At 70.2% G+C, this 55,683-nt stretch carries 50 protein-coding genes and 1 tRNA gene (2 of these 51 only partly in view); 26 read left to right on the top strand and 25 right to left on the bottom strand.

From position 1 onward, the window contains the following. Positions 1-1,351 carry the 5' portion of an FAD/NAD(P)-binding protein gene (locus ACW7G5_RS11155; protein WP_457004514.1) on the bottom strand. 44 nt of this gene lie to the left of the window's left edge, so only the first 1,351 of its 1,395 coding nucleotides appear in the window; it begins with the start codon at positions 1,349-1,351; its stop codon lies beyond the left edge, outside the window. 267 nt (positions 1,352-1,618) lie between these two features. Here ACW7G5_RS11155 and ACW7G5_RS11150 point away from each other — a divergent pair, with 267 nt between their 5' ends. From ACW7G5_RS11150 to ACW7G5_RS11140, 3 genes are all read left to right on the top strand, one after another. Continuing rightward, positions 1,619-3,388 carry an SLC13 family permease gene (locus tag ACW7G5_RS11150; RefSeq protein ID WP_457004512.1) on the top strand — a complete coding sequence of 590 codons (1,770 nt, stop codon included), beginning with the start codon at positions 1,619-1,621 and terminating at the stop codon, positions 3,386-3,388. Between the two features lie 7 nt (positions 3,389-3,395). Continuing rightward, the gene (locus ACW7G5_RS11145; protein ID WP_457004510.1) at positions 3,396-4,298 is read left to right on the top strand and encodes a DmsC/YnfH family molybdoenzyme membrane anchor subunit; all 903 of its coding nucleotides are present in this window, start codon (positions 3,396-3,398) and stop codon (positions 4,296-4,298) included. 82 nt (positions 4,299-4,380) lie between these two features. Beyond that, positions 4,381-5,061 (top strand): DUF481 domain-containing protein, encoded by a 681-nt coding sequence (locus ACW7G5_RS11140; RefSeq protein WP_457004509.1) that lies wholly within the window; start codon positions 4,381-4,383, stop codon positions 5,059-5,061. On the opposite strand, the gene hemC is transcribed toward ACW7G5_RS11140, so the two are convergent. Further along, a complete protein-coding gene (gene hemC, locus ACW7G5_RS11135; RefSeq protein WP_457004507.1) occupies positions 5,058-5,972 on the bottom strand; it encodes a hydroxymethylbilane synthase in 915 nt (304 codons plus the stop codon). The genes ACW7G5_RS11140 and hemC overlap by 4 nt on opposite strands. A gap of 239 nt (positions 5,973-6,211) precedes the next feature. On the opposite strand from hemC, the gene ACW7G5_RS11130 reads away from it, so the two are divergent. From ACW7G5_RS11130 to alr, 3 genes are all read left to right on the top strand, one after another. Then, positions 6,212-7,300, top strand: a complete 1,089-nt coding sequence (locus ACW7G5_RS11130; protein WP_457004506.1) for a class I SAM-dependent methyltransferase — start codon at positions 6,212-6,214, stop codon at positions 7,298-7,300. Between the two features lie 215 nt (positions 7,301-7,515). Next, the gene (locus tag ACW7G5_RS11125; RefSeq protein WP_457004505.1) at positions 7,516-8,802 is read left to right on the top strand and encodes a D-amino acid dehydrogenase; all 1,287 of its coding nucleotides are present in this window, start codon (positions 7,516-7,518) and stop codon (positions 8,800-8,802) included. Further along, entirely contained in the window at positions 8,802-9,884 is a 1,083-nt protein-coding gene (alr, locus tag ACW7G5_RS11120) for an alanine racemase (RefSeq protein WP_457004503.1), read from the top strand. The genes ACW7G5_RS11125 and alr overlap by 1 nt, the downstream gene beginning before the upstream one ends. Positions 9,885-9,931: 47 nt before the next feature. Here the strand turns inward: alr and ACW7G5_RS11115 are convergent, their stop codons facing one another. The 5 genes from ACW7G5_RS11115 to ACW7G5_RS11095 form a co-directional block, all read right to left on the bottom strand. Next, on the bottom strand, positions 9,932-10,660 hold the full coding sequence (locus tag ACW7G5_RS11115) for a LytR/AlgR family response regulator transcription factor (protein ID WP_457004501.1): 729 nt from the start codon (positions 10,658-10,660) through the stop codon (positions 9,932-9,934). Then, positions 10,657-11,727, bottom strand: a complete 1,071-nt coding sequence (locus ACW7G5_RS11110) for a sensor histidine kinase (RefSeq protein ID WP_457004499.1) — start codon at positions 11,725-11,727, stop codon at positions 10,657-10,659. The genes ACW7G5_RS11115 and ACW7G5_RS11110 overlap by 4 nt, the downstream gene beginning before the upstream one ends. A 5-nt stretch (positions 11,728-11,732) precedes the next feature. Further along, positions 11,733-12,401, bottom strand: a complete 669-nt coding sequence (locus tag ACW7G5_RS11105; RefSeq protein ID WP_457004497.1) for an alpha/beta hydrolase — start codon at positions 12,399-12,401, stop codon at positions 11,733-11,735. Between the two features lie 78 nt (positions 12,402-12,479). Then, entirely contained in the window at positions 12,480-14,408 is a 1,929-nt protein-coding gene (gene mdoH, locus ACW7G5_RS11100) for a glucans biosynthesis glucosyltransferase MdoH (RefSeq protein ID WP_457004495.1), read from the bottom strand. Beyond that, positions 14,396-15,910 (bottom strand): glucan biosynthesis protein, encoded by a 1,515-nt coding sequence (locus tag ACW7G5_RS11095; RefSeq protein WP_457004493.1) that lies wholly within the window; start codon positions 15,908-15,910, stop codon positions 14,396-14,398. Before ACW7G5_RS11095 ends, mdoH begins: the two co-directional genes overlap by 13 nt. Before the next feature lie 156 nt (positions 15,911-16,066). Between ACW7G5_RS11095 and ACW7G5_RS11090 the strand changes: the two genes are divergently transcribed. Next, positions 16,067-17,320, top strand: a complete 1,254-nt coding sequence (locus ACW7G5_RS11090) for a TerC family protein (protein WP_457004491.1) — start codon at positions 16,067-16,069, stop codon at positions 17,318-17,320. Between the two features lie 139 nt (positions 17,321-17,459). Here ACW7G5_RS11090 and ACW7G5_RS11085 read toward each other — a convergent pair whose 3' ends face one another. Genes ACW7G5_RS11085 through ACW7G5_RS11075 form a run of 3 tightly spaced genes read right to left on the bottom strand, consistent with a single transcriptional unit; the run spans position 17,460 to position 23,345 of the window. Further along, complete coding sequence (locus ACW7G5_RS11085) at positions 17,460-18,953, bottom strand: efflux transporter outer membrane subunit (RefSeq protein WP_457004489.1); 1,494 nt, start codon at positions 18,951-18,953, stop codon at positions 17,460-17,462. After that, on the bottom strand, positions 18,946-22,113 hold the full coding sequence (locus ACW7G5_RS11080; RefSeq protein ID WP_457004487.1) for an efflux RND transporter permease subunit: 3,168 nt from the start codon (positions 22,111-22,113) through the stop codon (positions 18,946-18,948). Before ACW7G5_RS11080 ends, ACW7G5_RS11085 begins: the two co-directional genes overlap by 8 nt. Before the next feature lie 11 nt (positions 22,114-22,124). After that, a complete protein-coding gene (locus ACW7G5_RS11075; protein ID WP_457004485.1) occupies positions 22,125-23,345 on the bottom strand; it encodes an efflux RND transporter periplasmic adaptor subunit in 1,221 nt (406 codons plus the stop codon). 160 nt (positions 23,346-23,505) lie between these two features. On the opposite strand from ACW7G5_RS11075, the gene ACW7G5_RS11070 reads away from it, so the two are divergent. After that, positions 23,506-24,150, top strand: coding sequence for a TetR family transcriptional regulator (locus ACW7G5_RS11070; protein WP_457004483.1), 645 nt, complete (start codon positions 23,506-23,508; stop codon positions 24,148-24,150). A 66-nt stretch (positions 24,151-24,216) separates the two neighbouring features. Here ACW7G5_RS11070 and ACW7G5_RS11065 read toward each other — a convergent pair whose 3' ends face one another. Continuing rightward, positions 24,217-24,810 carry a YceI family protein gene (locus ACW7G5_RS11065; protein WP_457004482.1) on the bottom strand — a complete coding sequence of 198 codons (594 nt, stop codon included), beginning with the start codon at positions 24,808-24,810 and terminating at the stop codon, positions 24,217-24,219. Positions 24,811-25,111: 301 nt separating this feature from the next. On the opposite strand from ACW7G5_RS11065, the gene ACW7G5_RS11060 reads away from it, so the two are divergent. The 3 genes from ACW7G5_RS11060 to ACW7G5_RS11050 are packed head-to-tail and all read left to right on the top strand — an operon-like array spanning position 25,112 to position 26,987. Then, on the top strand, positions 25,112-25,819 hold the full coding sequence (locus tag ACW7G5_RS11060; RefSeq protein ID WP_457004480.1) for a pirin family protein: 708 nt from the start codon (positions 25,112-25,114) through the stop codon (positions 25,817-25,819). Between the two features lie 12 nt (positions 25,820-25,831). Beyond that, positions 25,832-26,413 carry a cytochrome b gene (locus tag ACW7G5_RS11055; RefSeq protein ID WP_457004478.1) on the top strand — a complete coding sequence of 194 codons (582 nt, stop codon included), beginning with the start codon at positions 25,832-25,834 and terminating at the stop codon, positions 26,411-26,413. 1 nt (position 26,414) lies between these two features. Next, positions 26,415-26,987 (top strand): YceI family protein, encoded by a 573-nt coding sequence (locus ACW7G5_RS11050; protein WP_457004477.1) that lies wholly within the window; start codon positions 26,415-26,417, stop codon positions 26,985-26,987. 256 nt (positions 26,988-27,243) lie between these two features. Here ACW7G5_RS11050 and ACW7G5_RS11045 read toward each other — a convergent pair whose 3' ends face one another. The 8 genes from ACW7G5_RS11045 to dtd form a co-directional block, all read right to left on the bottom strand. Further along, entirely contained in the window at positions 27,244-28,143 is a 900-nt protein-coding gene (locus ACW7G5_RS11045; RefSeq protein WP_457004476.1) for a pirin family protein, read from the bottom strand. Between the two features lie 236 nt (positions 28,144-28,379). Beyond that, positions 28,380-29,504: an alkene reductase gene (locus tag ACW7G5_RS11040; RefSeq protein ID WP_457004474.1), complete on the bottom strand. Its 1,125-nt coding sequence runs from the start codon at positions 29,502-29,504 to the stop codon at positions 28,380-28,382. 234 nt (positions 29,505-29,738) lie between these two features. Continuing rightward, the gene (gene fabB / locus ACW7G5_RS11035) at positions 29,739-30,947 is read right to left on the bottom strand and encodes a beta-ketoacyl-ACP synthase I (protein ID WP_457004473.1); all 1,209 of its coding nucleotides are present in this window, start codon (positions 30,945-30,947) and stop codon (positions 29,739-29,741) included. Continuing rightward, positions 30,947-31,462 (bottom strand): bifunctional 3-hydroxydecanoyl-ACP dehydratase/trans-2-decenoyl-ACP isomerase, encoded by a 516-nt coding sequence (fabA, locus tag ACW7G5_RS11030; protein WP_457004471.1) that lies wholly within the window; start codon positions 31,460-31,462, stop codon positions 30,947-30,949. The genes fabB and fabA overlap by 1 nt, the downstream gene beginning before the upstream one ends. Positions 31,463-31,604: 142 nt before the next feature. Then, positions 31,605-31,680 (bottom strand) — tRNA-Ile (locus ACW7G5_RS11025). A 137-nt stretch (positions 31,681-31,817) separates the two neighbouring features. Beyond that, positions 31,818-32,198: a hypothetical protein gene (locus ACW7G5_RS11020; RefSeq protein WP_457004470.1), complete on the bottom strand. Its 381-nt coding sequence runs from the start codon at positions 32,196-32,198 to the stop codon at positions 31,818-31,820. A gap of 167 nt (positions 32,199-32,365) precedes the next feature. Next, a complete protein-coding gene (rpoD, locus tag ACW7G5_RS11015; protein ID WP_457004468.1) occupies positions 32,366-34,264 on the bottom strand; it encodes an RNA polymerase sigma factor RpoD in 1,899 nt (632 codons plus the stop codon). 55 nt (positions 34,265-34,319) lie between these two features. Next, complete coding sequence (dtd, locus tag ACW7G5_RS11010) at positions 34,320-34,760, bottom strand: D-aminoacyl-tRNA deacylase (RefSeq protein ID WP_457004466.1); 441 nt, start codon at positions 34,758-34,760, stop codon at positions 34,320-34,322. Between the two features lie 46 nt (positions 34,761-34,806). Here dtd and ACW7G5_RS11005 point away from each other — a divergent pair, with 46 nt between their 5' ends. From ACW7G5_RS11005 to ACW7G5_RS10995, 3 genes are read left to right on the top strand one after another with little or no spacing between them, the layout of a single operon-like run. Next, positions 34,807-35,733 carry a lauroyl acyltransferase gene (locus tag ACW7G5_RS11005; RefSeq protein ID WP_457004464.1) on the top strand — a complete coding sequence of 309 codons (927 nt, stop codon included), beginning with the start codon at positions 34,807-34,809 and terminating at the stop codon, positions 35,731-35,733. Further along, positions 35,730-36,260 carry a PH domain-containing protein gene (locus ACW7G5_RS11000; protein WP_457004462.1) on the top strand — a complete coding sequence of 177 codons (531 nt, stop codon included), beginning with the start codon at positions 35,730-35,732 and terminating at the stop codon, positions 36,258-36,260. Before ACW7G5_RS11005 ends, ACW7G5_RS11000 begins: the two co-directional genes overlap by 4 nt. Then, entirely contained in the window at positions 36,244-37,770 is a 1,527-nt protein-coding gene (locus ACW7G5_RS10995; RefSeq protein ID WP_457004460.1) for a PH domain-containing protein, read from the top strand. The genes ACW7G5_RS11000 and ACW7G5_RS10995 overlap by 17 nt, the downstream gene beginning before the upstream one ends. Here the strand turns inward: ACW7G5_RS10995 and ACW7G5_RS10990 are convergent. Next, a complete protein-coding gene (locus tag ACW7G5_RS10990) occupies positions 37,694-38,647 on the bottom strand; it encodes a glycosyltransferase family 2 protein (RefSeq protein ID WP_457004458.1) in 954 nt (317 codons plus the stop codon). The two genes, ACW7G5_RS10995 and ACW7G5_RS10990, sit on opposite strands and share 77 nt — an antisense overlap. 105 nt (positions 38,648-38,752) lie before the next feature. Next, complete coding sequence (locus ACW7G5_RS10985) at positions 38,753-39,817, bottom strand: CDP-glycerol glycerophosphotransferase family protein (protein WP_457004750.1); 1,065 nt, start codon at positions 39,815-39,817, stop codon at positions 38,753-38,755. Between ACW7G5_RS10985 and ACW7G5_RS10980 the strand changes: the two genes are divergently transcribed. The 3 genes from ACW7G5_RS10980 (at position 39,813) to ACW7G5_RS10970 (ending at position 43,591) form a co-directional block, all read left to right on the top strand. Beyond that, positions 39,813-40,628: a glycosyltransferase family 2 protein gene (locus tag ACW7G5_RS10980; RefSeq protein WP_457004748.1), complete on the top strand. Its 816-nt coding sequence runs from the start codon at positions 39,813-39,815 to the stop codon at positions 40,626-40,628. The two genes, ACW7G5_RS10985 and ACW7G5_RS10980, sit on opposite strands and share 5 nt — an antisense overlap. A gap of 11 nt (positions 40,629-40,639) precedes the next feature. Then, positions 40,640-42,574, top strand: coding sequence for an asparagine synthase (glutamine-hydrolyzing) (gene asnB / locus ACW7G5_RS10975; RefSeq protein WP_457004456.1), 1,935 nt, complete (start codon positions 40,640-40,642; stop codon positions 42,572-42,574). 87 nt (positions 42,575-42,661) lie between these two features. After that, the gene (locus tag ACW7G5_RS10970) at positions 42,662-43,591 is read left to right on the top strand and encodes a glycosyltransferase family 2 protein (protein WP_457004454.1); all 930 of its coding nucleotides are present in this window, start codon (positions 42,662-42,664) and stop codon (positions 43,589-43,591) included. On the opposite strand, the gene rsmB is transcribed toward ACW7G5_RS10970, so the two are convergent. Beyond that, positions 43,588-44,907: a 16S rRNA (cytosine(967)-C(5))-methyltransferase RsmB gene (gene rsmB, locus ACW7G5_RS10965; RefSeq protein WP_457004452.1), complete on the bottom strand. Its 1,320-nt coding sequence runs from the start codon at positions 44,905-44,907 to the stop codon at positions 43,588-43,590. The two genes, ACW7G5_RS10970 and rsmB, sit on opposite strands and share 4 nt — an antisense overlap. A gap of 82 nt (positions 44,908-44,989) precedes the next feature. Between rsmB and ACW7G5_RS10960 the strand changes: the two genes are divergently transcribed. After that, positions 44,990-45,745, top strand: a complete 756-nt coding sequence (locus ACW7G5_RS10960; protein WP_457004450.1) for a class I SAM-dependent methyltransferase — start codon at positions 44,990-44,992, stop codon at positions 45,743-45,745. Here ACW7G5_RS10960 and fmt read toward each other — a convergent pair. Together fmt and def are read right to left on the bottom strand one after the other, a co-directional pair. Further along, complete coding sequence (fmt, locus tag ACW7G5_RS10955; protein ID WP_457004448.1) at positions 45,742-46,668, bottom strand: methionyl-tRNA formyltransferase; 927 nt, start codon at positions 46,666-46,668, stop codon at positions 45,742-45,744. The genes ACW7G5_RS10960 and fmt overlap by 4 nt on opposite strands. 24 nt (positions 46,669-46,692) lie before the next feature. After that, entirely contained in the window at positions 46,693-47,208 is a 516-nt protein-coding gene (gene def, locus ACW7G5_RS10950; protein ID WP_457004446.1) for a peptide deformylase, read from the bottom strand. Between the two features lie 198 nt (positions 47,209-47,406). Between def and ACW7G5_RS10945 the strand changes: the two genes are divergently transcribed. From ACW7G5_RS10945 to ACW7G5_RS10910, 8 genes are all read left to right on the top strand, one after another. After that, on the top strand, positions 47,407-48,528 hold the full coding sequence (locus ACW7G5_RS10945; protein WP_457004444.1) for a LysM peptidoglycan-binding domain-containing protein: 1,122 nt from the start codon (positions 47,407-47,409) through the stop codon (positions 48,526-48,528). 74 nt (positions 48,529-48,602) lie between these two features. After that, complete coding sequence (gene dprA, locus ACW7G5_RS10940) at positions 48,603-49,751, top strand: DNA-processing protein DprA (RefSeq protein WP_457004442.1); 1,149 nt, start codon at positions 48,603-48,605, stop codon at positions 49,749-49,751. 27 nt (positions 49,752-49,778) lie between these two features. Further along, the gene (locus tag ACW7G5_RS10935; protein WP_457004441.1) at positions 49,779-50,252 is read left to right on the top strand and encodes a DUF494 family protein; all 474 of its coding nucleotides are present in this window, start codon (positions 49,779-49,781) and stop codon (positions 50,250-50,252) included. 135 nt (positions 50,253-50,387) lie between these two features. Next, a complete protein-coding gene (locus tag ACW7G5_RS10930; protein WP_457004440.1) occupies positions 50,388-50,573 on the top strand; it encodes a pilin in 186 nt (61 codons plus the stop codon). A gap of 157 nt (positions 50,574-50,730) precedes the next feature. Next, on the top strand, positions 50,731-53,265 hold the full coding sequence (locus ACW7G5_RS10925; protein ID WP_457004438.1) for a DNA topoisomerase I: 2,535 nt from the start codon (positions 50,731-50,733) through the stop codon (positions 53,263-53,265). A 7-nt stretch (positions 53,266-53,272) separates the two neighbouring features. Beyond that, entirely contained in the window at positions 53,273-53,833 is a 561-nt protein-coding gene (locus ACW7G5_RS10920) for a Sua5/YciO/YrdC/YwlC family protein (protein WP_457004437.1), read from the top strand. Positions 53,834-53,872: 39 nt separating this feature from the next. Next, positions 53,873-54,655 (top strand): DUF4124 domain-containing protein, encoded by a 783-nt coding sequence (locus ACW7G5_RS10915; RefSeq protein WP_457004436.1) that lies wholly within the window; start codon positions 53,873-53,875, stop codon positions 54,653-54,655. Then, on the top strand, positions 54,655-55,344 hold the full coding sequence (locus tag ACW7G5_RS10910; protein WP_457004434.1) for a DUF4124 domain-containing protein: 690 nt from the start codon (positions 54,655-54,657) through the stop codon (positions 55,342-55,344). The genes ACW7G5_RS10915 and ACW7G5_RS10910 overlap by 1 nt, the downstream gene beginning before the upstream one ends. Positions 55,345-55,353: 9 nt before the next feature. On the opposite strand, the gene ACW7G5_RS10905 is transcribed toward ACW7G5_RS10910, so the two are convergent. Then, positions 55,354-55,683, bottom strand: the 3' portion of a protein-coding gene (locus ACW7G5_RS10905) for a hypothetical protein (protein WP_457004432.1). The gene runs 243 nt beyond the window's last position; the window shows 330 of its 573 coding nt (coding positions 244-573); its start codon lies beyond the right edge, outside the window — the gene reads right to left on this strand; it ends in the stop codon at positions 55,354-55,356.

The following is a 55,683-nucleotide window of genomic DNA, read 5'->3' as shown; positions in this document are numbered from 1 at the left end:
CGTCCAGCGCCTGGCCGCGAAGCTCGGGCATGGCGATGCTTTCCCAGAGGTCGCCCACCCGCAGCGCCCCCAGGGTCCAGAGTCCCGGCACCGGCGCGCCGTCGGCGCCGAGGGGAACGCCGTCGGCCGCGGTTGCCGCACCGATGCGATGCGGCCCGGGACGCAGCAATCCGCGTCCGCACAGCCGCGCCAGCAGCCCGTCGCCGACATCGATCCGCTTGTCCACGCCGAGCGCATTGACCAGCACGTCGGCCTCGAAGCGCTCCAGGCCGTCGCGACCGCGCGGACGCCAGGTGATGCCGGGCCGGGGGCCGCCATCGACCACCACCAGCCGGCCGGCCAGCCTCCGCAACTGCCCGGACGCGGTGGCTGCGTCCAGCTGCCGCGCGACCTCCGGAGCGATGCGGTGGCGGTGCACGTCCCAATGGCGAACCAGGTGGCGCAGGAAGCGTCGCTGCCCGGCTGCGTCCAGGCTGGTCCACAGCGCCTGGACGTGGGGCCTCAGCGCATCCATCACCGCCTGCCAGGGCCGACCCTGCGCCTGCTCGCGCGCGACCACGCGGCGGACTGCGCGCAGCCTGGCGCGCAGGTCCGGCTCGTCCAGCAGGCCGGCGATTTCCACGTCCGACGGCGGCGCCGGCTCGGCATGTGGCAGCGGCACCAGTCCGCGCCGGGACAGCGAAGTGATGCGCCCACGATGTCCGTTGGCACACAGGCCCAGGACCACGTCGACCATGCTCAGCCCGGCGCCGAGGATGCAGACATCGGCATCCGGCGGGATCGCCGCGACCCCGGCATAGTCCCAGGCTTCGACCACGGCCATCCCGCTTGCGGCCCCGCCGTCGGCCACCGGCAGCCTCGCGGGACGGTTGCCCACCGCCAGCACCACCGCCCGCGCCCGCAGCCGGCCGCCCGACGCCAGCACCACCTCGAAGCCGTCCTCCAGCGGCACCACGTCCACGGCGGCATCGGTGATCCGGCTCAAGCGCTCCAGCCCCGGACGGCCTCCAGCCAGCGCCGCCAGGTAGCGCGCATAGACCATGCGCGGCATGAACCGCGCGCCGAGCGTGGCCGGTTCCTGTCCGGCATGCTCGGGCAGGCCCTCCAGGAAGCGGACGAAATCCCACGGGCTGTCGCCGAACGCGCTCATGCCGGCGGCACGCACGTTCAACAGGTGCTCGGGGTGCCGGGTGGAATACGCGACGCCTTCGGCCATGGCCGGCCGCGCTTCGACCAGGGCCACGGTGTGCGGGCATGCACCGTCGCCGAGCAGATGGGTCGCGACCAGCGCGCCGCTGGCGCCACCGCCGACCACGACGACGTCGAACCGGGAAGGGTCTGGGCTGGACAAGCGGTGCCTCGCAGGGCGGGAACAGGACGCCAGTATCCCACCCGCGCGTGACGCGCATCCATGCCCTCGTCCGCCAGCGGTGGCACCCTGTGCCGTCGACATTGCACCTCCACGGCCTGCGGATATCCTGACCTCCTGCGCGCCGGCTCCCACCGGAGGTGAAATGCGCGTCCCCTGGGCCCGAGAGAATGGAATGCCTCTGAACCTGCTGGTGAGCATCGCCGCGATGACCATGCTTCCGCCGCTCGGCCAAGGAGCGCGCCGCCCATGACTCCGGACATGCTGCTCACCTTCCTGGTGCTTGCCGGCGCGGTCGCGCTGTTCATCAGCGAAAAGATGCCGCCTGAAGTGGTGGCGATGCTGGTCCTGGCCGCGCTCCTCACCCTGCGCCTGGTCAGCACCGAGGAAGCGCTGTCGGGCTTCAGCAGTCCGGCCACGGTGACCGTGGCTGCGATGTTCGTGCTCAGCGCCGGGCTGCAGCAGAGCGGGTCTCTGAACCGCTTGGGCGAAACCATCGCGCGCATCCGCTGGGGCTGGCTGCTGGCGCTGGTGATGATGCTGCTGACCGCGGCGGTGTCGGCGTTCATCAACAACACTGCCGCAGTCGCGGTGTTCCTGCCGCTGATCATCGCCGCGGCGGTGGCCAACAATCTTCCGCCGTCGAAGTTCCTGATCCCGCTGTCGTACGCGGCCCAGTTCGGCGGTGTGTGCACGTTGATCGGTACCTCCACCAACCTGCTTGTCGATTCCATGGCGCGGCAGGCGGGGCACGAAGGTTTCACCATCTTCGAGTTCAGCAGTCTGGGCATCATTTTCGTGGTGGTCGGCACCGTCTACCTGATGATCGCGCGCCACTTCCTGCTGCCCGACCTCGGCGTGCCGCAGCAGGCCGACAGCGGCCATGCCGGCCGCTACGTCGCCGAGCTGCTGGTGCCGGAAAAGTCGAGCGCGATCGGCAAGCGGGGCAGCGAACTGCTGCCCGACGACAGCGGCGACGTGGTGGTGCTGGAGATCTACCGCGGCCGCGCCGCAGTGCCCTCGCCGCGGGGCACCGGGATCGAGGCCGGCGACCGCCTGATGGTGCGCGGCAACTGGACCGACATCGAGGCCGCGCGGCGCAAGCTCAAGCTGCGCCATGACGACGTAGCCGGCGACCTCGAGGGCGACGACGAGGACGAGCGCGTGCACGCCGAAGTGATGGTGGCGCCAAGCTCGCACCTCATCGGCCACACCCTGGCCAGCCTGCGCTTCGCCCATACCTACCATGCCCGCGTGCAGGGCCTGCACCGCCACCGCCTGTCCTCCAGGCAGCCGCTGGATCGCGTACCGCTGGCCGTCGGCGACGTGCTGCTGCTTGATGCGCCGGAAAGCGCGCTCGACCTGATGCGCGCCGACCCCGGCCTGGTGGTGCTGGGCGAGCGCGAGCAGACCCGCACCTCCATCCGCCGCTCGCTGCTGGCGCTGGGCATCCTGACCGCCGTGGTCGCCGTGGCCGCCGCCGGGCTGATGAGCATCGTCGCCTCGGCGATCATCGGCTGCTGCATGCTGCTGCTGCTGCGCGTGCTGGAGCCGGAAGATGCGTACGCCGCCATCGACTGGCGCGTGGTGCTGCTGCTGGCCGGCGTGCTGCCGCTGGGCATCGCCCTGCAGAACAGCGGCGCCGCGGCGCTGGTCGCGGATTTTTCGATCGGCCTGTTCGGAGGCTTCGGGCCGGTCGCAACCCTGGCGGTGATCTACGTACTGACCTCGGCCCTGACCGAGATCATGAGCAACAACGCCTCGGCGGCCGTGGTGGTGCCGATCGCGATCGCCACCGCCGAGTCGCTCGGCCTCGACAGCAAGCCCTTCCTGGTCGCGGTCGCCTTCGCCGCGTCCACCAGCTTCGCCACGCCCATCAGCTACCAGACCAACACCATGGTCTACGCCGCCGGCGGCTACCGCTTCCGCGACTTCGTGAAAGTCGGGCTACCCCTGAACATCATTTTCATCGTGATGGCCGTGGTGCTGATCCCGCGCTACTTCCCCTTCAGCGCTTGAGCCTGCCGTGACCGACCTGCCATCACCACCGCCGGATCCGATGCAACCGGCCCTGTCCGCCATGGTCTTCAACACCCTGTCCGGCGCCGGCTACGGCCTGCTGGCCTGGTCGGGCCTGACCATCACCATGCTGGCGCTGCGCGGCGGCCTGTCGCCGGCGTTGGAAGGCGTGCAGCTGGCCGGCCTTGGCCTGGGCCTGCTGCTCTCGACCATCGGCCTGCCCTGCTGGCTGGCCCGTTTGGGCAAGCCCGGCCGCGCCTGGCGCGCCTTCAGCCAGTGGCGCAGCTCGTGGCTGTCGCGCGAGGGCATGCTGGCGGTGGCCACCGCGCCGACGGCCGCCGCCACGATGGCGCTGCTGCTGTGGATGCCATCCGGCGCCACGCGCGCCGCTTGGCTGGCCTGCCTGGGCCTGCTGCTGGCCGTGCTGGCACTGGCCACCGTGGCCTGCACGGCGATGAGCTACGCCGCGCTGAAGCCGATCCCGGCGTGGCGGCATCCACTGGTGCTGCCGGTGTACCTGCTGTTCGCGCTGCTGACCGGATTGGCCCTGCAGCTGGTGACCATGGCGGCGATGCTGCGCGGCCAGGGTCCGGCCGGGATGCTGCCGACGCTGGTGCTGTCGGGACTGGTGCTGGCGGTGCTCAAATGGCTGTACTGGCGCGCCCTCGACGCCGCCGCCGCGCCGGCCACCCGCGACGCCGCGGCCGGCCGGCAGGCGGCGCGGCTGCGCCGGGCGGCGCTGGCCGGGCTGGTCGCGGCACCACTGCTGGCCACGCTGCTGGTGGCGCTTGGCTGGATCCCGGCGCTGGCGGCCACCCTGCTGGCGGCGCTCGGGCTGCTGGCGGGCGCCTTCGCCGAACGCTGGCTGCTCTTCGCCCAGGCCCGCCACGAGGTCAGCGCCCATTGCTGAACCGGACCGTGGCCGCCGTCTTGGAACGGCCACCGATGCCCGCGATAATGGGGCGATGTAACCGTTTCCACCGGACCGACCCATGCTCGCGGCCCTCTGGCTGGCGCTCGCCGCCCCGCCCGTCTTCATCCAGCCCTTGCCGGAATCCCCGGGCGAGCCGGCGATGGTCGCCCTGGCGGCGGGCCGCGCCGACCTGCGCCGCCCCTGCTACCGCCTGGTCTGCGAGGACGCCGCCTGGCAGCCACCGACCCGATTCACGCGCATCCGGCAGCCCAAAGTGCCCGGAAGCGTCGACCCGCTGGTGCCGATGCGCCTGCCGGCGATCGCCGCGCGCCGCTACCCGCTGTACTCGCCGGCCTCGCGCCGCGACTGGCGGATCAACCACGGCAGCCACTCGCGCTTCACCGCGGGCTTCGGCTACGAGGCCGTGCGCACGCCGGACACCAACGTGAAACTGGAGTTCGGCACCGGCTACCGCCTGCAACCCTACGCCGACTACGGCACCGCCGGCGAAGGCATGATCGCCCGCGGCAGGCTCGAACTGCGCCAGAGCATCGCCGAGCGCGCCCTGCTCACCCAGAACCTGCTGGTCGAAACCGGCAGGTTCAACACCACCACCCGGCAGGTGATCGGCCTGGACCTGAAGCTGCAGAACCAGTGGACGCTGCATTCGAACTTCGAGCTGCGGCATGACAGCGCCGGCAATGGCGGCAGCGGCGCGACCAACACCGAAGGCTCGATGAACCTTCGCTACCGCTTCTAGCTGGCCGGCAGGAACTCCCCGGCGCCGCCGGCCAGCAGCTTCGCCGCGACCTCGCTGCCCAGTGCCTCCGGCTCCGACGCCGGCCCTTCAGCCTCTGCCCGCACCGCGCGCCCGTCGCTTGCGGAGCCCACCAGTGCCTGCAGCCGCAGCAGGTCTCCGTCCAGCTGCGCGAACGCCGCCACCGGCACGTGGCAGCTGCCGTGCAGCGCCAGGTTCAGCGCGCGCTCCGCGGACGCACTGGTGCGCGTGGGCGCATGGTCCAGCCCGCGGCACAGCGCCATGACCGCCTCATCGTCGCCGCGGCACTCGATCGCGATCACGCCCTGCGCCGGCGCCGGCAGCCACTCCGGCGCGTCCAGGCGCGCGCGGATGCGTTCGCCCAGGCCCAAGCGCTCCAGGCCCGCGCAGGCGAGGATGATCGCGTCGTACTCGCCGGCATCCAGCTTCGCCAGCCGCGTGTTGACGTTGCCGCGCAGGTCGCGGATCTCGAGGTCCGGCCGCAGCGCGCGCAGCTGCGCCTGCCGGCGCAGCGACGAGGTGCCGACGCAGGCGCCCGGCGGCAGCGCATCGAAGGTCGCGAACTGGCTGCTGATGAAGGCGTCGGCGTGGTCGGCGCGCTCGAGGAAGGCCGGCAACGCGAACGGCGCGTCGACCTCCATCGGCACGTCCTTGAGCGAATGCACCGCGCAGTCGGCCTCGCCGCGCAGCATCGCCAACTCCAGCTCCTTCAGGAACAGGCCCTTGCCGCCGATCGCCGCCAGCGAGCGGTCCAGCACTTCGTCGCCGCGGGTGGACATGGGCACGAGTTCGACCCTCAGGCCGGGGTGCGCGGCGCGCAGCAGCTCGGCAACGTGTTCGCTCTGCCAGAGGGCGAGCGGGCTTTTGCGGGTGGCGATGCGGAGGGTGGTCATGGGGCCATTATCGCCCGCGCCGCCGACGTGCGTGGCGTGCCGGTGTCGGCCTTCGTCCGCGACCCGGCATGGCGGATTCGCGCAGTCAGTAGTTGCCGTTGGGGAAGGCCTGAAGCGGCTGCAGCGCCTGGCGCAGTTGCGCCACGCAGCGGCATAGCCCGCGTCGGGATCACGCCTGGGATAGGATTCATCGCGGCGCGCAGGCCAGTCGGCGCCAGGCGCGCGGAAGGGACGCCAAAGTGAAAGCGCGGATATTCGACCTTGCATACCGGAACCGGATCGTCGCGAAGCGGGTGGTCGCGGCCCTGGACCGCGTGCTGCCGCGTCCATTGGGCCGACGGCTGCGCGGACTGGCGGAAATCGTGGCCTTCCGCATGACGCCCGGGTATCAGGGGGACACGCTGCCGCCGATCTTCCATTACTGGTCGGAACGCCACGTGCGGCCGCTGTTGCAGGCGCGCGGATACGAGTCGCCCGAGGACTTCTATCTCGAGCACTTGCTGGCCGAAGCCGGTCGCGTGCCGGCTCCGCTGCGCATCGTCAGCCTGGGCACGGGTGCGTGCAGGCTCGAGATCGGGCTCGCGGTCGCGCTTCGGAAACGCGAGCTGGACTACAGCTTCACCTGCGTCGACATCAACCGCGGCCTGCTCGAGGCAGGCGAGCGCGAGGCCACGAACGCGGGCGTCCGCGATGCCATGCGGTTCGAGACGGGCGATGCGCATCGTGCGATTGCGACGCTGGACGCGGATGTGGTCATCGCCAACCAGATCTTTCATCACCTGGAAGAACTCGAGGACACGGTGTCGGGAATCACCCGCTGCCTGGGGTCCGGGGGCGTCCTTCTGACCTCCGACATCGTCGGCAGGAACGGCCACCTGCTCTGGCCTTCGGTGGAGCGCGTGGTGCAGGAGCGGTGGAGCGAATTGCCGCAGGTCAAGCGCTTCGACCGGTTCACGAACAGCAGGCCCGCACGCTATCGCGCCGAGAACCACGCCGCGTACTCGAACGAGGGCGTGCGCGCACAGGACATCACGCGGGTGCTGCTGGACCATCTCGATTTCGAGCTGTTCCTCACCTACGCGGGCAGCATCATTCCATTCGTCGAACGCCGCATCGGCTTCAACTTCGACCCCGGCTCGGAGGTCGATCGCCGCTTCATCGATCGCATGGCGATCGATGACGACGGGGCGATCGCGCGAGGCGACTACCCGGCCGCGAACATGCTGGCCGCGTTGCGGCCGCGAGGGGCCGTGGTGGAGCACGACTTCCATCCGGTCTCCCCGGAAGCGCACGTGACCATGATCGCGCGCGAAATCGCCGCGAACTGAGTCGCGCTTAGCCTAGAACTGCCGCAGCACCTCGCGAGCGGCGCCACGCAGCGGCGGCTGACCTCCAGCGGCTGTGCGTCATGGCGGAGGGTGGTCACCGCGCCATTACTCCCTTCCGCACGAGCCACCGCGGATTCCGATCCATATACTGGCGGATTCCATGAACCCGCCGGCCACGCCGCCCCCTGGCCGACCCGCCCGACCGAGTCAATCCAATGCGTATCCTGATCCTGGGCTCCGGTGTGATCGGCGTGACCAGCGCGTGGTATCTGCGGCAACAGGGGCACGACGTCGTCGTCATCGACCGCGCGTCCGGGCCCGCGATGGAAACCAGCTTTGCCAATGCCGGCCAGGTCTCGCCCGGCTACGCCTCGCCCTGGCCCGCGCCGGGCATCCCGCTGAAAGCGGTGGGCTGGCTGCTGTCGCGGCACGCGCCGCTGGCGATCCGGCCAACGGCCGACCCCGCACAGTACCGCTGGATGTGGCAGATGCTGCGCAACTGCACCCATCACCGCTATGCCATCAGCAAGGCGCGGATGGTGCGGCTTGCCGAGTACAGCCGTGCCTGCCTGGAGGAACTGCGCCGCGACACCGGCATCGCGTACGAGGAGCGCACGCTCGGCACCACGCAGCTGTTCCGCACGCAGGCGCAGCTCGACGGTGCCGCCAAGGACATCGCGATCCTGCGCCAGTACGGCGTGCCCTATGAACTCCTCGACCGCGCGGGCATTGTCCGCGTGGAGCCGGCGCTGGCCGCGGTCGCCGACACGCTGGCCGGCGCGCTGCGCCTGCCGGGCGACGAAACCGGCGACGGCCACCTGTTCGCCACCAGGCTGGCAGCGATGGCCGAGGCCGCAGGCGTCGAGTTCCGCTACGGGCAGGACGTCGAAGCCCTGCTTGGCGACGGTGATCGCATCTCCGGCGTGCGCATCCAGGGCCGGACCGAAACCGCCGACCGCTACGTGCTCGCGCTGGGCGCGTGGTCGCCGCGCCTGCTGGCGCCGATCGGCATCCGCCTGCCGGTGTACCCGCTCAAGGGTTATTCGCTGACCATCCCGATCACGAACCCCGGGCTGGCGCCGCACTCGACCGTGCTCGACGAAAGCTACAAGGTCGCCATCACCCGCTTCGACGACCGCATCCGCGTCGGCGGCATGGCCGAGGTCAGCGGCTACGACCTGTCGCTGCCGCAGCGCCGCCGCGACACCCTGGAGATGGTGGTGAAGAGCCTGTATCCCGACGGCGGCGACCTCGCCAACGCCAGCTTCTGGAGCGGCCTGCGCCCGTCCACACCGGATGGCCCGCCCGTCGTCGGCCCCACGGCGTACCGCAACCTGCTGCTCAACACCGGCCACGGCACCCTGGGCTGGACGATGGCCTGTGGCTCGGGCCGCTACCTGGCCGACCTGGTCGACGGCCGTGCGCCCGCGATCGACAGTGAAGGCCTCGACATCTCCCGCTACGGGCGGGCCTGGCCCGCCGCTCCGACGGGGCTGCGCTGATGCGTCCCGCGCGCGCCACCATCGACCTCGACGCCCTGCGCCACAACTACCGCCACGCGCGAACGCTGGGCGGCGGCAAGGCGCTGGCCGTGGTCAAGGCCGACGCCTACGGGCACGGCGCCGTGGCCTGCGCACGCGCGCTCGACGGCGAAGCCGACGGCTTCGGCGTGGCCTGCATCGAGGAGGCGATCGAGCTGCGCGAGGCCGGCATCCGCGCGCCCATCCTGCTGCTGGAAGGCTTCTTCGACGCCGACGAGCTGCCGCTGATCGAACGGCATGCGCTGTGGTCGGTGGTGGCCTCGCCGTGGCAAGTGGACGTGCTCGAGCGCCATCCGCTGCGCGAGCCGCTGCCGGTCTGGCTGAAGCTCGACTCGGGCATGCATCGCCTGGGCCTCGCACCCGGGGACTATCCCGATGCCTGGCGGCGCCTGCGCGCGCTTCCCTGGGTGGGCGACATGGTCGCGATGAGCCACTTCTCGCGCGCCGATGAACTTGGCCAGCCCAGTACGCCCGCGCAGCTGGCCACCTTCGACGCGGTGCTGGCGCGGCTTCCGCCCGGCACCACCACCAGTCTTGCCAACTCCGCCGCGCTGATGGCCTGGCCAGCGGCACGCGGCGGCTGGGTGCGCCCCGGCCTGATGCTCTATGGCTCGCACATGCTCGATGCGCCGTGCGCGGAGGCCGAGCCGCTGCGCGCGGTGATGGCGCTGGCATCCAAGGTCATCGCCGTGCGCGAGCTCGCCGCGGGCGAACCGATCGGCTACGCGGGTGCCTTCATCACCTCGCGCCCGACGCGCGTGGGCGTGGTCGCTGCCGGCTATGCCGACGGCTATCCGCAGTACGCGACCTCGGGCACTCCGGTGATCATCGACGGCCAGCCGGGCGAGCTGATCGGGCGCGTCTCGATGGACATGCTGACCGTGGACCTGACCGACCACCCCGGTGCCGGCATCGGCAGCGATATCGAACTGTGGGGCGCGCGCTTGTCGGTCGCCGAGGTCGCGGCGCGCAGCGGGAACAGCCCGTACCGGCTGCTGACGGGGCTGAAGCGCGCGCAGCGGCAGGTGGTCGAGCGCTCCTGAGCCCGGTTGCGCACGGGCCATGCCCGGCGCCGCCGAACCTGCGTCACTCAGCGCCCGCGCAGCATCTCGCGCAGCGGTGCCACGCAGCGGCGGCTGACCTCCAGCGGCTGGGCGCCGTGGCGGAGGATGGCGTGGACGTGGCCCTCGGGGTCGCGGCGGAGTTCGACCAGTTCGTGGCGGGCGACCAGGCAGTTGCGGTGGATGCGCAGGAAGCGGTCGCCGAACTCCTCCTCCAGCGACTTCAGCGATTCCTCGATCAGGTCCTCGCCGCGGGCGTGGTGCACCACCACGTATTTCTCATCGGCCTGCAGGTAGTGGATGTCCTCGATCGGGACCAGGCGCAGGCTGCCGCGCAGGCGCGCGCACAGGTGGGTGCGGCGCTTGCCGCCACCGTCGCCGCGGCTGCGCTCCAGGCCCGCGGCAAAGGTGCGCACGCGGTCGATCGCCGCCTGCAGGCGTTCGGGGCGCACCGGCTTGACCAGGTAGTCGACGGCGGCAGCGTCGAAGGCGGAGAGCGCGTGCGCGTCGTAGGCGGTGCAGAACACCACCGCCGGGCGCGGTTCGAAAGCGGACAGGTGGCGCGCGGCCTCGAGGCCGTCGATGCCGGGCATGGCGATGTCGAGCAGCACCAGGTCGGGCTCGTGCTCGGCGCAGGCCTGCAATGCGCTGCGGCCGTCGCCGGCTTCGGCGACCACCTCGATGTCGGCGTGCGCGGCCAGCAGGCTGCGCAGGCGCTCGCGGGCCAGCGGCTCGTCGTCGGCGATGACCACTTTCATGGCGTCCTCCTCCCCCCCGCTCCCAGCGACAGCTCGCCCAGTGGCAGCTGCAGCTCGCAGGCATAGTAGCCCGCGTCCCAGCCGCAGGTCATGCGCGCGCGCGGGCCGAAGGCGTAGCCCAGGCGGTGCACGATACTGCGCTGCGCATGTCCCGCGCCGTGTACCCCCGGCGCATCCGGCGGCAGCGACGGGTTGCGCACGCTGATCCGCAGCATGTCGTCGTCCGCGGCCAGCGTGATCCCCACCGTGCCGCCCTCGGGCAGCCGCGAGATGCCGTGCAGCACCGCGTTCTCGAGCAGCGGCTGCAGCACCAGCCGCGGCATCGGCAGGTCCCAGGGCAGCGGCTCTTCGCGCTGCCACTCCACGCGCAGGCGCTCACCCAGGCGCAGCTGTTCGATGCGCAGGTAGTGCTCGACCAGCCGCACTTCTTCGGCCAGCGACGAGTCGCCCTCGCCGGCGCCGAGCGCGGCGCGGAACAGGTCTGAAAGATCCAGTACCGCGCGTTCGGCGACCTCAGGGTCGCGCTTCAGCAGGGCGGCGATCATGTTCATGCTGTTGAACAGGAAGTGCGGGCGGATGCGCGCCTGCAGCGCGTCGGCCTCGGCGCGCGCGTGCGCCGCCAGCTGCGCCTGCCAGCGGTCGATGACGTAGAAGTAGCGCAGCGCGAGCGCCGTGATCAGGGTGACCACGCCGGCCGAACCGGTGACAAAGCGCATCGCCGTCGGCCAGCTCCCCGCTTCGCCGACGCTGGCGAACAGCGCATGCACCACCGCCGCCACGACGCCGGCGACGGCTGCGGCAAGCGCCACCGCGACCAGCGCGCCGGTGCGCCGCGGCAGGCGCGACAGCGCGCGCCGCGACACGCACAGCAGCACCGATACCGACAGCGCCAGCCACAGTGCGAAGCCGCTGGTGGAAAGAACGCGCGGCAGGTCCCAGTGGCTGCCCGCATCGGGCACCAGCACCACGACGACGACCACCAGTTGGGCGATGCCGAGCATCGCTGCCAGCCGCCGCAGCCGGCACAGGTCGGGCAGCCACGGCTCGTCGGCGCGCGCGTTGCCCATGGACCTCAGCCCGCCGCGAACCGCCGCGCGAGCCAGTCGCCGAGGTCGCGGATCTCCTCGGCGCAGACCGAATGCGGCATCGGGTAGGCGTGCCAGTCGATCGTGAAACCCAGCTCGCGCAGCAGCGCCGCGCTCTGCTGGCCGGCCTGGAACGGCACCACCGGATCCTGGCTGCCGTGGCCCATGAACACCGGCTGCTTGTTCGCGCCGTCAGCCAGCGCGTCGCGGGCCTTGTTCGCGGAAGGCACGTAGGTGGACAGCGCGACCAGCCCGGCAAGCGGTGCGGCACTGCGCAGGCCCGCGGCCAGAGTGACGGCACCACCCTGCGAGAATCCGGCCAGCACCACGCGCGAACGCGGCACGCCGCGCTCGACCTCGCGCGCGATGAGCGCCTCGACCTGGACCATCGACTCGGCCACGCCGGTTTCGTCGGCGCGGTTGGCCAGGTCGATGTCGACGATGTCGTACCACGCGCGCATCGGCACGCGGTTGTTGATGGTCACCGGGCGCACCGGCGCGTGCGGGAACACGAAGCGCAGCGCCGGCCAGCCCGGGCGCACCAGTTCGGGCACGATCGGCACGAAGTCGCCGCCGTCGGCGCCGAGGCCGTGCAGCCAGATGATGCTCCAGCCCGGGTTCGGTCCGGTCTCGCGCTCGATGCAGTCCAGCAGCATGGCAAGCCTCAATACGGTTGGCGCGCCATTATGCATGGCGCTGCCACGGCGGCCCCGCGGGGCCGCCACCGCCGGCGATCAGGCCGGTGCGTCGGGACGCGTCGCGCGCAGCTCGGTCGCGCGCACCAGCACAGGCGGCGGCGCCAACTCCTCGGGCGTGGCGAAGATGCGCCGCCTGCGCAGCCATTGTCCGGCTGCGTACGACGCACCCAGGGCGACGATCGGAATCGCCAGCACCAGGCCCAGGATCACCGGCGACATCCACGCCGCAAGCGCCGGCGAGACCATCCACGCGGCCACGCCGGCGACGATGCCGGCAAGCGTCAATCCGCCGTACAGGCGCAGCAGCTCGCGCAGCGGCAGCGTGCCGTCATCGCGGCGCTGCGATTCCCATCCGGAGTCCTTGCCGGCCAGCACCCCGGCCACGCCGCGCGACTGCACGTACATGGTCACCGGTGCCATCAGCGCGGCGAGCAGGGTTTCAAGCAGCATGCCGACGAAAGTCCGCCACGCACCGCCACAGCCGCGGCGCATGGCCGGGTCGACCATGGTGGCGAAGTAGCCCATCAGCTTGGGCGACAGCAACATGGTCATCGTCACCACGAACACGGCGATGAATCGGTTCGCGTCCTGCTCGCGCCAGTAGGCCGTGGGCGTGAAGCCCTCCAGGGAAAAATGGCCCCATGAAAAGCCCGCGTGCAACAGCGGAATCGACACGCCCACGATCATCAGCATCGCCCACATCGGCGCGGTGAAATAGTGGCCGATGCCGATCAGCAGGTGCCAGCGGCTGACCCAGTGCAGGCCGCGCCCGGGCAGCACCGCGCCATGCTGCAGGTTGCCCTGGCACCAGCGGCGGTCGCGCACCAGCATGTCGGTCAGCGAAGGCGGACCCTCCTCGTAGCTGCCGCCCAGGCCCGGGATCATGTGCAGCGCCCAGCCGCCGCGGCGCATCAGCGCCGCCTCGACGAAGTCGTGGCTGAGCACGGTGCCGGCGAACGGCTTCACGCCGCTCAGCGCCGGCAGGCCGGCGCACTCGGCGAAGGCGCGCGTGCGCACCATCGCGTTGTGGCCCCAATAGTTGCTCTCGGCGCCGTGCCACCAGGCCACGCCATAGGCGATGACCGGCCCGTACACGCGCCCGGCGAACTGCTGCATGCGCGCGAACAGGGTGTTGCCGTTGACGATCACCGGCAGCGTCTGGATGAGCGCGACATCGTCGTGGCGCTCCATCGCAGCGGCCAGGCGCACCAGGGTGCCGCCGTCCATCACGCTGTCGGCGTCGAGGATCAGGAACTGCGGCCAGCCGCCGCCCCAGCGCCGCACCCAGTCGGCGATGTTGCCGGCCTTGCGCTCGCTGTTGTCCTCGCGCAGGCGGTAGTACACCCTCGCGCCCGGCCCCAGGCGTTCGCACAGGGCGAGGAGCGTCGCCGCTTCTTCCGCCTGGATGGCGGCGTTGCGCGTATCGCTGAGCACGAAGAAATCGAAGCGCTCGAGCTGCCCGGTGGCCGCCAGCGATTCATGCATGGCCTGTACGCCGGCCATCAACCGCGCGGGATCCTCGTTGTAGATCGGCACCAGCAGCGCGGTGCGCGTGGCGAGCGCCGGCAACGGGCCGTGTGCGCTCATGCCCATGCGCAGCGGCCGCCGCTGCAGCAACAGCACGAAGCCGGCGATCGCGCCCACGAAGGCCTGCACGATCCAGGCGAACAGGCCGACGAACAGCACCAGCATCGTGCCCTCGAGCGGATCGATGCCGTCGCCGCGCAGCAGCCACCACAGCTGGTAGGTGGCGATGGCGGTCAGCAGCACGGCGGCGGCGATCACGGCGAAGCGGCGCCAGGCCATGTTCGGCGGCGTGGTCGGGCGCGTCGGGTTGCTGATCGTGCCCCGGTCGAGCGCCTGCACCGGCATCTCGAGCGGTGAACCCGGCGGCAGCGGCGGCAACGCGGGGTGCGCTGTGACCGCGCCGCCCGGCCTCTCGGCGGAAGGGATCACGGTGTCCATCGCGACAGCCATGTTTCGGAGAGGCGCCCGCCGTCACCCTCAAGCCACAGCCGCATTTCGACCGCTGCCGCGCTGCCGGGTTCGAGTTCGAAGCCGACGCGCCAGCCACCACCCTCGGGATTGCGATAGGCGACCGCGTTGCGCAGCGTGCCGGCGCTCGCGGCTGCCTGCACGCGCACGCCGGCGTCGGCCTCCGGCAACGCACCTCCGGCGAAGTCCACGAAGTACTGCCGCGCCTGTGCGCCATCCAGCGCACCACTGCGGGTTGCGACCACGCGCGCAAGGCCCGGGTTCCAGCCGTGATCGGCGGCCCAGTGCAGCCTGTAGCGCCAGCGGTGTTCGCGGCCCGCAGCCAGCGAGGCGCCCGGACGCCAGAAGGCGACGACGTTGTCGGCGTACTCGTTGGCGGTGGGAATCTCGACCAGATGCACCTCGCCCTCGCCCCATGGATCAAGCGGCTCGATCCAGCAGCTGGCGCGCTTTTCGTAGCCGGCCTCAAGATCCTGGTAATCCTCGAAGTGGCGCTTGCGCTGGATCAGGCCGAAACCGCGCGGATCACGATCCTGGAAGCCGCTGTGCTCGACCGTGCCCGGGTTGCGCAGCGGGCGCCAGGCCTGCTCGCCGCTGCCATTGAGCAGGGCCAGGCCGTCGGAGTCATGCACCGCCGGACGCGGATCGTCGATGCCCGCGCGATCGTGGGCATCGAATTCGTACATGCTGGTCAGGGGCGCGATGCCGGCGTTGGCCAGCTCCACGCGCGGGTAGAGCCGCGCATCGACATCGAACACGGTCTCGTCGCCGGGCGTGATCGCGAAGCGGTACGCGCCCGCCACGCTTGGCGAGTCCAGCAGCGCGTGCACCACGACCTTCCCGGCACCGGTTGCCGGCGTCTCAAGCCAGAAGGCGCGGAACAACGGGAACTCTTCGGCACCCGGGTCGCCGCTGCCCAGCGCCAGCGCGCGCGCCGACAGCCCGTAGCCCAGGCCGCGCGCCACGGCGCGGAAGTAGCTGCCGCCAAGGAACGACGCGAACTCGTCCAGCGCTGCGCCGGCCCGCCCCGTGGCGTGCAGGCGGAAGCCGGCAAATCCCAGGTCCGTTCCCGCCGGCGGCTGCGGCGCGCCATGGTCGAAGCGGAACAACGAAGGCGAATAGGCGAACGGCCGGCTGCGCCCGCCTTCCACCACGTGCATCTCCACCCGGTCGCGGAACATGTAGCCGCGGTGGAAAAACTGTGCCTCGAAGCCACGCCCCTGCCCGCTCCACAGCGCACGCTCCGGCCTGTAGCGGTAATCGCGGTAGCGGTCGTAGCCGATGTCGTCGAGCACGGCCGGCAGCTCGCGCGAGGGGGCGCGATACGCGGCGGCGGCAAGCGCCGCGGCCAGCGCCGGCACCGAAGCGTCGTCGAACGCGGCGCCATCACCGGTGGCGGCCAGGGCGCGGCCGGGCAGCGTAAAGGCCGCCGGCAGGGCCAGGCCTGCCAGCAGGAGTTCTCGTCGGTGCAAGGTGGTTGCCAAGGGTCGGGGGATCGCGCCGGAATATAGCCTGCGCCTGCCGGTGGCCTTCACGCATGGCTAACTTTTTGCCCGGCGCGAAGCCGTGACGCGCAGGCCACGTGCCGCATGCGATGCTCGCCGCGCTGCACACCCCACGGGACCCCGATGCCGACGACCACCCCGCTTGTCTGGGAAGCCACGATCGTCCTGATCATCGGCCTGCTGGCGTTCGACTATTTTTTCCACGTGCGCAAGGCGCACGCGCCGACGCTGCGCGAAGCCACCATCTGGTCCGCGCTGTATATCGGCATCGCGCTGCTGTTCGGCGTCGCGGTGTGGACCTGGGGCGGCGCCGACATGGGCGCGGAATATTTCTCCGGCTACATCACCGAGAAGGCGCTGTCGATCGACAACGTCTTCGTGTTCCTGGTGATCATGTCCAGCTTCAAGGTCCCGCGCGAATACCAGCAGAAGGTGCTGCTGTTCGGGATCACCTTTGCGCTGATGGCACGCACGGTGTTCATCCTGCTGGGCGCGGCCCTGATCGACAACTTCGCCTGGGTGTTCTACCTGTTCGGCCTGGCGCTGCTGATCACCGCGGGCAACCTGCTGGCACCCGACGACCACGGCGAGGACAAGCCCAACATCGTGGTCCGCGTCGTGCGGCGGATGTTCCATTCCAGCCCGCATTACGACGGCGACAGGCTGTTCACCACCTGGCAGGGCAAGCGCGCGCTGACGCCGATGCTGCTGGTGATGCTGGCGATCGGCGGCACCGACATCCTGTTCGCATTCGACTCGATTCCGGCGATCTTCGGCCTGACCCAGAACGTCTTCATCGTGTTCACCGCCACCGCGTTCTCGCTGCTGGGCCTGCGCCAGCTGTACTTCCTGGTCGGCGGGCTGCTCGAACGCCTGGTCTACCTGTCGATCGGCCTGGCGGCGGTGCTGGCCTTCATCGGCATCAAGCTGGTGCTGCACGCGCTGCACGAGAACAACCTGCCCTTCATCAATGATGGCCAACCGGTGCCGGTGATCGAAATCGGCACCTGGACCTCGCTGGTGGTGATCGTGGCGATCCTGCTGGTGACCGTGGTGTCCTCGCTGACCAGTCCCAAGGGCAAGGCGAAGGTGGCGGTGTCGGCGCTGCGGCAGAAGGTCGCCGACTACCTGTCGCTACCGCCCGACGTTGCGCCGGCGGTGCGACGCGGGATGTTCGACGACATCCGGGCCAGCCAGGCGCGCGTGGGCGCGCTGGAGCCACGCTTCAAGGCGATGGTGAAGCGGCCCGACGTGCTGCAGCAAGACCTGCAGCGCGCGCACGAGGCGCATGCCGCAGCGACCGGAACGCCGCTGCGGTCGAGCCGGCTCGACCTGCCGCCCCCGCCGGACAACGAAGACGGCGACGGCGGCCACTGAGGCGGCTCCCCAAGGCGCAGCAGACCACATTTCCTGTGGACAGCCCCCTTGTGGGAGCAGCTATAGCTGCCCCCACAATGCGGCTGTAGCCGCTCCTACATGGGGCTTCCGAGTGGGCTGCCGGACCCCTGGTGGGGAATCAGCCCTGCGTCGCTGCCGCCGGTAGTGCGCTGTCTTCGAGCCAGCCACCGCCGAGCACGCGATACAGGGTGACGCGATTGGCCTGTTCGGCCAGGCGCGTGGCCACCAGCGCCTGCTGTGCGCTGTACAGCGTGCGCTGGGCGTCGAGCTGCGACAGATAGCTGTCGAAGCCGGCCTCGAAGCGCACGCGCGCCAGCGACTCGGCACGAGTGGCGGCATCGACCAGGTCCTGCTGCGCGGCGACCTGCGCCGCCAGGGTCTGCGACAGCACCAGCGCGTCGGCGACCTCGCGGAAGCCGGACTGGATGGCCTGCTCGTACTGCGCCAGCGCGATGTCGCGATCGGCGGTGGCCATGCCGAGCGCCGCCTTCAGCCGGCCCCCTTGGAAGATCGGCAGGTTGATGCGCGGGATGAAACTCCAGAGCCTGGTGCCGCCGTCGAACAGCCCCGACAGCTCGTCGCTTGCGGAACCGACGCTTCCGGTCAGCGTGATCGACGGGTAGAACGCCGCGCGCGCGGCGCCGATGTTGGCGCTCGCGGCCAGCAGCCGGTGCTCGGCAGCGATCACGTCGGGACGGCGCAGCAGCACCTCTGCATCGAGCCCGCCCGGTACCGCGGCCAGCCCGGTGACCGGGCCGACCCTGGCATCGGGCAGCAGTGCGGCATCCACCTGCGCACCTGCCAGCAGGTTGAGCGCATTGCGGTCCTGCGCCACCTGGCCGGCCAGGCGTTCGACGTCGACGCGCGCGCCGGCCACCTGGGTGCGGACCTGCTCCAACTCCAGCGCTGACGTTGCGCCCAGTTCGAAGCGCTGCGTGCTCAGGTCCAGGGTCTGCCGGTAGGTCGCCAGCGCGGCCTCTGACAGCCGCAGCTGCTCCTGGTCGGCGGCCAGCGCCAGCCAGGTACCGGCGACCTCGGCGACAAGAGACAGCTGCGCCGCGCGCTGCGCTTCTTCGGTGGCGAGGTAGTGCTGCAACGCCGACTCGCCGAGGTTGCGCACGCGGCCGAACAGATCGAGTTCGAACGCGGCGAGTCCGATGCCCGCGGTGTATTGCTCCGTCACCGGGATGTCGCCGCCCACGCGCTCGAGCATCGCTTCCGCGCCGATCGAAGGCAGCCGATCGGCGCGCTGGATGCGGTACTGCGACCGCGCACGCTCGACGTTGAGGATCGCCACCCGCAGGTCGCGGTTGTTGTCGAGCGCCAGCGCAACGACGCCCTCCAGCCGCGCATCGGCGAAGAAGTCGCGCCAGCCGATGTCGGCCATCGGCCGCGATGCCATGGCGCCGGTGCTGCCGGGTCCACGCGCATCGACGCCCGCGGCGTCCGCATCGCGCGCGGCCGATTTCGCATCCCCGGCCGTCACTTCGGGCATCGGCCAGGCCGCGGGAATTCCGGCCTGCGCTGCGGGCGTGGCGGGTACCAGGGTGGCGCAGCCGCTGGCGGCGAGGACCGCCGCCAGGGCGAGCGCGAGGCTTGCATGCTTACTCATGGTCGATGGCTCCCGCGGAGGCGGGCTGCGAGTCGGCCTTGCCGCGCCTGCCGCTGAACAACTTCTGGATCACCACGAAGAACAGCGGGATGAAGAACACGCCCAGCAGCGTGCCGACGACCATGCCGCCGACCACGCCGGTACCGATCGCGCGCTGCGCACCGGAACCGGCGCCCGTTGCGATGGCCAGCGGCAGTACGCCCAGGCCAAAGGCGAGCGAGGTCATGATGATCGGACGCAGGCGATCACGGACAGCCTGCATGGTGGCCGCCACCACCTCCATGCCGCTTTCCACGTTGGCCTTCGCGAACTCCACGATCAGGATCGCGTTCTTGCTGGTGAGTCCCACCGTGGTCAGCATCGCCACCTGGAAGTAGACGTCGCGCTCCATGCCCATCAGCGTGTTGGCCAGCACCGCGCCCAAGATGCCCAATGGCGCCACCAGCAACACTGCCGTCGGCACCGTCCAGCTCTCGTACAGCGCGGCGAGGCACAGGAAGATGATGAGCAGCGACAGCGTGTACAGCAGCGGCGTCTGCGAGCCGGACTCGCGCTCCTGGTAGGAGACGGCCGTCCATTCGATGCCGAAGCCCGGTGGCAACTGTTCGGCCAGGCGTTCGATCTCGTCCATGGCCTCGCCCGACGACAGGCCCGGCGCGGCCTCGCCCTGGATCTCCACCGACGGCACGCCGTCGTAGCGCTCCAGTCGTGGCGAGCCGTAGTCCCAGTGCGAGCTGCCGAAGGCGCTGAACGGCACCATCTCGCCGACGCTGTTCTTCACCGACCACAGATTGAAATCCTCCGGGGTCATGCGAAACGGCGCATCGGCCTGGATGTAGACGCGCTTGATGCGGCCACGGTCGATGAAGTCGTCGATGTACTGGCCGCCCCAGGCCGCTGCGAGGGTGGCATTGATCATGTCCTGCGACAGCCCGAGCGCACCCGCCCTGGCCACGTCCACGTCGATCCGAAGCTGCGGCGTGTCCTCCTGGCCATTGGGACGCACGTTGGCGAGCAGTGCGCTTTCTCCGGCCAGGCCAAGCAGCTGGTTGCGCGCGGCAATCAACGCGTCATGGCCCTGGGCCCCGGTGTCCTGGAGGTAGAAGGAGTAGCCGCTGGCAATACCGAGCTCGGGCATGGCCGGGGGGGCAATCACGAAGATGAAGGCATCCTTGATTCCGCCAAGTGCGGCATTGCCACGCGCAGCGACTGCTTCGGCGCTGAGATCGGCGTTGCCGCGTTCGCTCCAGTCCTTGAGCTTGACGAAGGCGATGCCCGTGTTCTGGCCCATGCCCGCGAAGCTGAAGCCCTGGATCGCGAACACCGACTCGACCGCGTCTTTCTCGTTTTCGAGGAAGTGCTTCTCAAGCGCCGCAATCGACTCCAGCGTGCGCTCCTGCGTCGCGCCGACCGGAGTCTGCACCATCACCATCAGCACGCCCTGGTCTTCGTTGGGCAGGAAGGAGCTGGGCATGCGTGCGAACAGCAGCCCCATCACCAGCGCCAGCGCCGCGAACACGGCCATGAAGCGCCACGGACGCTCGAGGATGCCGCGCACGCCGCGCTGGTACTTGCCGCTGGTCTTCTCGAAGCTGCGGTTGAACCAGCCGAAGAAGCGGGCGAACCAGCCGGTGCCGCTGTCATGCGACTCGCCCTTCTTCAGCGGCTTGAGCATGGTCGCGCACAGCGCCGGGGTCAGCACGATGGCAACGATTACCGACAGCGTCATCGCCGAGACGATCGTCACGGTGAACTGCCGGTAGATCACGCCGGTGGAGCCCGACATGAAGGCCATCGGCACGAACACCGCCGACAGCACCACGCCGATGCCGACCAGGGCGCCGGTGATCTGGTCCATCGACTTGCGCGTGGCTTCAAGCGGCGACAGCCCCTCTTCGGCCATGATGCGTTCGACGTTCTCCACCACCACGATGGCGTCGTCGACCAGAAGGCCGATCGCCAGCACCATCGCGAACATGGTCAGCATGTTCACCGAGAAGCCCAGCGCGGCGAGCACGCCGAAGGTGCCCAGCAGTACCACCGGCACCGCGATCGTCGGGATCAGGGTCGCGCGGAAGTTCTGCAGGAACAGGTACATCACCAGGAACACCAGCACGATGGCCTCGAGCAGGGTCACGATCACGCCCTTGATCGACACCTGCACGAAGGGCGTGGTGTCGAACGGCACGACCGCCTTCAGGCCCGGCGGGTAGTACGGTTCCAGCTCGGCCAGGGCCTGCTTCACGCCCTCGGCGGTATCGAGCGCGTTGGCGCCGGTGGCCAGCGAAATCGCGACGCCGGTGGCCTGCTGGCCGTTGTAGCGGGAGTCGAACTCGTAGCTCTCGGTGCCCATTTCGACGCGCGCGATGTCGCCAAGTCGCAGCGCCGAGCCGTCGGGATTGCTGCGCACGATGATGTCGCGGAACTGCTCCGGCGTCTGCAGCCGGTCCTGGGCGTTGATCGTGGCGTTGATCTGCTGGCCGTCGATCGCCGGCGCACCGCCCAGCGAACCGATCGCGACCTGTGCGTTCTGGGCCGTGATCGCGGCGGTGACCTCGGGGATCGACAGCGCGTAGGTGTGCAGCTTGTTCGGGTCCAGCCAGATGCGCATGGCGTACTTGCCGCCGAACACCTGGATGGTGCCGACGCCCGGCACGCGGCTGAGCGGGTCGACGATGTTGGCGCCGACGTAGTCGGCGATGTCGACCTTGTCCATGCTGCCGTCTTCGGACACGAAGCCGATCACCTGCAGGAAGCTCGACGTCGACTTGCTGACGTTCACGCCCTGGCGCTGCACCTCCTGCGGCAGCAGCGGCATGGCCAGCTGCAGCTTGTTCTGCACCTGCACCTGGGCAATGTCGCCGTCGGTGCCGGTTTCGAAGGTCACGGTGATGGTCGCCATGCCGTTGGACGACGACTGCGACGAGAAGTACATCAGGCCGTCCAGGCCCTTCATGTTCTGCTCGATGATCTGGGTCACCGAGTCCTCGACCACCTTGGCCGACGCACCGGGATACGTTGCCCGGATCTCGACGCTCGGCGGCGCCACGGTGGGATACATCGACACCGGCAGGCTGAAGATCGACAGCGCGCCGGCAAGCATGATGATGATCGCGATGACCCACGCGAAGATGGGTCGGTCAATGAAGAAACGTGCCATGGCGGTCTCCGTTATTCCTGCGCAGCCGGCGCGGGCCCGGTGGCGGCGTCGGCCGCGGCGGTGTCCGCGGCGTCAGCATTGCCGGCGCCGGGCAGGCGCGGCGCGCGCGCCTCCTCCGTCACTTCGACCGTGGCGCCCGGCGCGATCTTCTGCAGGCCCTCGACCACCACGCGGTCGCCGGCGGCCAGGCCGGACTCGACCAGCCACTGGTCGCCGATGGTCTGGCTGACCACCACCGGACGCTGCTCGACCACGCCCTCGGCATTGACCACCAGCGCCGAGGTATCGCCCTTCGGATCGCGGGCCACGCCCTGCTGCGGCACCAGCAGCGCGTTCTGGCGCACGCCGGCGCCGAGCTTTGCGCGCACGTACATGCCGGGCATCAGCACATGGTCGGGGTTGGGCACTTCGACGCGCAGCGAGAAGCTGCCGGTGGAGGGGTCCACGGCCACTTCCGAGAACTTGAGGCTGCCGGGATGCGTGAACTCGCTGCCGTCCTCCAGCAGGATCGTCACCGGCATGCCTTCGGTGCTCTCCAGGCGCCCGGCTTCCAGCGAACGGCGCAGGTCCAGGAGCTCGGTGGCGGACTGGGTGAGGTCGACATGGATCGGATCGAGTTGCTGCACGGTCGCCAGCGCGGCCGGCTGGTTCGCGGTTACCAGCGCGCCCTGGGTGACGCTGGATTTGCCGATGCGGCCGCTGATGGGCGACGTGATCCGGGCATAGCCCAGGGTCACGTTGGCCGCATCGAGCGCGGCGCGCGCGGCACCGACATCGGCCTCGGCCTGCGCGAGCGCAGCGGTGGCGTTGTCGTGGTCCTGCTTGCTGACCGCGGACACCTTCACCAGTTCGGCGGTGCGGCTGGCGGTCAGGCGGGCGGCGGTGCGGGTGGCCTCGGCGCGTTTGAGCTGGGCGCGGGCGCTGTTGGCCGCGGCGCGATAGCTGGCGTCGTCGATCTGGTACAGCGGCTCCCCGGCCTCGACCAGGCTGCCCTCGGTGAACAGGCGCTTGGCCACGATGCCGTTGACCTGCGGCCGGACCTCGGCCACCAGCCATGCGTTGGTCCGCCCCGGGAGCTCGCGGGTGATGGTCACCGGACGGGCCTCGAGGGTGGCGACGGTGACCGCGGGCTTCGGGGCCTCGGCGCCCTCTTGGCCACCGCTGCAGGCAGCAAGCAATGCGGTGGCAAGGACGAGAAGCACGGGGCGGACACGGCGGAGGGTCGTGGTCATGTGGGGAGAGGCCTTGTGGGGATTCGAAAACGGCACGCCCAGCGACCGGGACCCCGCTGGTGCGGCATCGGTGCTGGGCGTTTCAGGTGATGTGATGTAATATACATACATGGATGTATGTATGTCAAAGGGCGAATTCGCGCCCGTAATGGAACAATGAATGATGGCGAGAAGGACGAAGGAAGACGCGTTGGCCACGCGCGAGGGCATCCTCGACGCGGCGGAGGACTGCTTCCGCGAGAAGGGCCTGTCCGGCACCAGCCTGGAAGCCATCGCGGTGCGCGCCGGGGTGACGCGCGGCGCCGTCTACTGGCACTTCAAGAACAAGGCCGAAGTGCTGGAGGCGATGATCAACCGCGTCAGCCTGCCCTTCTTCCACGGACTGGAGCGCGTGTCGCGCCCCGACGGCATAACGCCGCTGCTGGACCTGCGAGAATTGCTGCGGCAGTCCTTCGCCGACCTGGTGCACACGCCGCGGGTGCGCGCCACGCTCGAGGTGCTCGAACTGCGCTGTGAGATCCCGGCTGCCGACGACGCTTTGGCCACGCTGCGCAAGACCGGCATGCACCAGACCCTGTCACGCATCAAGGCCGCCTTCCGCCGCGCGGAAGCGCTGGGCCAACTGCGCGAGGACATGAGCGTGGAGAGCTGCGCGCGCACCCTGCACTTCATCATCGGCGGTGCGCTGCGCATGCACCTGGTGGATCCCGAGGAAATCGACCTGGAGCGCGACGGCCTGGCCGCGGTCGAGCTCGTCCTGCGCGGCTGCGCGCGCGACCCCTCGCAGCTCGACGCGAAGGGCTGATTCCTTCCCGGTCTTCGCGCAGGTGGGGGCCGCGGCCGGGACGGACCCGGCGCGCGGACGCTGCGCTTACTCGCCCTGCTTGGGCACCGCGGCTTCGGTGGTGATGCGCAGCTGCACCTCGTCGCTGACGTAGGGCGCGTTCATGCCCAGGCCGAAGTCGGTGCGCTTGAGCGTGGCCACGGCGTCGAAGCCGGCGGCCGGCTGGCTGGTCATCGGATGGTTGGCCACTTTGTTGATGGTGGCGTCGAGTACCACCGGCTTGGTGATGTCCTTGATGGTCAGGTCACCGGTGATCTTGAGCTTGCCTTCGCCCGCGGATTCCACGGCGGTGCTCTTGAAGGTCGCCTGCGGATACTTGGCGGCGTCGAAGAAGTCATCGCTCAGCAGGTGCTCGTCGAAGGCCTTCACGTGCGAGGACAGGCCGGCCAGCGGCAGGATGACCTCGACGCTGGAGGCGGCGACATTGTCGGCGTCATAGGTGATGGTGCCTTCGACCTGGCCGAAATGGGCGATCGGGTTGGAGAAGCCGAGGTGGTTCCACTGCGCAACGACGTCGGTGTGGCTGGCGTCGATGGTGTAGGTCACCGGGGCGGCAAAGGCGTAGGCCGACGCGGCGGCGAGGGCAAGGCCGAGGATGGTGCTAGGGATGCGGCTGGACATGACGGACTCCTGGATGAGGTAGTGCTTCGCGGATGGTGGCGGGCTCGAGAGGACCGCGGTACACAGGTCATCAACCGAGGCCGACAGTCTATCGTTCTGAATTATCGTTTTGTTTAACAATATTGCAACGACTGATCGCAAATATAGAACAGCAACCGGTTTAATCTGCGGCAGTCGACCTGGGCGCCAATTGACCGCTAAAATAGAACAATGATTGGTGCCGCGCGGTGTTTATTCTACAAATGATGCCAATCACACTACTCCTCCAGCGCGCAGAGTCGCTCGCAACGGAGTCCGCATCATGATCACCTACCGTCCCGCAAATGAACGCGGCCACGCCCGGCACGGCTGGCTCGAGTCCTGGCACAGCTTCTCCTTCGCAGGTTACAACGATCCCGAGCACGTGCACTGGGGTCCGTTGCGCGTGATCAACGAGGATCGCGTACAGGCCGGCCAGGGCTTCGGCACCCACAGCCACCGCGACATGGAGATCATCAGCTACGTGATCGACGGCGCGCTGGCGCACAGGGATTCGATGGGCAACAGCGCGGCCATCGTGCCCGGTGAAGTGCAGCGCCTGAGCGCGGGCAGCGGCATCACCCACTCCGAGTACAACCACGACCAGGAAGGCCTGACGCACTTCCTGCAGATCTGGATCATCCCCGAGGCCCAGGGCATCACGCCCAGCTACGAGCAGAAAGCGTGGACCGACGCCGACAAGCGCGGCCGCCTGCGCCTGGTCGCCAGCCGCGACGGCAGCGAGGGATCGGTCACCATTTACCAGGACGCGCGCATGTACGCAGGCCTGTTCGACGGCGACGAGGCGGCCACGCTCGACATCGCCCCCGGGCGCCTGGCCTACATGCACGTCGTGCGCGGCGCGGCGATGGTCAACGGCCACGCCGTTTCCGCCGGCGACGCGCTGCTGTACGCCGACGAGCCGCACGTCGAGATCGCCAGCGGCGACAATGCCGAGATCCTGGTCTTCGACCTGCCACGACTCCAATAAGGGACAGCAACCGTGCAAATCCGAAATTCCGAACACCGTTGGGGTCCTGTCAGCATGTTGCTGCACTGGGCGATCGTGCTCCTGGTCGGCTGGATGGCCTGGCTGGGCCTGACCATGGTCGACCTGCCGCCGACGCCTGCGAAGATCAACACCTACGCGCTGCACAAGTCGCTGGGCCTGACGCTGCTGGCGTTGGTGGCAGTGCGCATGGCCTGGCGGCTGTTCGCCGGTGCACCGAAGCCGGTGCCGGGCACTCCGGCCTGGCAGGAGCGCATCGCGAGCGTCACCCACATCGCCCTGTACGTGCTGCTGTTCGCGATCCCGCTGAGCGGCTGGGTCTTCAACTCGGCCTCCGGCTATCCGCTGCAGTGGTTCAAGCAGTTCAACCTGCCGTCGATCGCCGGACGCAGCGAAGACCTGGCCGCAACCGCGATCCAGGTGCACGAATACGGCTTCTGGCTGCTGATCCTGCTGGTGCTGGCGCATGCCGGCGCCGCGTTCTACCACCACATTTTCCAGGGCGACGACACCCTGCGGCGCATGCTGCCCTCGCTGCGCCGCGCCGACGCCCCCGACCCGACTTCGGAGCACTGACATGAACACCCGCAGCCTTCGCAACCGCCTCCTGCCCCTCACCCTCGCCGCCGCGATCACCGCGGCCGCCGCACCGGCCACCGCCGCCGACTACGTCCAGTCCTCCGGCGCGCTGAGCTTCGCCAGCGAATACCAGGGCGAGACCTTCGTCGGCCTGTTCCCCGACTTCAGGACCACGCTGAGCTTCGACCCGGCTGCACCTCAGGAGGCGAAGCTCGACGTCACCATCCCGCTGGCCACTGCGGACACCAAGAACGACGACCGCGACGGCACGCTCAAGACCGGCGACTTCTTCAACATCGCCAAGTTCGCCACCGCTCGCTACATGGCAACCGGCTTCCGCAGCCTGGGCGACAACCGCTACGTCGCCGACGGCACGCTGGAGCTGCGCGGAGTAAAGAAGCCGGTGGCGCTGGCGATCACCTGGACCCCGGGCCAGCAGCCGGTTCTGGTCGGCAATGCCACGGTCAAGCGCCTGGACTTCGGCGTCGGCGCCGGTGATTGGGGCGACGTGTCGATCATCCCCGACGACGTCGCGATTTCCACCAAGGTGACCTTCACCCCCGCGCGCTGAGCGCGCGAACCGCCAACCGCCAACCGCAACTGCAACTGCAACCCATCAACGACCGACGGCGAACGGCGCACAACCAACCGCGCACGGCGCACGACGCACGACGAATACTGTGGGAGCAGCTATAGCTGCGATCGCCTTCGCTGAAAAGCATCGCAGCCATGACTGCTCCTACAGTCCCGGATTGCCGGCGGATCGGGATGCCAAGGTCGCGGATTATCGAAGGGTCGGCATGTCGAACCCGACCTTCGCGCGCGACTCAGGACATCGGCTCCGGCTCCACCATCCGGCCGACTTTCGGCGGCAGCGGGATGAACTCGCCGTTGTCCATGTCCGGCAGCTTCATCCGGCCTGCGGCCCAGTCCGCGCGTGCCTGCTCGATGCGCTCCTTCGACGATGAGACGAAGTTCCAGTCGATGTAGCGCGGCCCCACGGGCTCGCCGCCCAGCGCCATGACCACCGCATCGCTGAGCGCCGCGATCGTCGCCGCCTTGCCTGGCGTCAGAAGCGCCATGCTCCCGGCCTCGACGCGCTGGCCGGCCACTTCGACATCACCTCGCACGACATACACCGCACGCTCGCTGTACTCCGCCGGCAACGACGCGCGCGAACCCGCTCGCAGCTGCCAATGCACGTAGAACTGCGGCGAATCGGTCTTCACCGGCGATTCGATGCCCGCCAGCCGCCCCGCGATGAGGCGGCCGACGATGCCGTCGCCTTCGAACACCGGCAGCGCATTGCTGCCGTAGTGCCAGAAGCCGGGATCGACTTCCTCGCGCTCGTCCGGCAGCGCGACCCAGGCCTGGATGCCGTCCATGGGACCGCCATTGGCACGCAGTTCCTCGAAACGCTCGGAGTGGGTGATGCCGCGGCCCGAGGTCATCCAGTTGACTTCGCCCGGCCGGATCGACTGCTCGGAACCCAGGCTGTCGCGATGCATGATCTCGCCGTCGAACAGGTAGGTGATCGTCGACAGGCCGATATGCGGATGCGGGCGGACATCGGCCTCGCGCGACAGGCCCGGCTCCATCAGCTTGGGACCCATGCGATCGAAAAAGATATAGGGGCCGACCATCCGACGCTTCGCGAACGGCAGTACGCGGCCGACTTCGAAGGCGCCAAGATCACGCGTGCGCTGCTTGATGATGAGTTCGATCATGGGAAACCTCCGGTGGACCTGCGCCGCCGACAGCGGATCGCCTTGCACATGGATCAGGACAGTCGCGGCTTCCACGCGCCTTCGGGAACGTTCATGTCGACATCCAGCCTACGCGCTGCCGAGGGTGCCTGCAGCATGCGAGAGACGGCCGCGGCGCGAGCCCTGAAGCCGCGCAGCTGCCCGAGGGCGCCGGACGCATCCACGCGAGTGGGCGACCGGCGCACCCCACCCCGGCTTCAGGTCGGCTCGGCCTCGGTTTCAGGCTCGACGCGGTACGCCGGATAGTCGATATAGCCCTCCTCCCCGCCGCCATAGAACGTGGAGCTGTCGCCCTCGGCCAGCGGCCAGTCGTTGCGCAGGCGCTCCACCAGGTCGGGGTTGGCGATGAACGGGCGGCCGAAGGCGACCAGGTCGGCAAGTCCGCCCGCCACGTCTGCCGCAGCGCTTTCGCGCGTGTAGTTGCCCGCCAGGATCAGCGTGCCACCGGCATACGCCTCGCGGAACGTGGTGAGAAAGCGTTCGCCGGCCGCGGCCACGATCGCCTCGCGGTTGCTGAGGTGCACGTATGCCAGGTTGCGCGTGGCCAGCTCGCGGGCCAGCGCCAGCCAGGTGTCGGCCTCGCCATCAAAGGCCGGCATGTCAAAGATGCGGTTGAAGGGCGACAGCCGGATGCCGACGCGCCGGCTGCCGATGGCGGCCACGACCGCGTCGACGGTTTCGAGCACGAAGCGCAGGCGGTTGGCGATGTCGCTGCCGCCGTAGGCGTCGTCGCGCGTGTTGAGCCCGCCGTTGATGAACTGCTCGAACAGGTAGCCGTTGGCACCGTGGATCTCGATGCCGTCGAAGCCGGCTTCGATCGCGTTGCGCGCCGCGGCGACGAAGTGCGCGGTGATGCCCGGGAGTTCGCCCGCGGCCAGCGCGCGCGGGGTGCTCGCCGGCATCTGTCCCGGCGTGCCGTCCTCGCGATAGCCGAAGGCCTGCACGCCTTCGGCGGCCTTCGCCACGGCCCCCACCGGCGCGCGTTCGCCGGGCTGCAGCGACACGTGCGACAGGCGCCCCACGTGCCAGAGCTGCGCGAACACGGCGCCGCCCTCGGCGTGCACCGCGGCGGTCACCGCCTTCCAGCCGGCGACCTGGGCCCTGGTATGCAGGCCGGGCGTGAACAGATAGCCGCGCGCCTGCTCCGAGACCTGCGCGCCCTCGGTAACGATCAGGCCGGCGCCGGCGCGCTGCGCGTAATAGGTCGCGGTGAGCGCGTCGGGCACGGTGCTGACGGCGCGGGAGCGGGTCATGGGGGCCATGACGATGCGGTTGCGCAGCGCCAGGGCGCCGAGGTCACAGCGATCGAAAAGTGTGCTCATGAAGGGGTCCGAATGGTTCCAGTGACGTATGCATCCAATCTACGTCGCCGGCACCCGTCGCGGGTGCGCGGCCATGGAACGATGGATCCCGGACGGCGCGTGCCGGCGCGGAGGAAGCCACAGGAGCACCGGAAACCGGTAGGAGCAGCTACAGCTGCGACCAGAAAGCAGCGAGTGCCGGTCGCAGCTGTAGCTGCTCCTACTGGAAGGTGCGGGGTGGCCCGGGTTGGGCGGTCAGACCCGCGCGAACACCAGGCTGCCGTTGGTGCCGCCGAAGCCGAAGCTGTTCGACATCACCGTGTCCAGCTTCGCATCGCGGCTTTCACGCACGATGGGGAAGCCTTCCGCGCGCGGATCGAGCGTATCGATATGCGCGGAGCCGGCGATGAAGCCGTCGCGCATCATCAGCAGGCTGTAGATCGCCTCGTGCACGCTGGCCGCGCCGAGCGAGTGCCCGGTCAGCGCCTTGGTCGAGGACAGCGGCGGCATCCGCTCGCCGAAGGCTGCGCGCACCGCCTCGAGCTCGACGATGTCGCCAAGCGGCGTCGAGGTGCCGTGGGTGTTGAGGTAGTCCACCGGCGCGTGCACCGTGGCCAACGCGTTCTGCATGCAGCGCACTGCGCCTTCGCCACTGGGCGCGACCATGTCGGCGCCGTCGGAGGTCACGCCGTAGCCGACAAGCTCGGCATGGATGGTGGCGCCGCGCGCCTTCGCGTGCTCGTACTCCTCCAGCACCAGCATGCCGCCGCCACCGGCGATGACAAAGCCGTCGCGGCCTGCGTCATAGGGGCGCGAGGCCACCGCGGGCGTGTCGTTGTAGCCGGACGAGAGCGCGCCCATGGCGTCGAACATGACGCTCATCGCCCAATGCTCTTCCTCGCCGCCGCCGGCGATGACCACGTCCTGGGCACCGTGGCGGATCAGGTCCGCGCCGGCGCCGATGCAGTGCGCCGAGGTGGCGCAGGCGGCCGAGATCGAATAGCTCAGGCCGAGGATGCCGAACGCGGTGGCCAACGTTGCCGACACCGTCGAGCACATCGTGCGCGGCACCATGTACGGACCGACCTTGCGCACGCCCTTGGCGCGCAGCAGGTCCGCGGTGGCGACCTGCCACTCGGCCGAGCCGCCGCCGGAGCCGGCGATCACGCCCACGCGCGGGTTGCTGACCTGCTCGGCCGACAGCCCGGCGTGCGCGAGCGCATCGCGCATCGCCACCCAGGCGTACGCCGCGGCATCGCCCATGAAGCGCTTGCGCTTGCGGTCGATCTCGGCGTCGAGGTCGATCACCGGCATGCCCGCGACCTGGCTGCGCAGGCCCAGCTCTGCGTACTCCGGCGCCGCGGTGATTCCACTGCGTCCCTCGCGCAGCGCGCGCGAGACGTCATCAAGCTTGTTGCCAAGGCAGGACACGATGCCCATGCCTGTCACGACTACGCGGCGCATCAGTTGTCCTCCAGATCCTTGAACAGGCCTACCCGCATGCTGCGGACGACGTAGATTTCCTTGTCGTCGACGAAGGTTCGGCCGTCGGCGATCACCAGCGGCACCTTGCCGCGCATCACGCGTTTGATGTCGATCTCGTAGCGCACGCGCTTCGCGGTCGGCAGCACCTGGCCGGAGAACTTGAGTTCGCCGCAGCCCAGTGCCCGGCCGCGGCCGGGTTCGCCCAGCCAGGGCAAGTAGAAACCGGCAAGCTGGAACATCGCGTCAAGGCCCAGGCAGCCGGGCATCACCGGGTCGCCGAGGAAGTGGCATTCGAAAAACCACATGGACGGGTCGATGTCGAGCTCGGCGACGATCACGCCCTTGCCGTAGGCACCGCCCTCGCTTGCGATGTGGGTGATGCGATCCATCATCAACATCGGCGGGGCCGGCAGGCGGGCATTGCCTTCGCCGAACATTTCACCGCGGCCACAGGCCAGCAGTTGCTCACGGTCGATGGAAGAAGGTCGCGTCATGGGACTCCCGGATCAGTGCGGCGCAGGCGCCGGAAAGACCGACATTGTGCACCACGCAGGCGGCGGCGCACCTGATCCCGGTCAGCAATCCGGCCGCGGCGGCGGCGGGAATTTCGATGCGCGTGCGTACGGTGCAGCTGGTTGGTGGGCCCACCAGGACTCGAACCTGGAACCAAAGGATTATGAGTCCTCTGCTCTGACCATTGAGCTATAGGCCCGCAGCGCCAATTGTAGGCCGGCGCTGCGCGCCGCAAAACGAGAATCGCGCAGGCGCGACCAGACGACGAGGACTGGCCGCGACTGCGCGACACGATCCCGCGACGGAACCCGTCGCAAGGTTCGTTGCTGTGGCGGCTTACATGCCGTCGGTGTTGTTCTCGCCATCGGCCGCCGCATTGGCTTCCTCGGCCGCGTCCTGCGCCTGCTCGGCGGCGTCGGCGGCCTTCTCGGCAGCGTCCGCAAGGTCTTCGCGACGGGTCATCTCGTCACCGGTGTCGACCTGGCCGGCGATGTGGGCGGATGCATCCGCGGCGGCATCGGCGGCGTCGGCGGCGGCCTGGGCCGACTGCGTGGCGGCCATGTCACCGGTCGCCGACGCGTGCTGCGCGGCTTGCTGCGCCTCGGTCGCCGACTCGGCGGCTTCCTGGGCGGAGTTGGCGGCCTGGTCGGTGTTGCTGCAGGCCGCGAGGGCGGTGGCGAAGCCGAGGGCGAGAAGGGTCTTGGCAGTGGAATTCATTGAGGTCTCCTGTTCGGGCGCCGTGGTGCGCCGTGGCGGTCACATTGCATGCCCCGGTGTAGCGATCATGCGAAGGCGACCCGGTGTCGGCGGTGCCATTCATATTCGCGCCAACGAAAAAGCCCCGCCAATGGCGGGGCTTTTCCTGGATCACCTTGCGTGGGTGCTCACTCGATGTCGAGGAAGCTCCGCAGTTGCTCCGAACGGCTCGGGTGGCGCAGCTTGCGCAACGCCTTGGCCTCGATCTGGCGGATGCGCTCGCGGGTGACGTCGAACTGCTTGCCGACTTCCTCGAGGGTGTGGTCGGTGTTCATGTCGATGCCGAAGCGCATGCGCAGCACCTTGGCCTCCCTCGGGGTGAGGCCGGCCAGCACGTCGTGCACGGTCTCGGAGAGGTTGGTGTTGGTGGTCGCGTCGATCGGGGACTCCACGTTGGTGTCCTCGATGAAGTCGCCCAGGTGGGAGTCCTCGTCGTCGCCGATCGGAGTCTCCATCGAGATCGGCTCCTTGGCGATTTTCATCACCTTGCGGATCTTGTCCTCGGGCATTTCCATTTCCTTGGCGAGCTCCTCCGGCGTGGCCTCGCGGCCGAACTGCTGGAGCATCTGGCGGGAAATGCGGTTGAGCTTGTTGATCGTCTCGATCATGTGCACCGGGATGCGAATGGTGCGCGCCTGGTCGGCGATCGAGCGGGTGATCGCCTGGCGGATCCACCAGGTGGCATAGGTCGAGAACTTGTAGCCGCGGCGGTATTCGAACTTGTCGACCGCCTTCATCAGGCCGATGTTGCCCTCCTGGATCAGGTCCAGGAACTGCAGGCCGCGGTTGGTGTACTTCTTGGCGATCGAGATCACCAGGCGCAGGTTGGCCTCGACCATTTCCTTCTTGGCCTTGCGCGCCTTGGCTTCGCCGATGGCCATGGTGCGGTTGATCTCGCGCAGGTCGGCCAGCGTCACCATCATGCCCTTCTCGATGGCGATGGTCGCTTCCTGGCCGGCGACGATCTGGTCCTTGACGTCACGCAGGCCGCTGGCCCACTTCTGCTTGCGCTTGAGCAGCTCGTCGACCCACTCGAGGTTGGTCTGGTTGCCGTCCCACGCACGGATGAAGTCCTTGCGCGGCATCCGGGCGACGCGCGTCGACAGGTCGAGGATGCGGCGTTCGTGGTCCTTGATCTCGCCGACCACGTCGCGCAGCTCGCGGACCAGGACATCGGTCAGCGGCAGCGGCAGCTTGAGGCTGGTGAAGGTTTCGGCCATTTCCTCGCGGAGCTTGATCGCCGCCTTGGCGGTCGGGCCACCCTTGGCCACGGCCTTTTCGAACTTGGCGTAGTTGGCGGCCATCTCCTCCATGCGGCGGGCGACCTCGGCCGGGTCGGGGCCGGTGGGACCGGTCTCCTCGGCAGCGGTGTCGTCCTTCTCGTCTTCCTCGTCCGCATCGGCGTCGTCATCGGAGGCCTTGGCATCCGTGGCGTCGTTGTTGGCGGCCGGCGTCGCGGGGGCCGGCGGCGCTGCAGGCGGCGGCACGGGATCGTCGAGGCCGTCGGTGAAGCCGACCACGATTTCGGGCAGGCGCTTCTTGCCGGCCTTGTGCAGTTCGTAGTCGCCGAGCAGGTGCGCGATCGTGCCCGGGAAGGTCGCCAGGGCGGCGGCCATCTGGTTCAGGCCTTCCTCGATGCGCTTGGCGATCGCGATCTCGCCTTCGCGGGTCAGCAGCTCGACCGTGCCCATCTCGCGCATGTACATGCGCACCGGGTCCGTGGTGCGGCCGCCTTCTCCGTCGAGTGCGGTCAGCGTGGCGGCTGCCTCCTCGGCGGCGGTGTCATCGACCTCGCGGCCACCGCTGGACTCGCCGGCCAGCAACAGCGTCTCGGCATCCGGGGTGGTTTCATGCACCTGGATGCCCATGCTGTTGATCATGCCGATGATGTCTTCGAGCTGCTCCGCGTCGACGAGATCGTCGGGCAGGTGGTCGTTGACTTCGGCATAGGTGAGGTAGCCCTGCTCGAGACCCTTGGAGATCAGGATCTTGATGTCGGACTGCGGGGCTGGACGCTCGATCGCCATGTGGCGCGCACCGTAGAAAAGGGGAACCCGTAATTATACCATTCCGCGCGAGGGCTCATGACCGCAGCAGGAAGGTGGTTGGCCCGTCATTGACCAGGCTTACCGTCATATGGGCCCCGAAGCGGCCACTTTCCACCCCCCCGGCATGAAGTCGGCGGCATTCCCCCACCAGGGCGCTGAACGTCGGTTCAGCTTCGGCCGGCGCGGCGGCGGTGCTGAAGCCCGGCCTGAGCCCGGAGCGGGTGTCGGCGACCAGGGTGAACTGGCTGACCAGGAGCAGCCCGCCGCAGGTATCTGCCAACGAACGGTTCATGCGCCCGGCCTCGTCGCCGAAGACCCGATAGGCGAGCAGGCGCGGCGCCATCTTCGCGATCTGCACTGCGCCGTCTCCGGGCTCGATCCCCGCCAGCACCAGCAGGCCCGGGCCGATGGCACCGACCTCTTCGCCGTCCACCTCGACGCTGGCCCGTGTCACGCGTTGCAGGAGCAGGAGCATCGATGGGCATCCTCGTGATGGCGGGTCCGACGGATAGACTCTAGCGATGACCGAGCTGCCCGCAAGCCTGCTGCACGCCGCCGCTTCCGCCATCGGGCGTTTGCCCTGGGGCGCGCAACGCGCGCTGGGCGACGCGCTGGGCTGGCTGGCGCGCACGCTGCGTACGCGCGAGAGCGTGGTGGCGCTGCGCAACCTGGAGCTGGCGATGCCCGCCCTCGCTGCCGCCGAGCGCGAACGGCTGCACCACGACGTGATGCGCACCACCGGCCGGCAGATGATCGAAACCCTGCGCCTGTGGACCCGGCCGCACGCGGAAAACCTGTCGCTGATCCGCGAGTCGCACGGCGAGGCGCTGTTCGATGCCGCGATGGCCGCCGGCCGCGGGGTGATCGTGGCCGCGCCGCACCACGGCAACTGGGAGCTGCTCAACCAGTGGCTGGCCGCGCGCACGCCGCTGGCAATCCTGTACAAGCCGCCGGAGTCGGCGATCGGCGAGGCCTTCCTGCGCCGCGTGCGCGCCGACACCGACGCCGGCCGCATCACCCAGGTCCGCGCCGAGGGCCCGGGCATCCGCCAGCTGTACAAGACGCTCAAGGATGGCGGCGTGGTCGGGATCCTGCCCGACCAGCAGCCCAAGGCCGGCGACGGCGCGTTTGCGCCCTTCTTCGGCATGGAGGCGCTGACGATGACCCTGCTCTCGCGCCTGGCCGAACGCAGCGGTGCGACCGTGCTGTTCGCCTGCTGCGAGCGCCTGGAAGGCCGCGACCTGGCCTATGCGCTGCGCATCGACCCGGCACCGGCGGGCATCCATGACCGTGACACCACGGCATCGGTCGCCGCGCTCAACGCCGGCGTCGAACACATGGCGCGGCGCGCGCCGGCGCAGTACCAGTGGACCTACAAGCGCTACAAGCTGCGCCCGCCCGGCAGCAACGAACCCAATCCCTATCGCGACCTGGAACGCCGGCGATGAGCGAACCCTTCGTGCCGGCACCGCCCGGCGACGCCGCAGCGGTCCCGGCCCGCAACGGCTGGCAGCCGCTGCCGCCGCGCGCGCGCACCCTTTTCCTGCTCGCCCACGGCGCCGGCTGGGGCGGCCTGGCGCTGGCCAGCCTGGTACCGATCGGACTGCTGTTGCCCAAGCCGCTGCCGGCGTTCGCGGTCGCGCTGGCAAGCCTGCTGCTGCTCCCGGCCTGGGGCCTGTGGCTGGCTGCCCGGCGCTATCGCCACACGCGCTGGCTGCTCGACAACACCGGCCTCGGCTATCGCCGCGGACGCATGTGGCAGGTCGAGACCCGCGTTCCGCGAACGCGCGTGCAACACGTCGACCTCAAGCACGGGCCGCTGGAGCGGCGCTTCCGGCTTGCCACCCTGGTGGTCCACACCGCCGGCACCCGCGACAGCGCGGTCGCGGTGGCCGGCCTTGATGCCGACGATGCCGCAAGGCTGCGCGACCTGCTGGCGCAGCAGGTGGACGAGGACGATGCCGGCAACGCCTGAACCCCACGCGCCGGCGAATGGCGACGAACGCCGCCTGCACCCCTGGTCCTGGCTGTTCGTGCTGCTGCAGCAGTTGCGCCAGTTCATCGTGCCGCTGCTGGTGCTGGTGTTCCTCGGCCGCGGCGATCGCTATGCGCTCTGGCCCCTGGCCGGCGTGGCGGTGCTCGCGGCCGCCTCGGTCTGGCGCTACTTCACCTACCGCTACCGTGTCGATGGCGACCGCCTGGTCGTGCGCGAAGGCTTGCTGGAGCGGCAGGTCCGGCAAATCCCGTTCGCGCGGATCCACAACGTGGCGCTGCACCAGACGCTGCTGCACCGCGTGTTCGGGGTCGCCGAGGTGCGGCTGGAATCAGCGGGCGGAAACAAGCCCGAGGCCGAGATGCGCGTACTGCGCATGGAGGATGCGCTGGCGCTGGAACGGCTGATCCGCACCCACGGTGCGGTCGCCGCGGATGCCGATCCCGATGCGCCTGCAGGCGAAGGTGCGGCCGGCCACGGCGACGGCTGGCTGCTGCTCTCGCTCCAGGGCGCCGAACTCGTGCGCCTGGGGCTGGTCAGCAACCGCGGCATGGTGGTGGTCGCCGGCGCCTTCGCGGTGTCCTGGCAGGTGCTGCCCGACCACATGCTCGCGAGCGTGGTCCGCGACGCCGCGGACAGGGTGTTCGGCTACGCCAGCGGCTTCGCCGACGGCATGCTGGCGCGTGCGGCGGCGGTGGCCCTTGTGATACTCGTGGCGCTTGCCCTGTTGCGCGTGCTTTCGGTGGCACTCGCGCTGCTCCAGTACCACGGCTTCCGGCTGCTGCTCCAGGGCCGGCGCCTGACCGTCGAGCGCGGCCTGCTCACCCGCCTGCGCACCAGCGCCCCGCGGCGGCGCATCCAGTCCTGGTCCCTGCGCGAGGGCCTGCTCCACCGCCTGTTGCGGCGTCGTTCGCTGCACGTCGACACCGTCGCCAGCGCCGGTGAGGGCGGCGAACAGCGCGGCCTGCGCGAACTGGCCCCGATCGCCACCCCGGAGGCCTGCGACGCGCTGGTGCGCGAGGTGCTCGCGGGCGCTCCCGCCTGGCCACCTGCGGGATGGAGGCGCGTGCACCCACGCGCATGGCAGCGGCTGGCGCTGCCCGGACTGATGCTTGCCGGGATGGGGGCCGTGGGCGCCTGCTGGTATTTCGGACCAGTGGGCCTGCTGGCCCTGGCCTGGGCGCCGTGGGCCGTCCACGCGGCGCGCCAGAACGCGCAGCGCGCGGGCTACGCGCTCGACGCGCGCATGGTGGCCGCGCGCTGGGGCTGGTGGTCGCGACAGTGGCGCTTCGCCGAGATCGACAAGCTGCAGGCCCTGCGCCTGGAGCAGTCCCCGCTGGACCGCTGGTTCGGCATGGCGACGCTGTCGCTCGACACCGCCGGCGCCCGGCCCACGACCCTGCTGCGCCTGCGCTTCATGCCGGAGGTCGAGGCCCGTGCTCTGCACGGCCGGCTTGCGGCAGAGCTGTCACGACTTCCATTGCGCTGGTGACGGCCGACAGCGGAAGCGCGGCAGGCCGCGCGGAGTCGGCCGGGGCCATGGCCGGACCCGGCCGGATCCCGAAATCGGTCCACGCCCGCCCGTGGCGCCGGGTCTCCGCACGCAGTGCGCGGTTGAAGGCGATGCCCTCCGGGGTCACGTAGCCACGCGGGTGTTCGAGGTGGACGGCGATCGCCCGGTGGCGGATGCGCTTGCCGCGGATACCGGCGTTTTCGAGCCGCTCGCCGAACTCGCGATCCTCGCCGCCGTAACGCATGCGCTGGTCGAAGCCATTCACCGACAGCACGTCCAGGGTCCAGCCCGAAGCGTTGTGACCGTTCCAGCTCGCGCGCGCGGTGCTGACCGCGTCGAGCAGGCGCGCGGCGGTCGGGCCGGCAGTGAGCTTGCGGTCGCGAAGCGTGCGCGGCATGCCCCGGGCATGCAGCCAGCGCGCATCGAAGCAGCGCTGGTCGCGGATGTCGTCGGCGGTGATCGCGTGGCTCGTCGTCATCGGAAGCTTGTGGTAACCACCTGAAAGGAAGCGACCCGGCGCGCGTTCCCGCAGGTGCGTGGACACAAAGTCCGCGCGCGGGATGCAGTCACCATCGGTGAACAACAGGTAGTCCGAGCGCGCCGCGGCGATGGCCATGTTCAGCGCCTCGCACTTGCGGAAGCCGTCGTCAGGCTGCCAGAGGTGGCGCACCGGCATCGGCAACAGCGGGCGCAGCGCCAGCACGCGTTCGCGGGTGCGATCGTCGCTGCCGTCGTCGGCGACCAGCACTTCGAAATCGGCGCGATCCTGGGCTGCGAAGCCGAACAGCACCTTCTCCAGCCAGTCCGGCTGGTTGTAGGTGGTGAAGATGACGCTCGCGGCGATCGCACGATTCATTGCAACATCATCACAGAGCTTGGTGGCGTCGAACATACGCCCGGGTGACAGTCCGATTGCAATGTCGGGCGGCAACGCCCAGCCGATGCCGACGGGAGTGCGAGCTCAACGCGCTGCCGGCCCCCAGTACCCGAGCTCCCTGCGAATCTGCAAGCCGCGGTACGCGGCGGTAAGCGGGCGCCTGCGCAAACGCCCCATGGTGCCAGCCAGCACTGCATCGGTCGCCGCGATGACACGCTGCGACGAGCGGCCGTCCCTGAACGGGTGGATCCGGTCCGCATAGGCCGCCAGCGCGTCCTGCAGCTCCGGCGTGGGCGCGAAGGCCCGCGCAAGCAGCGCAGGCAGCGCCGCCGGGTCGTCGAAGTCGAGCATGTGCGGCTTCGGCGCGCGGTTGCGGAAGGTCACCACCGGCTTGCGCTGGACCACGAACTCGCTGACCACCGAGGTGGTGTCGGCCAACAACACGTCGGCCGCGCGTTCGGCGCTGACCAGCTGCTCGGTCTCGACGAAGGCGGCGTTGGCGCCCGCCAGGGCGCGATAGCGCTCGACCAGCCCGGGCGGGCACTTCGGATGCAGGGTCAGCAGCCAGTACCGCTCGCCCGAGGCGACCTGCGCTGCGATCGCTTCGTAGAGGTGCGGCGCGGCGCTCAGGCGCTCGGTGAAGGTGGAGGCGAACATCACGATCCCGCGTCCGCCGGATTGCGCCCGCAGCTGCGCCGCCAGCGGATCCTCCGGCGTGAACAGCGGGTCGAGCTTGGGCCAGCCGGTTTCGACCACCCTGAAATGGCCTGCCCGCTCCGCCAGCGCCTGGAAGGGCACGGTCGTGGCCGGCCCCTGGGTGCAGTACAGGTCGAACAGGCCGCGCAGCCGGAAATGGCCGCGGGCATCGTCGCGCTTCTCGACGTTGAAGCCGTGGAACAGCTGTACCTTGGCGCCGGCCAGGAACGGGGGGACCCAGTTGGCGGCGCTGAACACCGCGCGCGGACGCAGGCGCACCGCGTCGCGCGCGCTGCCGACCATGTGCACCGGCGCCGGCAGGCGCGATTCCGCGGCGCCATCCACCAGCCAGGCATGCACTGCGTGCCCGGCACCTTGCAGGGCATCGGCCAGCGGCTGCAGGATGGGCAGCCCGTAGCGCTCGGTCGCGAACAACAGGTAGTCCGCCATCAACACCTCCTCGAGCCAAGACCCTGCCGTTACGGCCTGCATTATCGCGTTCAACGAAGCCGACCGGATCGGCGACTGCCTCGCGTCGCTCGCATTCTGCGACGAGATCGTGGTCGTGGACTCGTTTTCCACCGACGCCACCGCCGACATCGCCCGCGCGGCCGGCGCGCGCGTGCTGCAGCGCCGCTTCGATGGTTTCCGCAGCCAGAAGGCGTTCGCGGTCGAACAGGCCAGCCATGACTGGGTGCTGTGCCTGGACGCGGACGAGCGCGTGGGCGACGAGCTGCGCGGATCGATCCAGGCCGCGCGCGCCGCTGGCCATGGCGACGCCGTCGGCTATCGCTTCGCGCGCCTGGACAACTACTTTGGCCGGTTCCTGCGCCATGGCAACGCCTACCCGGACCGCGTGCTGCGGATGTTCGACCGCCGCCGCGGCGGCTGGCGCGGCACCCGCGAGGTGCACGAGGCGGCCAGCGTCGACGGCCGGGTCCATACCCTGGCCGGCGACCTCATCCACTATCCCTACCGGTCGCTGGAGCAGCAGCTCGCCAAGACCGGCCGCTATGCGCGGATGATGGCCGAACACGATTTCGCCCGCGGCAAGCGCGCGTCGCTGGCAAGGCTGGTGCTATCGCCGGGGTGGCGCTTCCTGCGCGGCTACGTGCTGCGCGGCGGCTTCCTGGACGGCTGGCATGGCCTGGTCTACGCCTATGTGCGGGCCAACTACGTCCGCCAGAAAACGATCATGCTGTGGCTGCTGCAGACCGGGCAGCCGGTGGCGACACCGCCGCGCCCCGACGCACCACACGACTGAGGCGAAGAACGATGTGCGGAATCGCAGGCGCTTGGGCGCCCCGTCCGGAGGACCCCGGCGTGCTCCAGGCGCTGGGCACGGCCATGGGAGCCGCCATCGCACATCGCGGCCCCGACGACGCCGGGACGTGGGTTGACCCGCTGGCAGGACTGGTGCTGTCGCATCGCCGCCTTTCGATCATCGACCTGGGCCCCGGGGGACACCAGCCGATGGCCTCGGCCGACGGCCGCTGGCAGCTGTCCTATAACGGCGAGGTCTATGACCACGCTGCTCTGCGTGCCGAACTGGCGGCGCTTGGTGTCGGCTTCCGCGGCCATTCCGACACCGAGGTGCTGCTGGAAGCGATCGCCCGCTGGGGCGTGGAGGCGGCGATGGCGCGTACCAACGGCATGTTCGCCTTCGCGGCCTGGGACACGCAGGCGCGCGAGCTGTGGCTGGCGCGCGACCGCGTCGGCAAGAAGCCCTTGTATTACGGCTGGTCGGGCGACGGCAGCCTCGTCTTCGGCAGCGAGCTGGCCGCGCTGCGCGCCCACCCGGCGCTGTCCGCCGAGGTCGATCCCGACGCGCTGGCGCTGCTGTTGCGCTTCGACTACATCCCGGCGCCGCACGCGATCCTGCGCGGCGTGCACAAGCTCGCCGCCGGCCGCCTGCTGCGCATCGACGGCGCGCGCCTCCGGGCCGGCGCCGCCGGCCACGATCCGGCACGCGACCAGCAGGCCTGGTGGAACGCCCGCGAGCGCCAGGAAGCCGCGATAAGCCGTGGCTTCGACGGCGACGAAGCCGCCGCGACCGACGCCCTGGACGCCCTGCTGCGCGACGCGACGGCGCTGCGCATGGAGGCCGACGTGCCGCTGGGGGCGTTCCTCTCCGGCGGTACCGACTCGGCGCTTGTCACCTCGCTGATGCAGGCACAGTCGATGCGCCCGGTGCGCACCTTCTCGATCGGGTTCGATAACGCCGTCCACGACGAAAGCGCGCATGCCGCGGCCGTCGCCAGCCACCTCGGCACCGAGCACACCGCGCTGCACGTGGACGGCCGCGCCGCGCTCGACCTGGTGCCGTCGATGCCGCGGGTGTTCGATGAACCCTTCGCCGATTCCTCGCAGCTGCCGACGGCACTGCTGTGCGGCCTGACCCGCCGCCACGTCACCGTCGCGCTGTCCGGCGATGGCGGCGACGAACTGTTCTTCGGCTACGGCCGCTACGCGCGCGCGCTGCGCAACCAGCGCATGGCCGCGCGGATCCCCGCGCCGCTGCGCGCCCTGCTTGGCGATGATCGCGGCGAGGCCGCCCGCCTGGGCGGCGTGGCGGCGCTGCGCGCCGCGCTGGCGGCCACCGGCGTGCAGGACACCGCGCGCCAGCGCGTGCAGCGCTGGCGCAATCCAGAAGCCGTGGTGCCGGGTTCGCGCCGCCTGGCCACAGCCTATGACGACCCCGCGGCCCTGCCCCGCAACGGCACCCCGGGCGACGCGCTGATGGCGCTCGACTTCGCCTGCTACCTGCCCGAGGACGTCCTCACCAAGGTCGACCGCGCGAGCATGGCCGTGTCGCTGGAGGCGCGCGCGCCGCTGCTGGACTGGCGGGTGGCCGAATTCGCCTGGTCGCTGCCGCTGGACATGAAATGGCGCGACGGCCGGCTCAAGCACCTCCCCAGGCGACTGCTGGGCCGCTATCTGCCGGACGAGCTGGTGCAGCGCCCGAAGTCGGGCTTCGGCGCCCCGGTGGGCGACTGGCTGCGGGGCCCGCTGCGCGAGTGGAGCGAGGCCCAGCTCGACGAACGCCGGCTGCGCGAGGAAGGGCACTTCGATCCGGCGCCGGTGCGCGCGCTGTGGAATGCGTTCCAGGCCGGCGAGCGCAAATGGCACACCCATCTCTGGGGCGTCCTGATGTTCCAGGCCTGGCTTGAACACGGCAGCGGCCCAGTAGCGCCGTTGACACGGGCTTAACGTCCGGACAAACACGATCGCGCGCTGATCGCGTCATCTGCAGGGGGCAGGCGACGAGGCGACCTCATCCATACCCACACGGCCTGCATGCCCCTACGCATCCCCCTCTCGCCCTCGCGCACCCATCATGCGCCTCCCGCGTCCATCAGCCTGCTGGTGACGACCTACAACTGGAAGCAGGCCCTGCAGCGCGTGCTGGAAAGCGCGGCGCGGCAGACCCGCCTTCCGGACGAGGTGATCGTCGCCGACGACGGCTCCCGCAGCGACACCGCGGACCTCGTGGCGTCGCTCGCGCGCACCTGTCCGGTGCCGCTGCGCCACGTCTGGCAACCCGACAGGGGCTTCCGCGTGGGCCGGGCGCGCAACCTGGCGATCGCCGCGGCCTGCGGCGACTACGTGCTCCTGCTCGACGGCGACATGGTGCTCGAGCGCCACTTCATCGCCGACCATGTCCGCGCCGCCCGCCGCGGGAGCTTCATCCAGGGCTCGCGCGTCCTGACCGGCCCCTGCTTCCGCGAACGCATGCTCGCGGATCCAGGCGAGAGGCCAACACCGTTCGCGCGCGACGTGTCCCGGCGCCGCAACGCGCTGCGCTCGCTGCTGCTGTCCGGCGCGTGGCTGGCCGCCAACCGCACGACCGCGCCGCGCACCATCAAGACCTGCAACCAGGGCTGGTGGCGCGACGACCTGGTGCGCCTCAACGGCTTCGACGAGCGCATGGAGGGCTGGGGCCGCGAGGACGTGGAGCTGGCCTGGCGCGCGCACAACGACGGCATCCAGTGCAGGCAGCTGCGCTTCGCGGGAGTCGCCTACCACTTGCACCACCAGGAACGGCACGAGGACGGCGCCAGCCCCAACGACCGCTACGTCGCCGAAACCCGGCGGCACCGGCTGACGCGCTGCGAGCTCGGCCTGGACGCACACCTCGCCGCAGCCGCCCTGAACCCGCGACAGGAACTGCGTACGCCTGCAAAGGCACGATGCGCGGGTGCGGGTGCGGGTGCGGCCGCGGCCTAGGGCACGGCCACCCTGCGCAGGCGCGCGACGTAGAAACCGTCCATCCCGCCCTCGCCGGGCAGGCGCTGCCGGCCGGCGCCGCTTTCGCGGCCGGAACGCGCGTCCAGCGGTTCGGCCGCGGCATCCGCATGGCGGGCGAGGAAGCCATCGATCTGGTCCGCGTTCTCCGCGGCCAGGATCGAGCAGGTGGCGTAAAGCAGCGCCCCGCCGGGGCGCAGCATCGTCCAGGCCGCATCGAGCAGCCTGGCCTGCAGCGCCACCAGGGCGTCGACGTCGGCGGCGCGGCGGTGCAGCAGCACGTCGGGCTGGCGGCGGACGATGCCGGTGGCCGAGCAGGGTGCGTCGACCAGGATGGCGTCGAAGGGCTCCCCGTCCCACCACGCGGCGGGGTCGGTGGCGTCGGCCACGCGCGTCGCGGCGGCGGGATCGATGCCTTCGCCCAGACCCAGCCGGCGCCAGGTGTCACGCACCCGCGCCAGGCGCCGGGCGTCGACGTCGATGGCCAGCAGGCGCTGCGTGGGATCGCGCTCGAGCAGGTGCGCGGACTTGCCGCCGGGCGCGGCGCAGGCGTCGAGAACGCGCGCGCCGGGCGCCGGTGCCAGGGCGTCGGCCACGGCCTGGGCGGCACCGTCCTGCACCGAGGCGTCGCCATCGGCGAACCCCGGCAGCGCGCCCACGGCGATGGACTGGGGCAGCCGCAGGGCGTCATCCAGCGTCGCCTCGGCCACGGCATCGATGCCGGCCTCGTGCAGGCGGGCGAGGTAGGCGTCGCGCGTCCCGCGGCGGCGGTTCACCCGCAGCCAGGTCGGCGCCGGCTGCGCGCTGGCCGCGAAGATGGCGTCCGCATCGTCCGGCCAGTCGGCGCGGATGCGGTCGCGCAGCCAGCCCGGCCAGGCATCGACCGGAGCGGCGGCGGGCAGGCCGTCGCGCTGCGCTCGGCGCAGCAGGGCATTGACCAGCTTCGCCTGGTGCGCGCGGCCGATGCCGCGGGCGGCGTCGACGGTTTCGGCCACGGCGGCGTGCGGTGCCAGGCCCAGCGGGTCGAGCTGGGCGAAGCCGGCGTGCAGCAGCGCGCGCAGGTCTCCATCGCGGCGGCCGGGCGGCTTCGCCATCCACGCCGACAGTGCGGCATCGGCGCGCGCGTGCTGGCGCAGGGCGGCGAAGCAGATCGCCTCCACCAGCGCCCGGTCGCGCACGTCGTCGAGCGAATCGAGGTGCGCGGCGAGCTCGGCGCGCAGCGAATGTCCGCGGTGCAGCACCGCGTCGAGGATGCGCGCGGCCACCACGCGCGGCAGGCTGCCGGATGAAGTCTTCATCCCGGCATTGTCGCGCGATGCGGCGGCCCGGTGCGGGCGGCCATGCCAGACTGGCACGCCCCCGCCCTCGGCCGACCCGCCCATGCCCGACACGCCAGCCCCGCCGCCGGACGCCGCCACCGGCCGCGCCGACAGCTTCCGCACCGGCTTCGACGGCCGCCGCATGCGCGAGTACCGGGGCCTGCCGATCTACGCTGCCCCGGGCCTGCACGAGGCCGCCGCGGCGCTGCTGGGCGCCGCGGTCGCACCCGGTGCGCGGGTGCTGGAGTTCGGCGCCGGCAGCGGCGCGATGTCGCTGCGCCTGGACGACGCCGGCTACCGGGTTACCGCCAGCGACCTGTTCGCGGAGAGCTTCAAGCCCGCGCACGTGCCGTTCGTTGCGGCCGACCTCAACGGCCCGTTCGCGGCGCAGTGGCCGGAGGGCTTCGATGCGGTCATGGCGCTGGAGATCGTCGAGCACCTGGAGAACCCTCGGCACATGCTGCGGCAGATCCGCGAGCTGCTGCCGAAAGGCGGCCGGCTGGTGCTGTCGACGCCGAACATCGCCAACCCGGTCTCGCAGGCGCTGTTCCTGCGCCGCGGCGAGTTCCAGTGGTTCCGGGACGTGGATTACCGCGAGCAGGGCCACATCAGCCCGCAAAGCCCCTGGATGCTGGAAAAGGCCCTCGCGGAGGCCGGCTTCGCGATCCGCGGCGAGCGGGCGGTGTCCAACCCGTTCCGGCGCGTGCGCAAACTGGGCTGGGGCGTGCGCCTGCTGGCGCCGCTTTTCGCACTGCTGGGCGGCCTGCCCCGCGCGCGTCGGGGCGAGGTCTGGCTGGTCGAGGCCGAGGCCGTCTAGGGTCCGGGCGCGACGAGGTCGCGGCGGGCGTTGAGGTAGTCGGCCGCGGCGATCGCCTTGCCGCCGTCGCGCTGCAGCGTGCGGATGCGCAGCGCACCGGTGCCGCAGGCGACATCGATGCCGTCGCGACCGGCGGCCAGCACGGCGCCGGGGGGCGCGCCCGCCGGCGCATCCACGGCGACCGCGGCGTGGATGCGCACGCGCTCACCGGCCAGGGTGGCCTCGGCAACCGGCCAGGGGCTGAAGGCACGGACCTTGCGCGCCAGCGCGTCGGCCGGCTGCGACCAGTCCAGCTTCGCCTCCGCCTTGTCGAGCTTGTGGGCGTAGGTCACGCCCTGCTCGGGCTGCGGCCGCGGCACCGGGCGGATGCCGGCACGCAGCAGGCCGAGGCCGTCGGCCAGCACCTGGGCGCCGAGTTCAGCCAGCCGGTCGTGCAGCTGGCCGCCGGTCTCCTCCGCGCCGATGGCCAGCGACTGCGACAGCAGCACCGGGCCGGTATCCAGGCCCTTCTCCATCTTCATCAGGCAGACGCCGGTCTGTGCGTCGCCGGCCTCGATCGCGCGCTGGATCGGCGCGGCGCCGCGCCAGCGCGGCAGCAGCGAGGCGTGCACGTTCCAGCAGCCGTCTTCGGGGATATCGAGGATCTTCTGTGGCAGCAGCAGGCCGTAGGCCACCACCACCATGAGGTCGGGCCTGAGCGCACGCAGCGCATCACGCGCCACCTGCGTCTTCAGGCTTTCCGGCTGCAGCACGGGGATGCCGCGCGCCAGCGCCTCAAGCTTCACCGGCGAAGCCTGCAGCCCGCGGCCACGCCCCGCGGGGCGGTCCGGCTGGGTATAGACCGCCACCACTTCCGCCTTCGTGCAGGCAGCGCGCAGGGAAGCCACCGCGAACTCCGGCGTGCCCGCGAACACGATCCTCATCGGACGGCGCCCCTGCCGCGGCGATCAGTCGCCATGCCGGCGCAGCTTCTCGTATTTCTTCATCGCGCGGTCGCGCTTGAAGGGCGAGAGATGGTCGATGAACAGCGTGCCGTCCAGGTGGTCGATCTCGTGCTGCACGCAGGTGGCCAGCAGGCCGTCGACGGCCATGGTGAACGGCTTGCCGTGGCGGTCGAGCGCCTCGACTTCGATGCCGTCGGCGCGGGTGACGTCGGCGAAAATGCCCGGGATCGACAGGCAGCCTTCCTGGTGCACGCGCAGTTCGGCCGAACGCTCGCGGATCACCGGGTTGATGAACACCAGCGGCTGGTCGCGGGTATCGGTGACGTCGAGCACCATGAAACGTTCGTGGACGTCGACCTGGGTCGCCGCCAGGCCGATGCCCGGGGCTTCGTACATGGTCTCGAACATGTCGTCGAGCAGGCGCTGGAAGGAAGGATCGGCAATGCCGGCCGCTTCGCGCTCGGCAGCGACCTTGCGCAGGTTCGGATGGGGGTGTTCGAGGATGCTGATCAGAGACATACAGGTGGGCGATAAAGGGAGGCCGCCGTCACAACCGTGCGGCACGGCTTGCAATTGTAGCGCCAGCAGGCTTGCGCCGGATCGGTTCCTGTAGGCATAGTGCGGCCGCTATACGGGGAAATCTCCAAGGGGAGCAAGTAGATGGCCGGCAAGCTTCAGCGCCTTTCTAATGCGCTACGCACGGGTATTGCGGTAGCGATGCTCACGGTGGCTACGTACGCGGCGGCCCAAGGCCTGCGCGGCGACCACCCGGATACTTATGTCGTCCAGCGTGGCGACACGCTGTGGGACATCTCGGGCCGCTTCCTCGAGAAGCCCTGGCTGTGGCCGGAAATCTGGCAGGCCAATCCGCAGATCGCCAATCCGCACCTGATCTATCCGGGTGACGTGATCAGCCTGGCCTACTTGAACCGCGTCAGCGTCAGCGTCACGCCGGGCCCGCGGACCGAGGCCGCGCCGATCAACGCCGTCCCGCTGTCCGAGATCGAGCCCTTCCTCAAGGACCTGAGCGTGGTCGACGCGTTCGACCACATGCCCTACGTGGTCGGCCTTGAAGAGGATCGGATGCGCGCCAGCCGCGGCCAGGTCGTCTACGTGCGCGGGCTTGGCGACGCATCGCCCGGCACCCGCTACGCGGTGCTGCGCCCGACCGTGCGCTACACCCACCTGCTGCGCGCCGGCATGTGCTGCGACACCTTCGGCCGTGACGAGCTCGACGCCACCGGTCGCCGCAGTATCGACTGGGGCCAGTACTGGGCCAACGTGGTCATGCCCGACAAGGGCCAGGAAGTGCTGGGCCACGAGCTGATGCGCGTGACCGCCGGCACCCTGACCCGCGGCGAAGTCGGCGGCATCCAGGCCAGCACCCTGCTGCTCGACGAGGAGGGCCGCGAGGTCCGCATCGGCGACCGCGTGGTTGCGGTGGACGCCCAGCCCTACGACCTGCAGTTCTTCCCGCACCCGCCGGCGGTCCAGACCGACTACGGCAAGGCGCGCGTGCTGGCGGTGACCGACATGCTCACCTCCGGCGGCCCGCGCGACGTTATCGCGCTGTCGGTCGGCGCCCGCGAAGGCGTGGACAACGGCACCGTGTTCTCGATCTGGCGCGAAGGCACCAACACCGTCGACCGCGTCGAGAAGGGCCTGGCCCGCGACGAGGCCACCGTGTTCTTCGAGAACAAGGTGCGCCTGCCCGACGAGTTCGCCGGCCACGTGATGGTGTTCCGCACCTTCGACAAGGTCAGCTACGGCCTGGTCATGGACAGCATCAAGCCCAGCCGCGTCGGCTACCACCTCAAGCATCCGGACGCGACCTACTGAGGCGCGGCCTTCCCTGACCTGTACACGCGACGGCGCCCGAGGGCGCCGTCGTCGTATCCGGGCAAGGCTGGGCCATGGACAGCGAAGACACCCGGGCATTGCTGCGCCTGCTGGCCGCAGGCGGCCGCAGCGCCCCCCGCCGCAGGCTGCTGGAAAGCCACGGCAGCCCCCGCGCGGCGCTAGGCTCCGGGCGCACCGCCTGGCGCGCCGCCGGCCTGGACACCGCCCAGCAGGGCGCCCTCTGCGCCCGCGACGGTGGCGAAGACCTGCTGCAACGCCTGCGTTGGCTCGATGCCGGACCCGGGCGCCGGCTCATCGGCGTGCAGGATCCGGACTATCCACCCCTGCTGCGCCGCCTGGACACCGCGCCGCTGGCGCTCTGGGTCGTGGGCGACGCCAACCTGCTCTGGCATCCGACGGTGGCCGTGGTCGGCAGCCGCGCGGCCAGCGCCGGCGGCCTGAGAAACGCCTACGACTTCGCCCGCGCCTTCGCCACGTCCGGCCTGTCGGTGTGCAGCGGCATGGCCGCCGGCATCGACACCGCCGCCCACGAGGGCGCGCTCGCGGCGCCAGCCGGCCGCACCGTGGCCGTGCTCGGCACCGCCATCGACCAGCCCTACCCGCGGCGCAACGCCGGCCTGTACCGGGACATCGCCCGCACCGGGGCGGTCGTCAGCGAGCTGCCTCCGGGCGCGGCGTACGGGCGCGGCGCGTTCCCCAGTCGCAACCGGATCCTGATGGGCCTCTCGCTCGGCGTGGTGGTGGTCGAGGCGGCCCTGCGTTCGGGAGCCGCCATCACCGCACGGCTGGCCGGAGAGGCCGGGCGCGAGGTGTTCGCCATCCCGGGCTCGATCCACAACCCCAAGGCCCGCGGCTGCCACCGCCTGATCCGCGACGGCGCCGCCCTCGTGGAATCACCGGCCGAAGTGGCGGAAGCACTGGCCCCGCTTGCGATCAGCCTCGGCGACGACTTGCGTGGACGCCTCCGCGTCCCCATTGATGGCGTCGGGAACAACGCCCGGGCGGCCGGCACTGCCGATCCGCCCGCAGGCTCCGACCACCAGCGCTTGTGGCATGCGCTGGGACACGACCCCACCGGTATGGATGAACTGGTCTCGCGCACCGCATTGACGGTTGCGGAGCTAGGAAGCATGCTGCTGCTCATGGAGCTGGAGGGTCGTGTCGCGGTCGAGCATGGCCGGTATTCCCGAAAGTCTCAGTAACGCGCCCCCGGGCGCAGGCCGGGGGTAATGAAAGAGAGCATCCTGGACGTCCTGCTCTACCTGTTCGAACACTATTTCACCGAAGACGCGGACCTCGCCCGCGACCGCGACTCCCTCCAGAGCGGCCTGCTCCAGGCCGGATTCAGCCCCGCGGAAACCAGCAAGGCCTTCGATTGGCTCGATGCGCTCGCCGCCCAGCGGCCCGCGGACGGCCCGTCGCGCGCCAACGGTCCCACGCGCCTGTTCTCGGCCCCGGAAGAGGCCAAGCTGGACGTGGAGTGCCGCGGCTTCCTGATGTTCCTCGAGCAGCACGGCGTGATCGACGCCGACCGCCGCGAACTGGTCGTCGACCGCGCCATGGCCCTCGACCAGGACGAACTCGACCTTGACGACCTCAAGTGGGTCGTCCTGATGGTCCTGTTCAACCAGCCCGGATCCGAAGCCGCCTACGCCTGGATGGAAACCCAGATGTTCGTGGACGAGCCCGAAACGGTGCACTGAGCCCCCCGTCGACGCCACCGACGGGGCGTTTGCATCGCGAAACCGCCACAATGGCGGGGTTCCGGCCGCGAGCCGGCAATCCAGAAGACCACCGCGGCCCACGGCCGCGGCACGATCCTGCCCCGGGGGAAGCAGATGCAAGTCATGACGGTGGACGAAGACGATGACGGCAGCTGCCGCATCGAGCTGGAACTTGGCGGCACCGGCAGCGCGGACATGGACGGGGGCCGGGTCTGGTGGCAGCTGGAGCCCGGCTCCGCCCGGTGGACCTGCTCGTCCAGCATCGACGACCGCTGGCTTCCGCCGGAGTGCCGCGGCTGAACGCATTCGGCCCACGTCGCGCTTGACAGTGCCATCGCGGCCGTGATTCCACTATAAAGAGCAGCATCGAACGCCCGGGGCACCTGTCCCGGGCGTCGGCGTCTACATCACCCCACATCAAGGCGCGGCGCCCGCCGTCCCCGGAACCCCAGCCGCAATGGCCAAAAACCTCCTCATTGTCGAGTCGCCCGCCAAGGCCAAGACGATCAACAAGTACCTCGGCAAGGATTTCCAGGTGCTGGCCTCGTACGGCCACGTCCGCGACCTGGTGCCAAAAGAGGGTGCGGTCGATCCCGAAAACGGCTTCCGGATGCGCTACGACCTGATCGACAAGAACGAGAAGCACGTCGAGGCAATCGCCAAGGCGGCGAAGGCGGCGGACGGCATCTACCTCGCGACCGACCCGGACCGCGAGGGCGAGGCGATCAGCTGGCATATCGCGGAGATCCTGAAGGAACGCGGCCTGCTCGAGGGCAAGGAGCTGCAGCGGGTGGTGTTCACCGAGATCACGCCGCGCGCGATCAAGGAAGCAATGCTGACGCCACGCGCGATCGCCGCCGACCTTGTCGATGCGCAGCAGGCGCGCCGCGCGCTGGACTACCTGGTCGGCTTCAACCTGTCGCCGGTGCTGTGGCGCAAGGTGCAGCGCGGCCTGTCCGCCGGCCGCGTGCAGTCGCCGGCGCTGCGCATGATCGTGGAGCGCGAGGAAGAGATCGAGGCCTTCATCGCCCGCGAGTACTGGTCGATCGAAGCCGAATGCGCGCACCCGACGCAGGCCTTCAGCGCCAAGCTCACCAGGCTCGACGGCAAGAAGTTCGAGCAGTTCACCGTCACCGATGGCGACACCGCCGAAGACGCGCGCAGCCGCATCGTGGCCGCGGCGCAGGGCGCGCTGCACGTCACCGATGTCGCCAGCAAGGAGCGCAAGCGCCGCCCGGCGCCGCCCTTCACCACCTCCACGCTGCAGCAGGAAGCCTCGCGCAAGCTCGGCTTCACCACCCGCCGCACCATGCAGGTGGCGCAGAAGCTGTACGAGGGCGTCGCAATCGGCGAGGAAGGCGCGGTCGGCCTGATCAGCTACATGCGTACCGACTCGGTCAGCCTGTCGGCCGAGGCGCTGGGCGAGATCCGCGACGTGATCGCGCGTGACTTCGGCACCGGTGCGCTGCCCGACAAGCCCAATTTCTACCAGACCAAGGCCAAGAACGCGCAGGAGGCCCACGAGGCCGTGCGCCCGACGTCCGCACTGCGCACGCCGACCCAGGTGGCGCGCTTCCTGTCCGACGACGAACGCCGCCTGTACGAACTGGTCTGGAAGCGCGCGGTGGCCTCGCAGATGGTGCCGGCGATTCTCAACACCGTGTCGGTCGACCTGGCCGCCGGCAGCGAGCACACCTTCCGCGCCAGCGGCACCACCGTGGTCGACCCCGGCTTCCTGGCCGTGTACGAGGAAGGCAAGGACAACAAGGGCAAGGACGACGACGACGAAGGCCGCAAGCTCCCGGCGATGAAGCCCGGCGACCGCGTGCCGCTCGACCGTATCCACGCCGACCAGCACTTCACCCAGCCGCCGCCGCGCTTCACCGAAGCCTCGCTGGTGAAGACGCTGGAGGAGTACGGCATCGGCCGGCCGTCGACCTACGCCTCGATCATCCAGACCCTGCAGTTCCGCAAGTACGTCGAAATGGAAGGCCGCGCCTTCCGCCCCAGCGACGTCGGCCGCGCGGTGTCCAACTTCCTGAGCAGCCACTTCACCCGCTACGTCGACTACGACTTCACCGCGAAGCTTGAGGACGAGCTCGACGCGGTGTCGCGCGGCGAGGAAGAGTGGGTGCCGCTGATGGAGAAGTTCTGGGGTCCGTTCAAGGAACTGGTGGACGAGAAGACCGAGAGCGTCGACCGCAGCCAGGCCACCGGCGCGCGCGAGCTCGGCACCGATCCCAAGACCGGCAAGCCGGTCAGCGTGCGCCTGGGCCGCTACGGACCCTACGCCGCGATCGGCAGCATGGCCGAGGGCGAAGAGGAGAAGCCGCGCTTCGCCTCGCTGCGCCCGGGCCAGAGCATGCACACCATCACGCTCGAGGCCGCGATCGACCTGTTCCGCCTGCCGCGCACCCTCGGCCAGGACAAGGAAGAGGAAGTGAGCGTTGGCGTTGGCCGCTTCGGGCCCTTCGCCAAGCGCGGCAGCGTGTATGCCTCGCTCAAGAAGGAGGACGACCCGTACACGATCGACCTCGCGCGCGCGGTGTTCCTGATCGAGGAAAAGGAAGAGATCGCGCGCAACCGCATCATCAAGGCCTTCCCCGACAGCGACATCCAGGTGCTCAACGGCCGCTACGGGCCCTACATCAGCGACGGCAAGCTCAACGGCAAGATCCCCAAGGATCGCGAGCCCGCTTCGCTGACCTTCGAAGAGGTCGTGACGCTGCTGGAAGAAACCGGCAAGCCCGCGCGTGGCCGCTTCGGCAAGAAGGCCGCTGCGAAGAAGGTGCCGGCGAAGAAGGCTGCGGTGAAGAAGACCACGACGAAGAAGGCCGCCAAGAAGAAGGTCGCGAAGAAGACGACATCCACCGCGGCGAAGAAGGCCACGGCCACGAAGACCGCGGCGAAGAAAACCGTCGCAAAGAAGGCCGTCGCGAAGAAGGCTCCGGCGAAGAAGGCCGCGGCAGCGGACGACGCCGCCCCCTTCTGACCCCGGGATGGACGGGGTGCAGCTGCAGAAGGTCATTGACGCGCTCCGCGAAGGGGCGGTGGTCGCGTACCCCACCGAAGCCGTGTGGGGCCTGGGCTGCGATCCCTTCCACGAAGCCGCGGTGCTGCGCCTGCTGGCGCTCAAGCAGCGCGCCGTGGGCAAAGGCCTGCTGCTGGTCGCGGCGGACGTGGCCCAGTTCGAGGGCCTGGTCGATTGGGGCGCGTTGCCGGCCGCACGCCGCGACGCCGTGCTTGCATCCTGGCCCGGCGCCAACACCTGGGTGCTGCCGGCCACCCCGCGCGTGCCGCGCTGGATCACCGGCGCCCATGACGGCGTTGCGGTGCGGGTCAGCGCGCATCCGCTGGTCGCCGCGCTGTGCCGCGGTTTCGGCGGAGCGCTGGTGTCGACGAGCGCGAACGCCACCGGCCAGCCCCCTGCCCGCAGCGAAGCCGATCTTGCTCCCCCACTGCGCGCCGCCGTCGACGCCGTACTCCCCGGTGCCACCGGCGGCCTGGAGCGTCCGACCCCGATCCGCGACGCCCGGACCGGAGTCGCGCTGCGGGAGTGAGGGCTTTCGTCCCGGTACCGCTGCGCGCAAGATGGGCGCATGAGGACCGTGTCCGCACGCATCGCCGCGACCATCCTGCTGCCGGCCTGCCTGGTCGCCGCAGCGGCGGGCGCCGCCGGGCAGGACGCGGGCGACATCACGATCTACCGCTGCACGGCCGCCGACGGCCAGATGGTGATCGGCAACGTGCCTTGCACTGGCGACGCGCAGCAGCAAATGCGCAACATGGTGCGCCCGGTGGATGGCGAGCCTGCGCCGGCACCGTTGGCCGCTCCATCGGCGCCCGTGCCCGAGTCCCCGCCGACCGTTCAATACGTGGTCGCGCAGCCCCCGCAGCCCCTGTACGAGTGCGTGCGCCCGGACGGCAGCGCGTACGAAAGCGACAGCGGTGACGGCGAATCACGCTGGGTGCCGCTGTGGACCATGGGCTACCCCATGGGAATCGGCGCCGGGCCCCGCGGCCACGGCGGCCGCGGCGACATCGGCAGCCGCGGCCGGACCGGCAGCGCCGGCAGCGGCCTGAGCGCACCACCGGTCAGCCGCATCAGCACTCCACCGGATCCGCCGCGACCCGAGCCGGGCAATGCCGGCCCGCGCCCGCGCCCGCCCCATGGCGGCCAGGCCTGGCCCGGCGGTCCCGGCACCTGGGAACGCGACCAGTGCCATGCGCTGCCGCCGGCCGAAACCTGCGCGCGCCTCGGCGACCGCCTCGACGACATCCGCCGCCGCTTCTTCAACGCCCAGCAGCGCGAGCGCGATACCCTGCGCATCGAGGAGCGTGGCCTCAACGCCCGCATCGCCCGCGACTGCAGGATGTATTGATGCTTGGATCCACCCGACCCCGCCTTCGCCTGGCGGCAGCCCACGTTGCCGACCTTGCCCTCGCCGTCACCCTTGCCGTTCCCCTTGCCTTCGCCATCCCCGCGATCGCCGCGGCGTCCCAGGTCGTGATCTACCGCTGCACCGACGCCAGCGGCTCGCTGACCGTGCAGAACGACGACCCCTGCCCCGCCGGCAGCCGGGAGGAGCGCACGGTGATCGAGCCGCCGCCGCCGATGCCGGTCTACGTGCCGCAGGCGCCGCCACCGGGGGCACCTGCACCCGCACCCGCGGCAGAGCCCGTGCCCGATGGCCCGCCGAGGCCCGACGCGCCGCAACCCGCGCGCATCGCCGACGCCGACCGCCTGCCACCGCCGCCGATCTACCGCTGCCATACGCCCGGCAACGACCGCTACGTGAGCGAATCCTCCGAGCCGCAGCCGCGCTGCGTCCCGATGCAGACCGTGGGCATCAACGGCGACCCGGGCCTTGCCGCCGGCGCCGCCTGCGAATGGCAGTACGACCGCTGCGAACGCATCCCCGATGGCGAAGCCTGCGACGGCTGGCGCCAGCGCGGACGCGAGATCGAGTCCGGCTGGCGCTATGCCCGCGGCGACGCAAAGAGCCCGCTGCAGGAGGAGTTCGCGCGGGTATCCACCATCCTCAGCGACACCAGCTGCGGCCTCCCCTAGCGCGCGCCGTCAGTCCACCGCGCGGGTCTGGAAGCTGCCCTCGACCGTGACCGAGGCGGTGCCGGCGCGCTCTCGCGCCGAGAACGCGTAGCGACCCGTCAACGCGTCGCCCGAAGCGGAGGAAATCACCAGCTCGCCGTCCTCGATGGCGTAATCGACCGGGCCCGGATGGATCTCGATGTTGCCGTCGAAGTCGTCATCGTCGCCAAGCGCGTAGGTTCCGGGCGCTGGAGACGCGGTGTCATCGCGCGCAAGCGAGATCACGACCGGGCCGGATCCGCCGCCCGGCTGGCCGGAAAAACCGAGGTGGTAGCGGCCATACCTGGCACCGGACATGGC

Source organism: Luteimonas sp. A501 (assembly GCF_054052085.1).
The sequence above is the reverse complement of the archived record's forward strand: the minus strand, read 5'-3'. Positions and strand labels throughout refer to the sequence as shown.

What these genes read in the sequence shown, in the direction of transcription:
- ACW7G5_RS11070 (WP_457004483.1), top strand. Translation starts at nt 23,506, where the DNA reads ATGATGGCGAGAAGGACGAAGGAAGACGCGTTGGCCACGCGCGAGGGC.
- ACW7G5_RS11075 (WP_457004485.1), bottom strand. Translation starts at nt 23,345, where the DNA reads ATGACCACGACCCTCCGCCGTGTCCGCCCCGTGCTTCTCGTCCTTGCC.
- ACW7G5_RS10915 (WP_457004436.1), top strand. Translation starts at nt 53,873, where the DNA reads ATGAGGACCGTGTCCGCACGCATCGCCGCGACCATCCTGCTGCCGGCC.
- def (WP_457004446.1), bottom strand. Translation starts at nt 47,208, where the DNA reads ATGTCTCTGATCAGCATCCTCGAACACCCCCATCCGAACCTGCGCAAG.
- ACW7G5_RS10995 (WP_457004460.1), top strand. Translation starts at nt 36,244, where the DNA reads ATGCCGGCAACGCCTGAACCCCACGCGCCGGCGAATGGCGACGAACGC.
- rsmB (WP_457004452.1), bottom strand. Translation starts at nt 44,907, where the DNA reads ATGAAGACTTCATCCGGCAGCCTGCCGCGCGTGGTGGCCGCGCGCATC.
- fmt (WP_457004448.1), bottom strand. Translation starts at nt 46,668, where the DNA reads ATGAGGATCGTGTTCGCGGGCACGCCGGAGTTCGCGGTGGCTTCCCTG.
- mdoH (WP_457004495.1), bottom strand. Translation starts at nt 14,408, where the DNA reads ATGGACACCGTGATCCCTTCCGCCGAGAGGCCGGGCGGCGCGGTCACA.
- dtd (WP_457004466.1), bottom strand. Translation starts at nt 34,760, where the DNA reads ATGCTCCTGCTCCTGCAACGCGTGACACGGGCCAGCGTCGAGGTGGAC.
- ACW7G5_RS11005 (WP_457004464.1), top strand. Translation starts at nt 34,807, where the DNA reads ATGACCGAGCTGCCCGCAAGCCTGCTGCACGCCGCCGCTTCCGCCATC.
- asnB (WP_457004456.1), top strand. Translation starts at nt 40,640, where the DNA reads ATGTGCGGAATCGCAGGCGCTTGGGCGCCCCGTCCGGAGGACCCCGGC.
- hemC (WP_457004507.1), bottom strand. Translation starts at nt 5,972, where the DNA reads ATGACCACCCTCCGCATCGCCACCCGCAAAAGCCCGCTCGCCCTCTGG.
- ACW7G5_RS10930 (WP_457004440.1), top strand. Translation starts at nt 50,388, where the DNA reads ATGCAAGTCATGACGGTGGACGAAGACGATGACGGCAGCTGCCGCATC.
- ACW7G5_RS11000 (WP_457004462.1), top strand. Translation starts at nt 35,730, where the DNA reads ATGAGCGAACCCTTCGTGCCGGCACCGCCCGGCGACGCCGCAGCGGTC.
- rpoD (WP_457004468.1), bottom strand. Translation starts at nt 34,264, where the DNA reads ATGGCGATCGAGCGTCCAGCCCCGCAGTCCGACATCAAGATCCTGATC.
- ACW7G5_RS11020 (WP_457004470.1), bottom strand. Translation starts at nt 32,198, where the DNA reads ATGAATTCCACTGCCAAGACCCTTCTCGCCCTCGGCTTCGCCACCGCC.
- ACW7G5_RS10925 (WP_457004438.1), top strand. Translation starts at nt 50,731, where the DNA reads ATGGCCAAAAACCTCCTCATTGTCGAGTCGCCCGCCAAGGCCAAGACG.
- ACW7G5_RS10945 (WP_457004444.1), top strand. Translation starts at nt 47,407, where the DNA reads ATGCTCACGGTGGCTACGTACGCGGCGGCCCAAGGCCTGCGCGGCGAC.
- ACW7G5_RS10910 (WP_457004434.1), top strand. Translation starts at nt 54,655, where the DNA reads ATGCTTGGATCCACCCGACCCCGCCTTCGCCTGGCGGCAGCCCACGTT.
- ACW7G5_RS11045 (WP_457004476.1), bottom strand. Translation starts at nt 28,143, where the DNA reads ATGATCGAACTCATCATCAAGCAGCGCACGCGTGATCTTGGCGCCTTC.
- ACW7G5_RS10970 (WP_457004454.1), top strand. Translation starts at nt 42,662, where the DNA reads ATGCCCCTACGCATCCCCCTCTCGCCCTCGCGCACCCATCATGCGCCT.
- ACW7G5_RS10920 (WP_457004437.1), top strand. Translation starts at nt 53,273, where the DNA reads ATGGACGGGGTGCAGCTGCAGAAGGTCATTGACGCGCTCCGCGAAGGG.
- ACW7G5_RS11115 (WP_457004501.1), bottom strand. Translation starts at nt 10,660, where the DNA reads ATGAAAGTGGTCATCGCCGACGACGAGCCGCTGGCCCGCGAGCGCCTG.
- ACW7G5_RS11090 (WP_457004491.1), top strand. Translation starts at nt 16,067, where the DNA reads ATGCCGACGACCACCCCGCTTGTCTGGGAAGCCACGATCGTCCTGATC.
- ACW7G5_RS11150 (WP_457004512.1), top strand. Translation starts at nt 1,619, where the DNA reads ATGACTCCGGACATGCTGCTCACCTTCCTGGTGCTTGCCGGCGCGGTC.
- ACW7G5_RS11060 (WP_457004480.1), top strand. Translation starts at nt 25,112, where the DNA reads ATGATCACCTACCGTCCCGCAAATGAACGCGGCCACGCCCGGCACGGC.
- ACW7G5_RS11050 (WP_457004477.1), top strand. Translation starts at nt 26,415, where the DNA reads ATGAACACCCGCAGCCTTCGCAACCGCCTCCTGCCCCTCACCCTCGCC.
- ACW7G5_RS11085 (WP_457004489.1), bottom strand. Translation starts at nt 18,953, where the DNA reads ATGAGTAAGCATGCAAGCCTCGCGCTCGCCCTGGCGGCGGTCCTCGCC.
- ACW7G5_RS11080 (WP_457004487.1), bottom strand. Translation starts at nt 22,113, where the DNA reads ATGGCACGTTTCTTCATTGACCGACCCATCTTCGCGTGGGTCATCGCG.
- ACW7G5_RS10935 (WP_457004441.1), top strand. Translation starts at nt 49,779, where the DNA reads ATGAAAGAGAGCATCCTGGACGTCCTGCTCTACCTGTTCGAACACTAT.
- ACW7G5_RS11140 (WP_457004509.1), top strand. Translation starts at nt 4,381, where the DNA reads ATGCTCGCGGCCCTCTGGCTGGCGCTCGCCGCCCCGCCCGTCTTCATC.
- ACW7G5_RS10990 (WP_457004458.1), bottom strand. Translation starts at nt 38,647, where the DNA reads ATGAATCGTGCGATCGCCGCGAGCGTCATCTTCACCACCTACAACCAG.
- fabA (WP_457004471.1), bottom strand. Translation starts at nt 31,462, where the DNA reads ATGACGCGACCTTCTTCCATCGACCGTGAGCAACTGCTGGCCTGTGGC.
- ACW7G5_RS11110 (WP_457004499.1), bottom strand. Translation starts at nt 11,727, where the DNA reads ATGGGCAACGCGCGCGCCGACGAGCCGTGGCTGCCCGACCTGTGCCGG.
- ACW7G5_RS11105 (WP_457004497.1), bottom strand. Translation starts at nt 12,401, where the DNA reads ATGCTGCTGGACTGCATCGAGCGCGAGACCGGACCGAACCCGGGCTGG.
- ACW7G5_RS11065 (WP_457004482.1), bottom strand. Translation starts at nt 24,810, where the DNA reads ATGTCCAGCCGCATCCCTAGCACCATCCTCGGCCTTGCCCTCGCCGCC.
- fabB (WP_457004473.1), bottom strand. Translation starts at nt 30,947, where the DNA reads ATGCGCCGCGTAGTCGTGACAGGCATGGGCATCGTGTCCTGCCTTGGC.
- ACW7G5_RS11040 (WP_457004474.1), bottom strand. Translation starts at nt 29,504, where the DNA reads ATGAGCACACTTTTCGATCGCTGTGACCTCGGCGCCCTGGCGCTGCGC.
- ACW7G5_RS11125 (WP_457004505.1), top strand. Translation starts at nt 7,516, where the DNA reads ATGCGTATCCTGATCCTGGGCTCCGGTGTGATCGGCGTGACCAGCGCG.
- dprA (WP_457004442.1), top strand. Translation starts at nt 48,603, where the DNA reads ATGGACAGCGAAGACACCCGGGCATTGCTGCGCCTGCTGGCCGCAGGC.
- ACW7G5_RS10960 (WP_457004450.1), top strand. Translation starts at nt 44,990, where the DNA reads ATGCCCGACACGCCAGCCCCGCCGCCGGACGCCGCCACCGGCCGCGCC.
- alr (WP_457004503.1), top strand. Translation starts at nt 8,802, where the DNA reads ATGCGTCCCGCGCGCGCCACCATCGACCTCGACGCCCTGCGCCACAAC.